Here is a 57,671-nt window from a genome sequence, read left to right as displayed (position 1 = left end):
AGTGCGGAAGCTAAAAAAATTATTGTTGGAGAAAAGCCAGATGTTGTATTCCATTTGGCTGCTCAGGCTGATGTGGGAAGATCAATTCATGAACCCCAATATGATGCTAATGTAAATATTAATGGAACGGTAAATATCCTAGAGGCGTGTCATGAAGCTTCTGTAAGAAAGGTGATTTTTTCTTCTACCTCCGGGGTTTATGGTAATTTACAGAAAGACTTGATTTCTGAAGAAGACCTGACAAGCCCTATTTCTTATTACGGCTTATCAAAATTAACAGCCGAATCATATATCCGTTTATTCCATCAGCTATATGGACTCCCTTATACGATTCTCCGCTATGGCAACGTTTATGGGCCTAGACAAACAGCTAAAGGAGAAGGTGGAGTCGTCGCAGTCTTTTTAGAAAAACTCAAAAAAGGAATGCCTTTAAGCATTCACGGTGACGGTGAACAAACTCGTGATTTTATATATGTGAAAGATATAGTACATGCTAACATTGCCTCAGTGAATCGTGGAAATCATGAAACAATCCAGGTCAGCACTTCACAGAAAACGTCAGTAAATCAACTATTGAAAATGCTCACACAAATTCATGGCTCCAAAGTGAAAACAGTCCATTCAGCCGAAAGAACAGGAGATATCAAGCACAGCTGCCTTGATAACAGGAAAGCACGGCAATCGCTTAATTGGTATCCAAAGACAGATATTTTCCAAGGGCTAACCGAAACCTATTCTTTTAAGAAAGAATTCCAATAAGGATCTTTTCTTTTTCCAGACTCTCTTATTAAGCCTTAATTTTCAAAAAGATATAGTCTAGGTATGTTGTTATTTCATTCTCCAGCTTATGATGAAACGATCTTTACGGAAACTATTTAAATTAATTTGATCGATGCACTGGTAACTTGAAATGGGTTTATAGTGACCACCCAGTTGAAAAAGTCAATAATTTACAATTCATAACCTTTATTCTAATTGAAAAACAAAGTAAAGCGCGATATGTTTAAGCCGTTTCTAATTACTAGGAAGCGGTTTTTTCTACTATTCCATCCGGTGAACATGAAAATTTGTCATGAATTTATTTAATGCACCGCTAATATTGGTATATAAAAAGTCAAGATATTATACTTGGTAGACTTCTTCCTACTTTAATAAAGACAAAGTACATTCACAGCCTGTATATTGAGTGCCAAAATCAGCATGAAGGACTAAGCCCTCGAAGTGCTTTTGTGAAATAAAACGTGATAATGAATACAGTACTGTTTTCATAGAATGCTATTAACGTGTACGTAATATCAACCTACTACCTTTTCCACATTATTCGTTAGTGGGAAGTCACGTTTCGAATAATCCAATTGGATCACCTTTTCTTTTGGGTGATAGAACGAATCTAGTCATTACCCATTAAATACTGAACACGGTTTAGCTTTAGAAAAATCCATTGGTTAATAGGATTACATGTTTATTAATGATATTTCCGACAGATCCTTATTCGATATTTAATTATCCCGATGTTGTTATTCTCGTAATTATCTTTCTTACCTGTATTTCTAAGTTCCCCCGGAACGATGAATACACTTTTAATTTAATCCATCCTAAAGTAAGGTAATTTATTGATTCACTTGATAATTAATATATGTAATATACTAATGGTCATAAGATTTTTTAACGACCATTAATATTGGTTGAGTTTCAGGCTTTCATCCTAAAAGAAAGCCGCCAATGATAATAAAACAAAAGATTCTCGACATTATTTATTTTGTGATTCGGTTCTTCCGGTTAAGCCTTTTCAGTCTTATAAAGTTGGTTAATCTTAAATTAACCAGTTGGTCCGTTTGTTACTTGATTTCATCCACTCTCTTAAATCTACTAACATCTTTTCATAAGTTGGAACTTGGTATTTAAAATCGGACCTTTTATTCTTTATGGTTCGATCCAGAACTATATTTGAATCCGGAATGATTTCCACATCATTTTTTTCAAAGATTTCAGAAATCAATTTCAATAAAGCCGCTTTAGAAATCTTTTCATCTGCACCCAGATGATATAACCCAGTAATGTTCTTTTGAATCATCGTGTCTAGTGCCTTAGCCAGTTCGAGAGTCGTTACACCATTCCATAACACTTTTTCGTATCCTTTTATTTCTCCCTTTTGCTTCATGAACCAAAGAAATAAACCAATTCCATTTTCTTTTAGCTCCGGGCCTATTATGGAGGTCCGTATAGTCAAATGTTTTTCACTAATGATTTCTCCCAAATGTTTTGATTGGCCATAAATTGAATAACTGTCGGGGACATCATCCTCAGTATAATCACCTTTTGCACCTGAAAATACACAATCTGTACTGATATGAATCAATTTTCCATTATTGCGTTCGGTCAATTTAACAAGCTGATGGGGAAAGACACTATTAACCTGAAAAGCGAGTTTCGTATTATCACTTGCATGATCATTTAAAATGCCGATACAATTTATCGTAATGTCAGGTTTAATTTTATCCATGATTTCCTCTAGACTCGTTAAATCGGTTACATCCAGATATAAACTCTTTTTATCATTCGGATCCCTTGACGTATAGGTCACCCGATACTTCGGGTCCTGTGTGAAATACTCCTTTATTACATGACCTGCCATCCCTTGTCCACCAAGGACTAGTACCTTCATGTTAAATGAAGCCCCCTTTCTTTAACATTTCCTCAATCTGGGCTTTATCCATTAGTCCTGTGCCAGAATTATAGTCTTCTAAACTAACCGGCTGGTATTTAGAGTAATGTTCTTTTATACCATCTATATGAATGGCTGGAAGTATTACATAATATTCATCGTCATAGGCAATCGTCGTTGTGCTTTCATATTCTGAAAGCAGGATCTCATGGAGTTTTTCTCCTGGTCTTATTCCTAGAATATCCACTTCAACATTTTCCACATCAGAAGAATCAATCAATACTTGAGCAAGATCAATAATTTTACAGGATGGCATTTTCATTACGAATATTTCTCCGCCAATGCTTTCAAAGGTTGCCTTAAATACCAATTTAATTGCTTCTTCAATGGTTAAAAAGAATCTCGTCATGTTCAAGTCGGTTATGCCGATTTTCCCTTTTTCTTTAATCTGCTTTTTAAATACATGGATGACGCTTCCATTTGTTCCTAAAACATTCCCACCTCGGATGCATACGAATCTTGTATTCGTGTTTAATGTATTGGCATGGATAATCAATCTTTCTGCCATCGCCTTTGAAAGGCCATAAAAATTGGATGGATTTGAAGCTTTGTCTGTAGAAATGTTCACAACTGAATGAACATTACAGCTTATGGCAGCTTCTATGACATTCTGTGTTCCAATTACGTTCGTCTTTAGAGCTTCGATAGGTTGATCTTCACAAACAGGCACATGTTTTAATGCAGCCAAATGAAAAATATAATCAACACCTTGGCATGCTTCCATTAATACTTCTTTCTCTTTTACATCACCGATTATGAAATGCAGTTTCGGGTTGTTATCAAATTCTTGCTTCATTGTAAATTGATTGCACTCATTTCTTGAAAAAATCCGTATTTCACGCGGTTCAAAATCCAATAGCTGCTTAACCAATTCATATCCCCATGAGCCTGTACCGCCTGTTACCAAGATGGTTCGATTCTTAATCAATTTCATGGCCTCCCAGTATTATTTTTAGCACTTTATCTGAAACGTTTTTATGGTCGTAGCCTACTGGAAAAGTCCAGTCTTTTTGCTGGTTAACCATAACCTTCACACAATTGACGATTTGTTTAGCGTCAATTCCTGATAAAATATTGCTGCCCGACTCAATGGTTTCTGGCCTTTCCGTTGTTTTTCGTATCGTAACGGTCGGAACATGGAACAAACAGCATTCCTCTTGGACGGTTCCACTATCGGTCAGCACACAAAATGCATTTTTTTCAAGCTTTACGAAATCAAAGAAACCAAATGGCTCATGAAATTCAATTAATGGATGCACTTCTAATTTGGGACTGAGTTCAATACGTGATTTTGTCCGGGGATGTAAACTGCATATGATTCTTTTTTGATAGGCTTCGGAAACTAAATTAATGCCTTTCATAATTTCCAGCAATCGGTCTTCATGGTCAACATTTTCAGCACGATGGGCTGTAACGAGGAAATAATCCTCTTTATCCAGATTCAATTTATCCAAAATTACACTTTGCTCAATCTCCTTGTCGTAATGGTTCAAGACCTCGTAAATTGGATTTCCCGATAAGTATATTCTTTTACTCGGGATACCTTCATTCAAAAGATTCTCTTTACTTTGAGGAGTATAAGGTAAATTAAAGCTTGAAACAGCATCAATAATACGACGATTTTTTTCTTCAGGCACTTCCAAATCAAAACAACGGTTCCCTGCTTCCATATGAATGACTGGTATGCCCATTCTTTCTGCCAAGATTGAGCTGAGTCCGGAGTTTGTATCCCCCAACACTAATACTTTGTCGGGCTTTTCATTTAAAAGAATGGTCTCTAATTTACTAAATATGGCTGCTAACTGTTCGCCGAGGGTTTGCTGTTGATTCAGCAAGACATAATCAGGGGTTCGTACCTTTAGCTGTTGGAAGAATATTTCACTTAAGGATGAGGTGAAATTTTGTCCAGTGTGCACTAGAATATGTGAATCGGCATATTGATCCAGTTTCTTTATGATTAGACTTAATCTGATAATTTCAGGTCGAGTCCCTAAAATAGTCATTACTTTCACGATTTACACTCCTTAATCTTTTCTGGTTTATGGTCACACCGTCTACCCTTATTGTATGCACAGCCAATTCTATTGTTATAGGCTAACCTATTAGATTTCGCCTCAATTTGAACGAATAAACGACTAAAAAGCCACCATTCCAGCTCAACCTAGATCTGTCATAAGACTTTTATTCCTTAAGATGTATAGGAATATGTTTGATTCCTTATTGAAAATTAGACATTATGGTTATACGAAATCATTATGAATTGAATTGCACTCCATTCTATTAAAAAAGCTATATGTCCTCGTGGGACATATAGCTTTTTATCATTTTTGGAATTGTAATTGATGCAGATTGGCAAAAATGCCCCCCTGCTTAAGTAAGTCATCGTGACCGCCTTCTTCTGCAATTCCTTCTTCCGTAACAACCACGATCTTGTCAGCGTTACGAATGGTTGCTAATCGGTGTGCGATGATTAACGTAGTTCTGTTTTCAGCTAGTTCCGTAAGAGCCTGCTGGATTATTCTTTCCGTCTCCGTATCGAGTGCAGAGGTTGCCTCATCGAGAATTAATATTGGCGGATTCTTCAAAAACATCCTCGCTATTGCAATTCGTTGTTTTTGTCCACCCGATAATTTCAAGCCTCGTTCACCTATTTGAGTTTCATAGCCTTCTGGAAGTCCTTCAATGAAAGTCTCCAAATGGGCTTTCCTTGCAGCTTCCTGAATTTGTTCATCTGATGCTCCAAGCATTCCGTACGCAATGTTCTCTTTTACAGTTCCTGTGAAAAGGAATACATCTTGCTGGACTATGCCAATTTGTGAGCGCAATGACTTTTTCGTCATTTCCCGAATATCAATTCCATCAATGGATATTGAACCGGCCTTAACATCATAAAAACGTGGAATCAATGAACATATAGTCGTTTTCCCAGCTCCTGAAGGCCCGACAAAAGCGATGGTTTCACCAGCTTTAATTGTTAGATCAATTCCTTTTAAAACCGGCTTTTTGTCTTCATAGTTAAAAGAAACATCTTTAAAGGAAATATCCCCTAATAGGGTGGTCATCTCAATTGCATCCTTTTTATCCACTACATCAGGCGCGACATCCAGTAGTTCCGTAAAACGCTTAAAGCCGGCCATCCCTTTTGGATAGAGTTCCATCAACGCACTGATTTTGTCAATCGGCTTAAATAATACGTTAACATATAAGACGAATGCAACCAGTTCCCCATAAGATAGCTGCCCATGAAAAGTCAGCCAAGCTCCAATCACCAATACGGCAAGGGTCATGAACCTCGTCATCATGTAAATGCCTGATAAGCTAAAGGACATAACCTTATAACCTAGTAGTTTCGCTTTACGGAATCTGCGATTATTAGTAGCAAATCTTTTCATTTCATATGTTTCATTCGTAAAGGATTGTACAACCCTCACTCCTGAGACGCTATCTTCCACACGGGCATTTACATCCGCAACCTCTGTATACATTTTCTTCCAAGCTTTATTCATCTTTAAATTACTTATGACAATCAATAACACAAGAAACGGTAAAATACAAACCGATACGAGTGCCAGTTTCACGTTGATTGTCAACATAATCCAAAATGCACCTATAAAAGTCATGAAGGCAATGAATAAATCTTCGGGACCATGGTGAGCAAGTTCACCAATATCGAACAGATCATTGGTTATGCGGCTCATGACATGGCCGGTTTTCGTGTTATCAAAAAAACGAAAAGATTGTTTCTGCACATGCTCAAATAATTCCTCACGCATATCAGTCTCGATATTTATACCCAATTTGTGACCCCAGTACCCTACGATGAACTGTAAGAAGGTACTAATGATATAAAGCAGGAACAAACCGGCACTTACCGAAACAATGGCAGACCAATCGTCGCCAGGCAGCAGTGTATCAATAAACCACTGAACAGCTAGCGGAAATGCAAGCTCAAGTACAGCCACGACCACTGCACTGAAGAAATCAATAATGAATAACCGCTTATGCGGCAGATAATATGAAGCAAAACGTCGAATCATCAAATTTTTCTCCTTTTTTACATATATTAAGGAGTATAATTCCATATTCCATATTGAGCAAGCATTTCAGAACGCCCACGTTCATATTATGGTAAAATCATTTATAAAAAAAGCCAACCCGGCTCATGCAATCAATTGAATTTAGGAGTGAATCCAGTGTAAAAAAATAACCATTCTAAATATCCATGAACCTTATTTTCGTAAAGGATGGTATTCATGAAAAACACATCGTTTCGATGCCTTTGGATTGGTCAGGCATTTGCAAATCTAGGGGATATTTTTTATGTAGTCGGGTTGATTTCACTATTATATAATTTGACGGGGTCTGCCTTCTATTTGAGTTTGCTCCCGTTCATTACAACGATTTTTCGGTTCATCAGCAGTTTACTTGCCCCCCTTGTCATCGACAGGTTTCCTTTAAAAAGAATCATCGTTCAATCTCAATGGTGGAAAACGATCTTACTCGTTTGCCTAGGAATCTTTATAATAAGTTTCGATCATGGTTTTTCTGTTGCTGTCATTTTCTTCATTGCCTTGATTTCATTATTGGACGGAATCGCTGCCCCGGTTAGCGCAGCTTTGGTTCCTCAATTAGTTCCAAAAGAAGAGCGGATGAAAGCGAATGGTTTCTTGAATGTGATCACCCAGACCATATTTGTAGCAGGATGGCCACTAGGTTCCGTCTTATTGATAAGTACCAACAGCAGTTTCATCATTTGGCTTACGGTCATGCTTTATGCCGTTTCAACGATCTATACAGGGAGAATCAAAGTCCCTGAACAAGCGACGGACCCTGTCGCTCCTTCAAACTGGGATTCGATTAAATCCGGATGGGTTGCGATTCGTCACATCCCAGCTATCCGTACCCTCATTTCCATTGATTTCATAACCACTTTAGCTTCAAGCGTGTGGGTGGCTGCCGTTATCTATATATATGTAGAACAGAACCTGCAACTGGGTGAGGAATGGTGGGGGTACATTAACACAAGCTACTTTGTCGGCATGATTTTCAGTGGATTGATCGTCATCCGTTTTGCCAAGTTACTAGAAAAACATATTGGATTCTTCATCACTTTCGGGCTATTTCTCAGTGCACTGCTGATCCTGCTTTTTGGAACTACCAGTATTCCTGCATTAGCTTTGCTGCTGGCATGCCTGTATGGGCTCCCGGAACAAATCCGGGAAGTGATCTATACCAAGCTATTCCAAGACCATGCTACGGAAAAGACGCTTGCAAAAATTCATGCCGTTTGGGGAGCAGTCATCAATCTTACATTTGCCGGCTCTGTCTTACTATTAGGTTTTATAACGGAAACATACAGTGTCAAAACAACGTTCCAATTTTCCTCCACCCTGATATTCCTTGCCTTTCTTTATGCAACTTTTAAAAGGAACGACTTACAAGGGAAGCAATGTGATCAATCGCCGTCAAGTAAGTCATCTAATCTTCCTAGATGATTTCGATTCACGAAAAAAAGGAGCCTTGGTTTTCCATGGCTCCTTTTTTATCGTTTCAAGACCCGTTTAACACAATTGCCTCTCTTTAAAATCTTTCTCGGTATGATTGGCCTGCCTCTGTTAAAAGCTGTACAACCAAACAAGGGAAGTAAATATATAAACCGCCTGCACCCATTCATTCTATTTGATAATCCAAATATTATTATCTATAAACTCCCAATTCTGCGGGAATTCCAAACCAATCTGCCAATAAGTTGCACCTATCAGTTCATATGCATCAATCATTTCATATTTTGCACTTATCGATCGTATATCTTCAAACCAAACGACATGATTCGAATTCTCTCTTCTGTAGGAATAGAAAGGTGAAGCGGCTGAGGTGTCAAAATTTATTTCAGCACCAGTTGCAATGGCAAGGTTTTGAGCATTTTGAGCTGATAAAGCTTTCGTCTCGTGGCTCGGTACTATCCAATCGTATCCATACATAGGAAATGCCGACTGCAGTTTATATTCAGGAATATTCAACAAAGCATAACGAAGAACCTCTCCCACCCACCAAAGTGGGGAAATGGGTTCAGGCGGTCCAGTCGGATACCCATAGTCAATGGTCATCACGGCAACAAGGTCAGCTGCCTCTCCGATCCCCCGATAATCATGCCCGCCTACAATTCGATTATCAGGATTATCCGCTGTTTTTGCATGTACGTTCACATGCAGGATCAGTTCGTTCAAACCCTCCTTTAATTCTTTTAAAAAAAGCACATAATCGGAACGCCTGGCAGGTGGGATGAATTCGATGTCCATGCTGACACCCCCATAGCCTTTCTGCCTAACGAAAGTCAGCATACTATTGATTAAATTCGCTCTGTATACTGAACTGGCAAGGACATCACCAGCCAAATCAGCATCGAAATCTCCATCTTGAAAGTTTCGGATCATCAGTAGCGGCTTCACCCCTGTCTGTTCGCATTTCGCGATAAGCGGGAGATCATCTCCATCAACGTACGCATGCCCTTCCCTTGTAAACGAATAAGCGACGATGGCTAAATAGGATAATTTATCACCATTCTGCTCAAGTGTTTCAAATACGACTCCACCTGAAGTCGGGAAGGCAAAACCCAGCGTAATCAATTGATTTTTGTAAGGAGACGGTATCAATATTTCCGTACCGACTTTTAGCGAGTTTTCAGAGATTCCTGGGTTTGCCTCCTTGATTGCCGCTGCACTCGTACCAAAACGACTGCCGATTCTAGTAAGGGTATCCTGACTTTTAATTAGATACCTTCGATTCACCGCTTTTTCATTAGGTATATACAATGCCAGACCAGGAACCAAAGTTGTTGATTCCAATCCGTTGACTTCAATTATCCTCGATGGGGCAACTTTATTTTTCGAGGCAATTTCCCAAAGGCTGTCACCTTTTTTCACAATAATGATCGTCATTCAAAACCCTCCAAACTCCCTCCAAAAAAGTTTATGTTATTCAGGTAATTGGATAGAACGAATTATCACATTTCCTAATGATGATTCGTTTTTTTTATGGAATAAAGGATCACAAAAAAAAGAGGCTGTCCAAAGGGACACCCCCTGCGCTATAAGCCATCAATTGATTTTTCGTTTCATGTTCTCCTATGCATCAAAGTAAATTCTTAATGTCGTAGAACTTCCCATTCTCCAAATCTTCTGCTTCAAGCAGCTGCAAAAGTTTATCTGCCACAAATTCGGGGCTTCTTAATATGCCCTTCTCTTTATATTCATGAAATTTGTCTCGATCGGCAAAGTCCCGTTCGTCTGCTGACCGGATTGTCCCTTGCATCTCCGTATCCATTACACCTGGTGAAAAAGAAATGAGAGACGTAGGAAAAGACGTTTTATCCTGTTCCAACCCTGCAACCCGTGTAAACATTTCCAGCCCAGCCTTAGTACTGCAATAGGCTGCCCAGCCATGATAAGGATTTTTTGCTGCTCCTGAAGATATGTTGACCAATACCTTCTTTCTGTTCCATTCCTTTGTCTGTTTAACGAATTCATCAGCCAATACGATGGGTGCCATGAAATTCACCCGCATGCTCGTTTCCAAATTTACTATACCAAGGTTTCCTACCGGCTTAATAGGTTCAATGACACCTGCATTATTAATGAAATAAATGTCACTTGTTTCATCGACGGCAGCAAGAACATCATTGACTAAGGAAGGTAACTTTTCTGTTTCATTCAAGTCCAGCGAAATAAATGTAAGTTTCGTCCCGGAACGGTCAGCCATCCGCTGCATTTCAGGATGGGCCGTCCGGGAAACTAAAATGCAATGATCACTCGCCTGCAAACACCCTTTGGCGATGGCAGCACCTAAACCTTTTGAAGCTCCTGTGATTATAAACGTTTTCACGGCTTTTCCCCCTTTTCTGGATATAAACTATTGTACCAAAATCGAGTTCAGAATGGTCTCACCACAAACCGTGTTTTTAAGATAAGACTACTGTTTTATGAAATAAAGCTCCGTATTGTTTTAAAAATGCAGGAAGCCTCAATTATTTGACTTTGAGACATAAGAAGTTCCATCTAAAATAAAGCAAAGCTGATTGGAGTGGGTGTGCGAGACTCCTGCGGGAAAACGCGTCCTAGGGAGACCCCGCAGTGGAAAGCGAGTGCCTGGAGAGGAAGTCAACGATTTTGCAACTCAATGAATAACAATGGTCTACAACTGAAAGGGAATGGATTTCTGAAATCAAGCTCCGTACTATTTTTCAAGGAAAAAAAACTGCAGGCAAACTCGATTTTTCGATTTTGTCTACAGTCTGAACAGACCATGTAGTAATGGTTCGATTATTTAAAATATTATAATATTGGTGATACCAGCCTTGCAATGGACTCTTTAAAACGAATCCACTTTGAACGATTTTCAAACTCTTCAATTGTAAGCTGCCTGCATACTTCGACATCCTTATAAAAAATCCTGGTCAGTGTTTCGGCCATTCCTTCATCATAAATGAAGGCATTGACTTCAAAGTTCAATTTAAAACTACGGACATCAATGTTAGCTGTCCCCACCGAGGAGACCTCTTCGTCCACCACGATCATCTTCGCATGAATAAAGCCGTTATCATAGATGTATACTTTAGCACCCGCTCTTAATAACTGCCCTGCATTGTAAGTCGTTGCCCAATAAACAAAAAGATGATCAGGTTTATTCGGAATCATGATTTTTACATCCACCCCTGATAAGCTGGCAATCCTGAGTGCATCCAATAAACTGGCATCCGGTATGAAGTAAGGTGTTTGAATGAGAATCGATTTCTTTGCTGATGAAATTAATTTAATATAGCCATTTTTAATTTGTTCCCATTCAGAATCCGGCCCACTTGTCACTATTTGCAAATCTATATTCCCTTGAGTCTCTACAATAGGGAAATAATGAGGCTGATAAGTTATATCATGATGCTTTGATGCCTGATTCCAATCCAGGATAAACCGAGTTTGAATGGCTTTGACAGCTGAACCCTCTATACGAAGGTGTGTATCACGCCAATAACCGAATTTTGGATTAAGCCCTAAATATTCATCACCAACATTAAAGCCTCCAACATACCCTACTTTTCCATCTATGATGACGAGCTTTCGATGGTTACGGAAATTCAATCGTAAATTTATAAATTTTAATTTGGATGGAAAGAATGCCTCCACGCGTCCTCCAGCCTGCCTAAATTCCCTGAAGAAACGTTTAGTCATCCCTCTAGATCCCAGTTCGTCATAAAGCAGCCGAACTTTAACGCCTTCATTCGCTTTTTTAGTCAAAGCTTCAATGAATCGTTTACCCAGGCCGTCCCTTTGAATGATGTAATATTGTATATGTATATGGTTTTCGGCCGCTTCGATATCTTTAAAAAGCTGGTCAAACTTATTTTTCCCTTCCGTAAAAATATCGACTTGATTATCTTCAGTAAGTACGGCATCATTGTTTCGGAGATGCATATAAATCAAATCACGATAATTACTCGAAGAAGCATTACGAAAAGGAAAATGATTCGTTGAAAGCTCTTCCATCTGTTTATCAATGATTTCTTCAATCCCGATCTTCTTCTTATCCTCCCATTGGAATAAGTGTGCGTGCCTTAAACTTGTTCCAAAAAGCAGGTATAAAATAAAACCGACTACAGGCAAAAAATATAAAACCAATAACCAAGCCCAGGTCGTGCTTGCTTCCCTTCTTTCAAAAAATATGACAATCGTTGCAAATAAAATATTTAGAATGATGACGAGGCCGAGCAAAACCGATGTAACATGCGTAAATTCCATAGCATACCCTCACTAAATTTTTATCCCTTTAAGGATACCATGCAAATTCTTTATATCAAAGGATTTGCTTATCAGAAATGAAAACAGAGAATTCACAAAAATGGACCTCTTCTTGAGAGGCCCATTTTAAAAAATCCATCCACCCCGGACACTAAAATTTCTCAGATTGGCCAGGCAGTCTAATAATATTTTTCTTAAAAATTCCTATTTAACAATAATATAATTGCTTACCGGCTTTTCACTAATAAATTCACAGCTTCTTTCACTAGCTCTTCAGGATTCTTTTCTCCGGATTCATTAGCCTCCCGGACGCATTCAACAAGATTGGAACTTACTATTACCCCAATTGTCCGATCGATTGCAGATCTGGTTGCAGATAACTGAGTTACTACATCCCTGCAATCTTTATTATCCTCCATCATTTTCAAAATCCCACGAAGCTGTCCTTCAATTCGCTTCACTCTATTTTTAACCTGCTTATCGTACTCCATGTGAGGCCTCCTACCCTGCCTATTACTTATGAATCCTATCCAGACATCCATCATAAAACCCTTTCAGACGAAATGAAGGTTTGATAAAAATCTTACAATTTATAATACATACCACTTAGGTATAATTGTCAAGTGCCAATATCCAATAAAACTCCAATATGTAATTCCTATTTTTGTACAAGAAGACTTTGTGCAACTGCCTCAGAAAACTCGATCGTCATTTGGGGAACGTAGGTTTTTAACAAAGCATTGACGATAGGGGCTTTAGCGCCTTTTGCCGTAATCGCCAGGCAGCCAGTCATTTTAGTCTGTCCAATTCCGCACTCTTCCGCTAAAAAATAGCCATGCCCATCAAATTTTTCATTTAATCCCTTAAGCTTAAATGTTACCTTATCTGGTTCAATCCATTCCAATATATTCACTTCCAGTTTAATTTTCTTCTTCATTAGTCCCAAATCGCTTTTAAACTCCCAAATAAGTGTCCGCTCATTTATCATCTCATGATTGATATATCCTGGGACTAGAGGTGCCCAACGATCTATGCTACTTACAAAACCCCATACCGTTTTTTTGGAAACAGGTAATATGATACTATGCACACCTTCTGACAAAGCAGTTCCCCCTTAATCATTCTATTTACATCTTTGTAATGTATGTCTGAACAATACTGAATAGAACGGTAAAATTAGATTCTTGAACAAAATTCTCCCGGTGTAAGAAACCATTTAAAGATAATAACAGCAAAGAATCGCCCCTGTAAAAAAGGGACGATCATTTTTTATTGCTGGGCCACAGATTTAGACAAACTCGATACAAATATAGAATGCCTACATTTTTTTGAGGGAGTGTAAAAATATAAGCGTTGATTTCCACTTCAGGCACTCGCTTTCCGCGGGCGGTCGGGGAGCCTCCCTCGGCGCTCTTGGCGCCAGTGGGGTCTCCCTTGGAAGCGCTTTTCCCGCAGGAGTCTCGTACCCTCCGTTCCAATCAAACTTTGCTTAAAATTCAGATGCAACCCTTTTGGTCTACAAACTCAGACCCAGCTTAATCGCTGGGACTTTTTTTAGGCAAAGATTATTCTTCCGTATCTTTTACAGTTTCTTCATTTTCTACAATTAAAGAAGGTTCAGGATCAGAATTACTTATTAATCTGGTGCGAATTCAACCGTATACATATTCAATCTTGGATTTGGGTCAATCCAGGCGCTTTCAAACACGAAGACCACTTTATAATTTGCGTAATCGGTATAAGTGACATAGTAATTCCCTTCTTGCTCCACTTCACTTACCGGTTCACCGATCAATTCCTTCAACATGGATAAATGAATGGTTTGCAATTGCGGATCAAAATCATCAATGGCGGTAATCGTCTTTCTACCTGTTGAACCGTCATAGAGGAATCGGACATTCCGGCTCCAATAATTGGCTGCAACGGTACTTAAATCTTCCGGTTCACCCCAGGCTTTTTCCACTTTCTTCAACGAATCACCTACAGAAAATGGTCCACTGCTAATGGATTGTTGTGATTCGTAGGCTAAACCCATGATTTGCCGAATCAAAAGGTCTGGCGTGGATTGCGATGATATTGAATCTGTTGAAGCATAAGCAGCCTGCACACTAAACATGAGAAATGCGAGCATTAGAAATGTAACGCTTCGGATAAAACGATTCACTTGTTTCAAAATATCCTCCCTTCCATATGGAAATGACGATTACATCATTTTGACAATCTAAAAAAGATGAAAAATTGCGCATGTCATTCCATTTGGGTTTTTACCATTACCATTAATATTCATTGGAACTTTGGACACATACCATTCGTTCAGAAAAAATTTTCAAATGAAAAGATTAACCGATTAAGCCATTTCAAGTGAGCCACATTTTATCCTGATCTAAAACTGATGCCAAAAAGGACTCAGTCAGTAACTTGAAGTCAATGGTTCCTTCTTTGTCCGAATGGGCACAAAAAAATGTTGACAGCGTTTTCTTATGAAGATAGTATAATTATTACAAGTTAACGATGGTGGAGATTTGGAGACTCATGCTTTAATAGGACCTTTTAACAAAAAGGTTACTATTTTGGTATGGGTTTTTTTTATGTATCATCATCATTACTTTATTTAATTAGGTTCAAAAATATCATATTAAGGAGGAATTGGATGCTCAAATTATTTAAGCCAGCTCTACCAGTTGAAAGATTACCGGAAGGAAAAATAGATTCTGAATATAAGAAACTCAGATTACAAGTTTTCATCGGTATCTTCATTGGATATGCAGCGTATTATTTAATTCGTAAAAACTTTTCCATGGCAATGCCATATTTAAAGGAGGAAGGCTATACAACTGGAGAGCTAGGTCTTGCATTATCAGCTATCTCGATTTCATATGGGATAAGTAAGTTTGTAATGGGGACTGTGTCAGACCGAAGTAACGCGAGGTATTTCTTGCCAGTAGGTTTGATACTTGCTGGAATCGTCAGCTTACTTATGGGACTTGTTCCATTTTTCACATCATCGGTTACAATCATGTTCATCATGTTATTCATTAATGGGTGGTTTCAAGGAATGGGTTGGCCTCCATCAGGGAGAGTCCTTGTCCACTGGTTCAGTGTAAGTGAAAGAGGAGGGAAAACGGCAATTTGGAATGTTGCCCACAATGTGGGTGGTGGCTTAATGGCACCATTGGCAATTGCAGGTGTCTCCATATTTGCAACATTAATGGGTTCTTCATATGCAGGTTATGAAGGAATTTTTATACTACCTGCTCTAGTTGCCATATTAATAGCAATCATATCATTTATCTTGATACGTGATACACCACAATCAGTTGGATTGCCGCCGATTGAAGAGTATCGTAATGATTTTCCAAATAAAATGAAAAAAACGTTTGAAACAGAACTGACAACAAAAGAGATATTATTTAAATATGTATTAAATAACAAATGGGTCTGGGCGATTGCGATTGCAAACATCTTTGTCTATTTCGTCCGTTATGGGGTACTTGATTGGGCACCAACCTATTTAAGCGAAGAAAAGGGCTTCAACATGGACGAGTCCAGTACGGCTTATTTCTTATACGAATGGGCTGGTATTCCGGGTACTTTATTATGCGGCTATATCTCTGATAAAGTTTTTAAAGGCCGTCGGGGACCTGCTGGCGTTGTCTTCATGCTAGGAGTATTAATCGCAGTCCTTGTTTATTGGTTTAACCCTGCAGGCAACCCAATGATTGATATTATATCCCTAATTGCGATTGGATTCTTAATTTATGGACCAGTAATGTTAATAGGTCTGCAAGCACTTGATTTAGTTCCTAAAAAAGCTGCAGGCACTGCAGCAGGACTGACTGGCTTATTTGGATATCTAGGTGGATCTGTAGCGGCTAATGCCATTATGGGATACGTAGTTGACTTTTCAGGCTGGAATGCAGGTTTTACATTAATTACGATTTCTTGTGTACTGGCAGTAGTGGTCTTTGCATGTACTTGGAATGTTCGAGGACAGGAAGTGGTAAAGGGCTAATACAAGCATATTATTGAGCTCAAGTTTCCCCATACCCCTGGATATATTCTAAGGGGGATGGGTTTTCTATTGTCAGTTAAACCGATCCATGATTAGATTGACGCTCTAAATAACTGAATATTAAGTTATCTATGGCAAAAAGCAGTTGACGCAAGTTTGTTTGACATATCTTATTGAAATGCATATAAAAAATGACCATGCCTTTATACCAACGGTCCTAAAGGCATAGTCATTATATCAAAAATCATATAGATTCATATTTTCTACCAAAATACTGGTTATTGCCGATCAAAAAGAGAAGCCCCCGCTATTCCGGGTTTTGTCATCTCATAAGGATTTAGAATCAGATCCAATTCTTCTTCTGTCAACACATCATATTGTAAACAAAGTTCGCGAACAGACTTCCCTTTCAATATCGCTTCACGGGCAATACGTGAAACCACTTCGTACCCAAGGTGCGGATTGACTGCTGTAATCACTCCGACACTTTGTTCGACATAATCCTTTAAATGCTGCTCATTAGCCTCAATGCCTTCCAAACAATAATCTGTAAAGACATTGAAAGCATTGTTCATAATGCTGATAGATTGCAACAAATTGAATACAAGCACTGGCTCCATTACGTTCAACTCTAGTTGTCCCGCTTCTGATGCTAAGCAAATCGTATTATCGTTCCCGATTACTTGGAAAGCGACTTGATTAATTAATTCTGGCATGACTGGATTTACTTTACCTGGCATGATGGATGAACCTGGTTGACGGGCTGGAAGTGTGATTTCTCCTAATCCCGCTCTCGGTCCTGAAGCCATCAAACGTAAATCATTTGCAATTTTAGACATATTCATCATACATACTTTCAATGAAGCTGATACCTCAGTGTATGCATCCGTATTTTGGGTTGCATCTACTAAATGTTCTGCTCCTACAAGCGGCAAGTTACTGATTTCAGCTAAATATGTAACAACGTTTTCAATGTAACGCGGATCTGCGTTCAATCCCGTTCCCACTGCTGTTGCTCCCATATTCACTTCATATAAATGTTGACGTGATTGACTTATTCTTTTTATATCCCGATCCAAAACGCGACTGTAAGCCTCAAATTCTTGACCAAGTCGAATCGGCACTGCGTCCTGAAGATGTGTGCGACCCATTTTGATAACATGATCAAATTGTTTTGCTTTTTTCTTTAAAACCGTACTCATCTTGGTCATTGTTTGTAACAATTGCTCCAAAAGACGCAGTGTGGATAAATGAATGGCAGTTGGGAATACGTCATTGGTTGATTGAGACATGTTAACATGGCTATTTGGGCTAACATGTACATAATCACCTTTATTGTGTCCCATAAGTTCTAACGCACGGTTGGCAACGATTTCATTAATATTCATATTCATCGATGTCCCCGCACCGCCTTGAATTGGGTCAACGATGAAATATTCATGCCACTTTCCATCGATCACTTCTTCAGAAGCTTTGACGATAGCGCTTCCAATACCATCATATAACCGTTTGGTATCCATATTCGCTAAAGCGGCCGCTTTTTTAATCATGGCCAGTGCACGAATCATTTCTTCATTGACTTTGTAACCGGTAATCGGAAAATTTTCCACTGCGCGTAAAGTTTGTATACCATAATAAACATCTGCTGGAATTTCCTTTTCCCCAAGAAAGTCTTTCTCGATTCGGTATGTTTTCTCTTCTATCAACATTTCCTCTTGCCCCTTTGTTTGTTCTAGAATGTAATGTCCTCTGCAATCGGTGTTTCCATCATTTCCTTCACTTTTTTAGGATCCTGTGTCTTCGCTAATATCCACATCAACTTAGGAACGATGGCTTCTGTATTCATATTCCTGGAACGAATGATGACATTCTTGTTCACTTTTCGTCCCACTTCGTAAATATCCATATCTTCCCCTTCTTCTAAGCATTGGGTAGTAATGACAACGGATATTCCACATTGCACTAACTCATTCAATTTCTCTAAAATGTTTCTTCCTTGAAATGGAATACCACCGCTTCCATAACTTTCAATTACGATTCCCCGACATTGCTTTTTCAGGTAATCAAAGAATTCAGGCTTAATACCGGGATGCAGCTTGACTAAAGCAACATCAGTACATAGGGAAGCATCCAACTTAGCTTCCTTATTCTTTGGTGAATGAACTGGCTTTAGATACTCAATTTTATCTTTGAATATGGTCGCAATATAAGGATAGTTAATACTTTCAAACGAATCATAGCTTTTCGTTCTCAATTTAATGGCCCTCGTACCCTGAATGACTCTGCCATCAAAAACAACATATACTCCTCCAATATCTTCACAAGCAAACCGGATCGCATCAGAGATATTCCTTTTGGCATCTGTCTTTTTAAAGGCAATCGGGACCTGAGAACCAGTAATGACGATTGGTTTCCCTAAATCTTGTAACATATATGAGAGCGCAGCAGAAGTGTAAGCCATTGTATCAGTTCCATGGGTAATCACAAAGCCATCGTAATCATGGTAGTGCTTATGGATGGATTGTGCCATTTCTGTCCAATCTTCCGGCTGCATATTTGTACTATCAATATTCATCAAAGGCTTACTATCAATCTGACATAGTAAATCCAATCCCGGTAGGTGGCCTAAAATTTCGTCAGCTTTCATTCCTGGAACAAGTCCATTTTTTCCTTCTAACGATGCAATTGTACCACCTGTAGTAAGCAACATCAACTTCTTCATTTTTGATTTTAACTTTTCCAATATACTACCCCCTAATAAGCCTCCCTGTTTCACTATCATTCTAATATCTCAGAAAAGGATTTTTCCGCTGTAAATGTTCATGTAACGCGTACAACACATGTAATTATAGTCATGTTTCATAGTGAAATCAAGCGAAAGTTATTCATTACGCGTACACTTTTTTCAATATGATGTTATAATGGATTTATATAAAAGGAGAGTAATAATAATGATTTTAAATAGATTGACTACATTAAGGAAGTCCAAAAGATGGTCTTTGCAATATACCGCTGACAGGCTCGGAATCGCCAAAAGTACCTATGCCGGTTACGAATCGGGCCACCGCCGCCCTTCATTAGAAACGATTAATTTATTGGCAGGCTTATATGATACCTCAACTGATTACATTCTGGGTCGAGTAGATTATCCATCTAAGGATATGGGTAATGGGTCACCTCAAGTCATGGAATTAACGGATTTACCAGATATGAAGCTAGCTGTAGATGGAATTTCCCTTTCTGAAGAGGAAACGATTCAATTTATCGCTTTTATTAGAGCTAAACGGGAAGTGGAAATAAATCGCGATAAACAAAATGAAACATAGCAGACATTGAGTTTAAACTGGTATTTGGTAAAAGAACCGTACTTCATCAAAACAGGTTCTTATACTGCCTGACATGTTCATTATAACTGTAATATACCGCGGCTTTCATTAATTAGGATAGGTCGGTTCGCCCATTTTGACGGTTGCACGTAATTATTTCTGTGTTTAGAAATTTAAATTTCATTAATTATTATATAGAAGAAAGTCGGTTTTTTTAAAAAAATCATCCATCTTCATTTTCTGTTGTCCTCTTTAGCCTTATTCTTTTTCCCCCTTTATCTATTTGCAATGAAAGAAAAAACATGGCAAAGATCATGGTTTCCCCCGGTGAATTAATCAAAAAAAGAAGCAACATGAAGTGAGAGTTATGTCTTAATTCATGTGCTTCTTTATTGAAATCCTTAAAGAAATGGAAAATTGCTCAATATAATGTCTCAACAGATATGCTGCATTTCCATATATTAAGGCATTTCATCTTCTTTTTCCCTATTCTTGAAAGCTTCATGAGTGACAATATCCTCAATCTGTTCATACTGGCGGCTGTGTTCCTTCTCTTCGCTAATTCTATTATTGGGTAAATTTCCTGGATGTCCTTTTTCTTTATGATTAAAATTTTTACCACGACTCATAACTCATTCTCTCCTTTCCATTCATTGTTTGTCTAGTTTTCCCAAGCACGAAAAAAATATGATTTAATTTCTCTTTTTACAGTTTTTGCAAAAGGGTTGGTTTATCTGTAATTTTCAGCCGATCTTGCGCGACTTATTTCTAAAGTGCCAAGAAATTAATAGTTCAATCCTTTCAAATTAATCGAATCTGAATAAAGAGCTCAAAAAGAACAGGAACCGCCAGATTCCTGTTCTTTTTGTTTATAGGTTTCCCGACTAACAATATTTTTGATAACAAAAATGCTAGGAGAACGTTACCACGGAAGGTCGCCACTTTCTTGAAATGCCCGCAATATGATGAGGAGCGGTTCTGCAACATCCTCCAATTATATTTGCCCCCGCATGGTGCCAATCTTCAGATTTCACATCGAGCCTATTACATGATTCTGGACCATGCCATGTTTTAGTTTCTGGATTATATGATTCACCGGAATTTGGATAAACGATAATTGGTTTATGCGTGTTTGCACGCAACACCTGTATGGCTTCCGTGATAACTGATACAGGCGCACAGTTGATGCCAATTGCGGCAATTTGCTCACTGTCCCCAAACAATCTGGCACACTCCTCCAGCAATGTGCCGTCACTTATCGCTTTTTCATTTTTCAAAGAAAAGGACAGCCAAGCATAGACTTCTGGATAATCTTTCAATAATGAATGTAATACTTTTGCTTCTTGCAGGGAAGGAATCGTTTCAAATGCTAAAATATCGGCTCCCGCTTCAATCAAAGCTGATATTCGTGAGCGATGAAATGCCGCTAAAGTTTCATCTGAAACACCATAATTCCCAACATACTCTGAACCATCTGCAAGATAAGCCCCATAAGGTCCAACTGATGCAGCAACCAATGGCTTAGGTCTAATCGTTTGATATTCTTCCTTCCAAAATTCATCTCTTGCTTTTCTTGCAAGTAAAACCGTTTTCCGGATTAGATCCAATGCCTCTTTTTCTTGTATTCCGCGGAGGGCGAAACCTTCAACCGTTGCTTGATAGCTTGCCGTTATCGCACAGTCAGCACCAGCTCGAAAGTAGTCAGAGTGAACCTGGTAAATCACTTCTGGATTTTCAAGTAATACACGTGCAGACCACAGGGGATCGTCCAAGTCACACCCATGACTTTCAAGCTCTGTAGCTAAAGCTCCGTCCAAAATCATGACTGAATGACCTCGTAAAATTGCTTCAATTGGGTTAATTTTATTCTTCATCGTCTACTCCTCTTTTCTTTATGGTTTGTGTCAGATAATAACTTCCATAGCAAAACAAAATAAACGGAATGCCACAATATAGGGCTATTCTTTGTGTAGGATCAAATGCAATTCCTATGCAAGAAGCAAGACATAGCATAAATGAAACGATTGGTACGAATGGATATAATGGTGTATGATAAGCCAAATCATTAACTGAGTTTCCTTCGTTTATATATCGTCTGCGAAATAGAAACTGTGACGCGCTAATACTCATCCAAACTATAACCACGGCTAGTCCAGAAATGGATACAAGCACTATATATACAGTATCCGGCGCAATAATACTCGAGAAAAGTGCTAAAACACCGCCTAGCATACTGAAAAGGACTGCATTCAAGGGAACACCCCGTTTTGTCAATTTTGCAAATATTGGTGAAATAGTTTTCTTATCTGCAAGTGACCAAAGCATCCTGGATGAGGCATATAGTCCTGAGTTTGCAGCAGACAAAATGGCAGTTAATATAACAAAGTTCATAATATCCGCTGCATATGGCACTCCAATTCGTTCTAGAACGGCAACAAAGGGGCTCTCTAATACGCTTGCATCCGAAACAGGCAATAATGCGGATAAAACAACGATGGTACCTACAAAAAAGATAATCAATCTCCATAATGTCATACGGATTGCCTTTGGAATCGTTTTTTCCGGATTCACAGTTTCTCCAGCTGCAACTCCGATCAATTCAGTTCCAGAAAATGCAAAATTCACCGCGAGCATCGTCATTAGAATGGCAAAAGCACCATTTGGAAATAAACCTGCACTTGTAACATTGGAAAATAACGGAGCTGATTGTGCGTTAATCATTGGAATGAAACCTATCATTGCCGCAACTCCCAGAATAATGAATATTACAATAGCAAATACCTTTATAGACGCAAACCAGAATTCGGATTCAGCGAAAAACTTAACGGTCCACGCATTTAATGCCAAGACCAAAATGGCAAAAAGAGCACTCCATATCCAGACACTGATTGAGGGAAACCATCGCTGCATCAACAATCCTGCAGCCGTGAATTCCGAACCTAGTGCAACAGTCCAGGTTAGCCAATACAACCAGGCTACTGTATACCCTGTCCCTGGTCCGATGTATTTGGCTGCGTAACTATGAAACGCACCTGTCTCGGGCATATGCACTGATAGTTCACCTAGACATAGCATGACTAGATAAACCACTAATGCACCAATCAGATACGAAAGGATGGTTCCGAACGGACCAGCCTGTTGAATCGTATAACCCGAACTTAAGAATAAACCAGTTCCAATCACCCCGCCAAGCGATAGCATTATTATATGCCGTGCTTGCATTTGCCTTTGAAAATCATGCTTCCTTTTGTTCTCCATTCTAACTCTCCTTAATCTTGCATCCAGAAAAAACGAAAACGCACTCCAAAAAAGAGTGCGTTACTGACAAATAAACACGTACGGTCTTATCTATCAAGGTTTCACCCCCTGGAATTAGCACAGTGTCTTTGTAGACCTGTTGCTGAGGTTTCATAGGGCCAGTCCCTCCACCTCTCTGGATAAGAAATTATTTTTTTATAACTTTATCAATCTATGATAAAATTGTCAAGTTTTGTTTCGGAATGTAAAGACTTCCTCTTTTAAATGATAACGATCATGGCGTCTGCGGCATTAATATTAAATTGTTTCTGGAACAGGCGCTAAGCGTAATAAAATGGAAAATAAAACTAATCGGGGTCATGTTGGTCCTTAAAAATGGCGACATCTTAAAAGATGTCACCATTTTTTACTTTTTCCTTAAGGACGTTCTATTTCAAATAATTCCCCTAGTTTTGTATAGGTATGACCTGCTAATCTTGCTACAGGTTTTAGCCCATTCTGGTCAATACGGCCATTATGGTAAATATCTTGCTCTATATGATAGCAGACTATTTTCCCTATCAGTAAATCACAACCTGGTTTATTCTTGGAACCTGCCAATGGAATCGATTGCTCTAATGTACATTCGAACCGCACCTTCGCTTCTTCCAATCCTGGTACGGATACCTTATCACTAACAGCCAGCGTGAAATTAGTAAGACCCAATTCACTTTCTTCAGATGGGAGTTCCTTGGCCGTTCGATTTGCATCAGCAACATTATTTTCGTCAGTGATATGAACAACGAACTCACCTGTTTGAATTGCATTTCGGGCTGTATCCTTTGAAACTCCTTCTTTCCGTTGAACAGAAATGGAAATCATCGGAGGATTTGAACTGACTATGTTAAAAAAGCTGAACGGCGCTATATTGATTGTACCGGTTTCGGATTGTGTCGTAACCAGCGCTATAGGTCTCGGTATAATGCTTCCAGTCAAAAACTTATAATTATCCCGTTCAGTTAGACTTTCAGGGTTAACAGAAATCATCTTCATTCCCTCTCATTCTTATAAAAAGTTCTTTTGAAACCATGAACCTGCTGCATCAACCTCTGAACGTGTCAACTGATGACCGTAATTTCCCCACTGAACTTCAACTGTAGCGCCAGCTTGCCGTAAAAGTTGATTAAGTTCATCTGTTTCTTCTGCTGGGCAAATAGGATCGTTTTTACCTGCAGCTATAAATACAGGCATATCTGAAAGGGACGGCAAAGCAATCCCTCGTCTTGGAACCATTGGATGATGAAGAATCGCTCCTTGTAATGCCCCCTCGTAATGGAACAGCAAACTTGCCGCTATATTTGCACCATTGGAATAACCTAATGCCACCACTCTGTCACGGTCGAAGTCATATTTTCCGGATGCTGATTCCAAGAAGTCATAAAGCTCCTTCGTTCGGAAGATCAAATCCTCTTCATCAAAAACCCCTTCAGCTAACCGTCGGAAATAACGGGGCATTCCATTTTCAAGTACATTTCCCCGTACGCTCAATACGGATGAACCCGGTGAAACCATTTCGGATAATGGCAAGAGATCTGTTTCCGTTCCTCCAGTGCCATGTAAAAGCAGTAGTAACGGAGCTTCTGGATTACTTCCTTTTTGAAAAATATGTTTCATCATTTATCCTCCTCTAGTACTCTCGGCACTGCCGGCAGTAACGTTTTTTCCATGACTTCCCGCTTTTCTTCCAACCATGGCGGCAGCATTAATTTACTGCCCATCGTTTCCTTCGTTTCATCATGAGCAAAGCCGGGTGGATCTGTGGCAACTTCAAAGAGTATGCCTCCATCTTCCCTGAAATAAATCGCATCGAAGTATTGTCGGTCTGTAAAGGGTGTCACACCATAGCCATGGTTACCGATATGCTCCCTCCATTCTTTATGATCTTCATTATCGCTCGCACGCCATGCAATGTGATGGACAGTTCCCACTCCGATTTTACCGTTTGGTAAAACCGTTTTTTTAACATCGATCAAATTTCCGATATCCGATGTGGATTTGAAGCGGATGAAATCGCCCTCTTCCCCAACCTTTTGAAGGCCCATCACTTCCTCTAATAGTTCCATCGTTTTGATCGGTTTTGACGTCAATAATACAGCTCCGCCGAAACCCTTGACCGCCTTATCAGCTGGTACACCGCCGAATGACCACTCGCTATTTTTACCTTCTTTACGCTCAACCAGTTCAAGTTGCAAACCATGTGGGTCTTGGAACTCAAGATATTCCTCACCGAAACGTGAAACCTTTTCAAAGTCTATATTAAATTTACCCAAACGATTTTCCCAGAAGCCCATTGAACCCTCCGGAACTGCATATGTTGTAATCCCCACTTGTCCGGAGCCAATTGTCCCTCGGTATGCCTCAGGCCAAGGAAAGAAAGTGATGATTGTGCCCGGTGAACCGGATTCATCTCCGAAATATAAATGATAGGTGCCTGGATCATCAAAATTAACGGTTTTCTTCACCATACGCATTCCCAATACTCCAGCATAAAAATCCACATTCTCTTGAGGATTGCCTACAATTGCGGTTATATGATGTATCCCTGCATTTTGCTTTTGCATGCCGATTACTTCCTTTCCCGTTGATTAATTAGTTGATTTTGTATTTAGTGGTTTTAAATTCGATTCAATATCCTTTCTTTTCGATTCCAAAAAAGGTGGCAGGGCAAGGTTCTCACCTAGATGCTGCTCAGCTTCATCCACTTCAAAACCAGGTCCATCAGTAGCTAGTTCAAATAATATGCCATTCGGCTCCCTAAAATAGAGTGAACGGAAATAAAAGCGGTCCACATATCCCGAGTTCACGAATTTCGATTCACTAATCTTTTCTACCCATTTTCTCAATTCTTCTTCATCATCCACCCGGAAGGCAACATGGTGTACTCCACCCCTCCCCAGCCTTTCCCGAGGTATGTCATTCCTTTCTTCGATATGGAGTTCCGCTCCTGTTCCTCCTTCACCTGTCTCGTAAACGACTATCGGATTTTGCCCCCTGATAGCGGATGGGTATGTGCCTGATTTCCTGAATCCCAATACCTCGATAAGAACACTTTCTGTTTGTTCAATATTGGGTACTGTAAGTTTTACTGGTCCTAATCCAAGGATGGAAAACTCTTGCGGTACTGGGCTTCCATCCCACGGAAATCCTCCTTGAACACCGTTATTATCCTGATCGGAAACCAGAAGAAGCCTCTGCCCTTCTGGATCTTTAAAAGAAAGTACCTTTCTTTCAAAACGGCTCGATATTTCATCGTGCTCTACATTGAATTCCACAAACCGTTCTTTCCAATATTCCAGCGCTACATTATCCTTCACCCTTAAAGAAATTTCTGAAATGCTATTGTTTCCCTCATGAGTGCGGGCAGCATTTGGAATTTCAAAAAACGTCAATTCCGTACCCGGTGAACCAATTTGATCTCCATAAAATAAGTGATACACACGAACATCATCTTGATTCACCGTTTTTTTGATTAATCGCATCCCTAAGACTTTTGTGTAGAATTCAAAGTTATTTCCCGCTTTTGCTGTAATCGATGAAACATGATGTAATCCTTTTAATTCCATCCGTACCACTCCTATCTTTATAAATCTCCCCTTACGGAGATGAATTAATCCGCTAATAATATCTCGAATTCAAGGTATTTAACCTGAAATAATACTTTTAATACAAATATCTTGATTTAAAGATAAACGACAGGGATAAAATTGTCAACCATTTTCATTCAAATAATTTTACCGGATTCACTTATCATAAAATAATAAAATCAGGCCAAAATAAATCGGTATAAGAATGGAGGTGTGATATATGGTTAAAGATTTTTTTAGCGCAATTGAAGATAGACGCTCTTATTATTCCCTTAGCAAGGAAAATGTTGTTCCTGATAAAAGGATTAAAGAAGTTATCGATCATGCCGTTCAATACTCCCCTTCCGCTTTCAACTCCCAAAGTGCCAGAGTGATTGTTTTAACTGGTCAAAGCCACGACCAATTATGGGATATCACGAAAGAAACATTAAGAATAGCAGCCGATGGCAAAGATTTTAAAAAAACGGAAGAAAAAATGAGGTCATTTATAAATGGTTATGGAACGGTTTTATTCTTTGAAGACCAGGCCATAATAAATAGGCTCCAAGAACAATACAAAACGTATGCCGAAAATTTTCCGATTTGGTCGAACCAATCTTCTGCCATTTTACAATTTGTCGTATGGACTTCCTTGGAAATTGAGGGGTTTGGTGCAAGCCTTCAGCATTATAATCCTTTAATCGATGACGAAGTGAGAAAGACATGGGATATATCACGAGATTGGAAACTCATCGCACAGATGCCCTTTGGAAAACCCACTTCAGAACCTGGCGATAAAGACTTCTCACCACTTGAAGAAAGAGTGAAATATTATCAATGATATAATAGGGGCTGGCTCTACATAACGAGCCAGCCCTTTTATTTTATTTCGCTTTAGTAATCCGGAAATGTTGCAAAAAATTTTGAAAATATCAATGACGCAAAGCCTATATACTCAAAAACCGGCATGATTTTGATATCCTCACTGAGGTTCAACACGTATATTTCACATCCCCCTCTTATTGAATGGGTGAAGAACGCCCTGGCAGCCATTCCTTCAAATAATATGGGAGTACACCGGAATATTGTTTAGCAGCATGTCCACTTTTCAATAGGTTATATGTCTTATCCTTACATGTTAAATGCTCCATAACTGGATAAATCATTTCCTGTGGGACCAGTCGATCATACTTACTTGCTATGACCAAAACACTAGCATCAATTTTCGATAGCTTCGCTTTTTTTCCCCTTACCTTAAAGCTACCATTAACCAAGCTATTTTTTATCAATAAATCCTTGGTTATTTGTTTTGCGGCTGCTCCGGATAATGGTACATGCCCATTAGCCCAAGCATTGAAGCGGCGCCAGTTTTGAACGTATTTCTCATCATCCGCTTGATTCAATAAAGATAAATAAGGTGATATATAGACGGGCGATGTAATTAACCGGATTCCATATTTAACTGCACTGGCCGGTATCGTTTGATAAATATCTATTGTCTCGTCAAAATCCGCTGTCCCTTCTTTAAGCGCCTCCTGCCATTGATCAAAAAATTCCGAGGCACTGAAATCCACCGGGGTCACGGAAAGTATCAAATTCTTGATCGGCTCGTCTGCAATGGCAGCATATATTGCGGCTATTGTACCGCCGAGGCAAAACCCCATGACTGTAATTTCCGATGCTCCAGAGTGGCGTAATGCACGCTGCACTCCTTTTTGAATATAATCGACGATATAATCTTCGATCGATATGTCACCATCTTCAAATCCCGGGCTTCCAAAATCAAGTAAATACACATCAAAACCTTCATTTACAAAAGATTCTATTAAACTATTACCTGGGGATAAATCAAGGATCAAAGGAGTATTGATTAGTGAATATATAAGAAAAACCGGTACCTCATATTTTTTTTGTGCTGAAGGATAAAACCAAAGCGTTGATTTGTTTTTTTTCCATACCGCTATTTTCGGAGTCAGTCCCATTTCAGGCAATGGCTGATTGGGAATATTCAATAAATGTTGCCATTTAGTTTTGGACTCAGATTGATTTTTCGGCACTTTCCGCTTAACCATTTGAATTCTCCTGTCGAACTGAATTGAACTCAGGCAACTGTGAGCTTAACAATAAGGAGTTATTTAGAAAATCAGATATCCTTTTTTTACTCCCTTCCTTTTCATTGGATGCCAATCTTGATTTCTTTTTGATGCTGCGGGATGAATTGGCATTGCCTTTATTGCGAATTGAAGAATTACCCCCGACATTCCCGCCCCTATTCTCAACAAGTATAGAGACCAATTCTTCCAACCCATCAATTTTTTCTTCGAGTTGGATGACTAATTTCGCTAAACTCGCCACATCTTTTTTTGTTGGATAATTCATGATGATGGACATTCTTTCTGAGGCTTCCTGCAGACTATTTATTCTTGGCACCTGCATTTGCGCATTATCGCTCACTCTTTCGATTAATTCGCGATTATTCAGCAGATTTTGAATTTTACTATTCAGCTGTTGCTCTTTTTGTGTGCCTAGTAATTTAAGCCCTTTATAAAAATTGGATTTTTCCGCCATATATTTCTTCCTTCCTTTCTCCTCCGTTTACACTAATGCCGATATTCCACCGTCAATGATCAAAATATGACCTACCATATAGTCAGAAGCCTGGGAGGCTAAAAATACGGCGGCACCCTTTAAATCATCTTCATCGCCAAACCTGCCAGCCGGAGTTTTACCTAATATGTCATAGTTAGACTTTTCAAGAATTTTCTTTGTGATTTTAGTCGGGAAAAATCCAGGTGCAATTGCATTGACTTGGATACCGTATCTAGCAAGTTTAACTCCTAAATCCTTGGTCATTGTAATGATGGCACCCTTACTGGTGTTATAAGCTATCGTATCCAAAAGCTCTGGAAACGTCCCGCCAAGTCCTGTCACCGATGCAATATTTATGATTTTTCCGGAATTTTGCTGCTTCATGACCTTCGCTACAGCCTGTGAAAACAGGAATGTACCTGTAACGTTAACATTCAATACTTTTTCCCACTTGTCCTTGGGAAGATCCAAAAGCGGACCTGACCAGGATGTACCGCTATTATTGACAAGAATATCAATCGTGCCGAATTGAGCAACCGTTTCCTGAACGACATGGTCAATGGCACTCACATCGGTGATATCACATTCAAAGGCAACGGCATTAACACCCATCGATTGCAAGTCTTCACATACCTCCTTACAGACAGGCAGATTTCGTGAAGCGATGACTATATTTGCGCCAGCCTCTCCCAACGCCATGGCGATCTGTTTTCCCAGTCCTCTGCCGCCGCCGGTAATGATAGCCGTTTTATTAGTCAAATCGAACATATTACTCAATGTAGTCAACTTTTCAGCCCTTCCTTAATGAAGTATTATTTATATAAAACCGTCTATATCATTATAGAAAGGCCTATCCAATATTGTGCTTAAAATAGCCTAATGCCTCTGCCTTTTGTTTTATCAACAAGTTTCACTTATATTTAGAATGCTTCTGTCAGCTGGCAGAAACTGAAAACGTAATTCGGCAGGCGGTAATTTATTTGATCGATTCATATCTTAGATCCGCTCAGCGGTGGATTCTTTGCCATAAAAAAACTCTGGCAATCGCTGGATTATTTGACTGATTGAGCAAAATCGGATACTTAACCTGTTTTGTCGTTTACACTATAGAATAGTAAGGAGGTTAAAAAATGACAATACATCACTTTCATTTAACTGCCGAGTGGCCTGGCGGCAGAAATGATAGCGGCACGATTCATTCAGGGAATCTTCAAACACAGATAAGCATTCCTACGGAAATGGAAGGACCAGGGATTGGGACTAATCCAGATGAAATGCTGCTTGGAGCGGCATCGACCTGCTATATCATTACCTATGCTGCCATGTTAGAGCGGTCCCATATAGAAAAGATGAGCTTGACCATGCAATCGGAAGCGTTAGTGGATGTTACGAATGGTGTATTCACCTATAAGAAAATCATTCATCGCCCCGCACTTATATTGGTGCCGGGTACTTCTGAAAAAGTGGTTGAAAAAGCGAGGAGACTTGCTGAAAAAGCCGAGACTTCATGTATGATTTCCAGGGCGATCAAAGGGAATGTAGCAGTGGAGTTGATTGCGGAAATTTCCATAGCACAGTAACCTTGAATAAACGGAAAAAGTGCCTAACCCTATATCGGTTTAGGCACTTTTTGAACTATTGAATGGTATTCACTTTATTTTCAACCTCGCGGCACACTTCATCAGCCGTTAAACCATTTGCCTCAATGATAGACGCTTTTAATGAAGTATCGCTTATACCCATCACATTACTTTCCAAACCTGTTACCACACAACAATCCACGTTTTTTGCGTCAGCTTCTTGTTTAATTTCCACAACATCAAAACCTTTTTCACGAAGTGCTTCCTGAATATTCGTTAATGATTCTTCAACACCGATTCTTGACATCAACACACACCTCCTCTACCTTCTAACCTGTCCTTATCCCCCTCAATATATGTATAGGATGCAAAGGAAATAGGAAAAGTAATATCGAGGTGATAAACATGAATGGAAAAAACAAGAAAGATGCTTCACAAACTCGTTTAGGTTCTTCTCAGGTAGAGGGGCAAGGTACCACTACAAAAGAAACCGGGTCCTTCGCTCAACCCTCTTCACTTAAAAAACAAAAGCGTACCTGATAAAAGAGAATCCTAAATCAACCATGAAATTCAAACCATGATATGAAAAAAAAACGCTTGGTTTATCCGCCAAGCGTTTTCCGATGTATGATCTTTTTTGCTTTACTTTAAAATCAGGGACATCTCTTACATATTTTGCTTTCTGACTTCCTCTTGGATCTTAAGATCATTCAATTGATCTCCATCAATTTTTTTTGAATCCATTTTTCCTTTATCGGCTCCATCTGGGTTTAAATCACTTGCCCTTAAATTATTATTGCGAGATGCTTGCTCGTTCCATTTGGTCATCATGATCTCCTCCTCAGTCCTTTATCCTTCCCAAATCTAAGAATATTCATGAATACCCCCCATCATTTATTGCAAAGATAAAAATGGAGGTGGTTATATTGGAACCAAACAAACCCGGCAATAAGAATGTACCGGATTTCAAAGAGTTGAACGATCGTATCATAAGAGAAGCATCAGAGAGTCCCCGTTTAGTGATTAAAACCAATTTGGATGCAAAGAATGTAAATGATGAGAACCCTTATTCAGATCGTATTAACAGTGAAGGATTTTCTGATTTTTTTGAGGAATAAAACAATAAAACATGCTTGGCAGCCTCAACCAAAGGTTCGCAGGCACCAGTTGATCTATAATTGGAACGTAAGGTGCGAGACTCCTGCGGGAAAAGCGAGTCCATGAGAGACCCCACAAGCGCAAATGCGCCGAGGGCGGACAGCCCGCCCAAAACGAGTGCCTTAGTGGAAATCAATGTTCAAATTAAAAACCGGCTTAATAAGCCGGTTAATCTTAAAAATATTTTTTCTTCCAAAAAATGAATGCAGTCGTCCCCGCCAAAGTGATGGCAATTAATAATGTAAAAATGAAAGCAAACTGATTATGTTCAAATGGCAGTTCCACATTCATTCCATAAAAACTTGCCACCATCGTCGGCAGCGTTAATATAATGGTCACTGATGTTAGAAACTTCATGGCATTATTGACATTATTGGAAATGATCGAAGCGAATGCATCCATCATACCGCTAAGAATGGATAGATACACTTCTGCCATTTCGATAGCCTGAGCATTTTCGATGATTACATCCTCAAGCAATTCTTTATCTTCTTCATACATTTTCAGATAATTAAATCGGAGGATCTTATCAAGGACTACACGATTGGATTTCAATGATGTCGTAAAATAAACAAGGCTTTTTTCCAAAGCAAGGAAAGTGTATAATTCTTTATTTTTCATTGACTGATGTAATTCACGTTCGGCTTCATTTGTCATCTTGTTAATCTGTTTCAGGTAACGTAAATAATAGGATGAAATCTCGAATAATATTTGTAAAGCAAATCTCGTCTTCTTATTGGTGAAGAATCCTTTGATCTTATTGTTTTTGAAATTCGCCAATATCGGAGTTTCTTTCAGAGATACCGTAATGAAACAGTCTTTGGTAAAGATCATGCCTATGGGAATCGTTTCAAAAATCGGTAAGTCGGCTTCATCCCTGGTCAAATATGGGAAGTCGACAATTATTAAAACATTATCATCCTCTTTTTCGATTCGCGGTCTTTCCTCATCATCGAGTGGATCTTTCATGAAATTGATCGGTAACTTCAAAGTCGAGCATATATAATCTATTTCGGCTTCTGTGGGCGCGACAATGTTCACCCAGGAACCTTTTGTCATTTCCTCGATATTATTCAGGTGACGGTTATCATCCGTCTTGTAGATTTCAATCATTTTTTGACCTCCTCTTCTATAGAGAAAGCCTTATTTACCTTCTTCGAGCAGATACTCAGGGAGAATAACAGTCTCGACTTCTAGCATCATATTGGCTTCCTCTTGCTTTCTGGGTTCAGGATCATAAGAACTGCTGCTCACTCGTATCCACTTCCTTTCGATTCTTTTATCTTAATCCTTATTCATTTAAAGCACAATAAAGAATTTAATACCTTGAATCCTTGTTCAGAATTCGTAATCATCTGACATTTATCAATTGATAAATAAAATGCCACTACAAAAAAAACGCCTGGGTAGCCCCAAGCGATAGTTAGTAGGCAAAAAGGGTTCGGAAAACGTAACTGATGTTCCTAAACCACCAGAATCGAAACACACCTTCAACTCCTCGGGCATGATTACAATTTTCAGATGTTGATTTCCACTCCAGTTTGTTTAAAATCATGGTTCGGAATGGTCTCATCCTGAACCATGGAAGCCCTGGTTATCATTCATTTTTATTACTTTTTATGAAACCCTCATTAGATTGAAGAAATTTGCGACACTCCTGCCGAAGTACTGGCTAGCAGAGACACCACAGGCGCCTGCTTTGATGCGGCTTCGGCAGTCGGCGGAAAAGAAGCGGCGGATTTCTGAAATCAAAACAACCTTTTAATAAAAAAAACTGCAGACAAACTAAACAAGTTTGTCTACAGTCTGACACTTGGGTACTCCCAAGCGATTTGCTTTATCCATGCTTTGCATTATTATAATAGTGAACACCGTACATGGCGCCTTCGTCCACCATTTTATTGTCATCATGATCATATGGATCAGGGTGACCCGCCTTTTCAATTACAGGATCCAACTCTGAAGCCGTCCTATTCCAAAAGCCTACCGTTTTTGCTTTTGCATTGGACCACATGTCCTTCACTTTTCCTCTGTTTGTTTTATTCGATAAAAATGAGACTCCGGCAACTCCGACTCCTAGTAATACTGCGTTTCTTCCTAATGCCATCATTACCTTCCCCCTTATTTATTTGGCTTGCTATATATATACCCGCCGCCAGTTCATGTAAACCTTTATTTATATGGAGGAATTTGATAAAAGAAATTAGGTTTCATTATTTCATTGTTATATGGCTGATGGAAAACATGGGTCGTGGCTGGTGACACCGGTGGAATTAACCAGGTCCAATCCCCCGTTACTTTCCGGTCATATGAGGCTTCTTTTTCTTCGAATTTCTTGAATTGCTTAGCTGCTGTATGGTGATCAACAATGCTGACTCCGTGTTTTTTATACGAATGAAGGACTGCTTCATTCAGTTCGATAAGGGCTCGATCTTTCCATAAACTCGAATCACGTTTAATATCCAGGCCCATCCTCTCCCCGATTGCCGGCAGCATATTGTAGCGTTCTTCATCAGCAAGATTCCTCGCACCGATTTCCGTTCCCATGTACCACCCATTAAATGGTGCAGCTGAATAAGTAATACCGCCAATTTCCAGCCTCATACCAGATATGATTGGAACTGCGTACCATTTTAGTTTAAGATCTTCGAACCATGTCAGTTCAGGGTGGGTGATTTGAACCTCTTTAACGAGGCTTTCAGGTATATCATGAAAACTAGCGGTTTTTCCGTTCACTTGGACTACAAGGGGTAATATATCGAAAGGTCCGAATTTCGCTTCCCACCCTAATGCCATACATCGCTTGGTGAATTCGATTGAACTTGAATCGCCGATTACTCCATGTTCCGTCTCATATCCTGCATAACGAATAAGTTGATGATTCCAAATATCCACTTTTCGATCATGATCTTTCTGTTTGAAAATTGTAATCACCGGTCTGATATTCCCATTATTCGTAGCATATTCGATATGTTCGAAGAGGGCCGATACAATTTGTTCCTCGCTTTGAATCATTCTTTTATCAATCACCCTTAGTGATTCCCAAAAAAAGCGACCAATGCAACGATTGCTATTTCGCCAAGCTACTTTAGCACCATATACCAATTCTTCATATGTATGTTCATATCTGCCTGTTTCATTTATTTCCTTTTTAATTTGTTCGATCCTGCCATTTATGTCCTCTTCCGTTTTCAATAATTCCGGATAACTTGTCCTGATAAAGGATACGGCCTCTTGCAGTAACTCACTCATCTTTCCCACGGATCCTTCCATTTGCAAAACTTTGACTTCAATATTAAAATAACATATTTTTCATGGTATCTCTAAACAACACATTTTTAAAAGCACGCTTTTTTTTAAAATGTGGCAAATCCGAGGCGGAATCCTTTTCATGATACTTAAAGTAAGCTCGTGAATTTCTTATACTATAACATCTCTAGTAACTAAATAATTTTCGGTAAAGTTGTTACATATGAGGTAAATGCATTATAATATATTAATAATGAGGTGATATGATGAATAATACGACACTTTGTCCACGATTTGAAAAAGGAATGCAAATCTTGAGTAAACGCTGGACTGGATTGATTGTCAATCAATTACTTAATGGCCCTCAACGGTTTTGTAATATTGAATCTGCATTCCCGATAAGCGGCAGGATTCTTTCTGAACGTTTAAAGGACTTGGAAATTGAAGGTATTGTTAAAAGGGACGTATATCCAGAGACACCGGTCAGGATTGAATATTCTTTAACTGAAAAAGGCAAGGCCCTTGCACCGGTTATGAACGAAATTCAAAATTGGGCACAAGAATGGCTCGACCCAATACAGAATCAATGATATAGGCTAAAGATAAGGGAGGAAGATCTGCCAAATGCGGACTTCCTCCTTTTTTTGTTTAAGCTCCAGCGACTAGTGGTATATTTTTTACAGATAGAATAACACTAGGTTTATTCCAAATTTATGGGCGGTGAATTCATGAAACAAGCAGATTGCATTATTATTGGTGGAGGTATAGCCGGGATTCAGGCAGCCATCCAGCTAGGAAGATATAAACATGATATTATCGTCATTGATTCTGCTCAAGGCCGCTCCTCCATTGCCAAGGCATACCATAACATTCTTGGGTGGCCAGACGGGGTAAGCGGGAAACAATTAAGGACGCTTGGCAGGCAGCACGCTGAAAAATTCGGTGTCGAATTCACGGATGATACCGTGACATCTCTAGAAAAAAAGCAGGACAAGTTTTTTATCCAAACTAAAAATGACAGGGAATATCAAGCAAAAATGATTTTTCTTGGTACTGGCATTACCGATAACATTCCTCCAATCAAAAACATCCATTCAACTCTTGGGACATCCACATATATATGCCCTGACTGTGATGGGTATGAGATCATGGATAAGCAAACCGTTGTTCTTGGTGGCGGAAATACGGGTGCAGGCATGGCGCTTACTCTATTATATTGGTCAAAAGATATCATTTACGTAAACCATTTGAAATCTAAAATTGATGATGAGTATAGAGAAAAGTTAACGGCAAATCACATTCCCGTAATTGAAGAGGAAGTTTGTGAGGTTCATGTCGATGCCAATCAGGAGTTAACGGGCATAGAATTAATATCTGGTAAAATTATCAGAGCTGAAAAGGCATTTACGGCGTTTAAAGGGAACAAGCTTAATAATGGCCTAGCCTTACAATTGGGTGTGCAGGTCAATGAAAACAATCATGTCGTGGTTCATCCCCGGACTAAAGAAACGAATATTAAAGGAGTCTGGGCAGGCGGCGACCTCGTTGCCCATTCCGAACAAGTCACCATTTCCATGGGAGATGGCACCCAGTCAGCGATATGGATTCATAAGAGATTGTTAGGCCATCCACTTCCTTATGATTGACAGTTTACTGAATTAAAAGGCGCCCTGTTCACCAGGGCGCCTCAGTTTGTAGACAAAAGGGGTTATATCTGAATTTTAAAACAAAGTTGATAGGAGCGGGTGTTCGAGACTCCTGCCGGAAAAGGACCGCCCGCGGAAAGCGAGTGCCTGGAGTGGAGATCAAATTGTCTACAATTTTAGGCGACCTATTCACCAGGCCGCCTTTTACATTGTTATTTAAAAGCTTTTCCAGGTCAGTCATTCAATACACCTCTACATTCGATTCCTTCCCTTAAAAACCTTAACCAAAATGAGAATGACCGCGATGATAAGCAAGATATGTATAAAGCCTGCAGCCACTTTGAAGACTAAACCAAGAACCCATAATAATATTATTACACCAATAATCGTCCAAATCATGATAATCCCCCTTTCTTCCCTTTTAAAGGACTTTTTATTAATAAGAAGTTACAACAATATTTTCACTTACATTTAAAATACCCATATCTTTCTCTAACAAACCTCCCCCTTATTTTTTACATAAAACTGTAAATGCTGTAAATGATAATAAAGAAATAAGGAATCTTCCATATTGATTATCATTCACCATTAGGAAGAGACTTTCAGGTTTTTAAAGGTTCTACAATTAGGCAGAAAAAATCATTAAAAAGAAGGAGTCGTTCATTCATGAAAAAGTTTTTCGTCATCTGTTTAACAGCTTGTTCCCTATTCCTAGTCAACCTTAATCATCCGGTTGCACAGGAAAATAAAGCAAAGACTGAAAGTGTACAATTCACTGATGCTCAAAAATCGGAAATCGCTAAGATCCAAAAACAAATACTCGCTGACAAAAAGAGATTGATCGAAAAATATGTTGAGTATGGCGCGCTTTCGAAAGAAGAAGCCGATAAAATGGTTTCACATTTTGAAAAACATTATAAAATGATGGAAGAACATAATTTCCAAATACCGCCGCACCGTCCGCATGCAGGACATATGCATAAGTAATTGTAAGTTTTTGCCGATATATCCAGATAATCCGACCTGATAAAAAGGCCGGATTATTTTCATTTCTTTCGTCCTTGATAAATAAACATGGCGCGTTTACCATTTACTAAAGGATTTTATTTCTCTTTAGCGAAATACATAACTATGAGAAATGAAAGGGTGAAAAGGATGAACAAAATAGGTATAACAGCAAGAGACTTATTTCACTTGAAATCAGTAACCGATCCAAAGCTATCACCGGATGGCAGCATGGCGGTTTATGTCCAAACCAGAATAGATGAAAAAACGGAAAAATACATTTCCAATCTGTTTATGTTCAGCCTGATTACGAATGAAACAAAGCAATGGACGTTTGGGGATAATCGTGATACATCACCAGCCTGGTCCCCCGACGGCAAGCATATCGCCTTTATATCAGATAGATCAGGAAAAAAACAAGTCCACATTATCGGGAGCATTGGCGGGGAAGCTCGCCAGCTCACCCATTTCGTTAACGGCGCTTCAAAGCCTATTTGGTCCCCTTGTTCCACCAAGTTACTGCTTTCTACCGGGTTAAAGGAAGGCGAAAACCTTAATACGGCCAAGGAAAATGATCTATCCAAAGAAGTTAATAGGTATGACCGGATCAAGTATAAATGGGATGGGAGAGGCTATTTTGATCAGTTGTATCAGCAGCTTGTTATAGCGGACATTTTTAAAGGAGAATTCACATTGCTGACGGAAAACAATATTGATCATCTTCCGAATGCGTGGTCTCCAGACGGACAGCGTATTGCATTCATAAGCGGGGATGCAGAAAGAAGTGATGATGAACTTTTTTCAGATATATTCATCATGGATCTTGATACGAAATCTTTAGAGAAAATTACGGATAGTACAGGTTTCTTTAGAGATCCTAAATGGTCTCCAAATGGCGAATATCTATCTTTCATTGGCCATAATAAAGAATTTGCCGGTGCCACCTTTTCAAATATCTGGTTATATTCCATCATGGACCAAACTACTCAGTGTTTGACCGACGGATGGGACGTGCAAATTGGAGATTCCGCAATAGGGGATTTCCAAATCGGAGCCGTCGACCCAGGTATTTTGTGGACAAACGATAGTCAAGGTTTTTACTTTTTAATAAGTGATTATGGAAATACCGGAGTATATTATGGTTCCATTGAAGGAGCTATGTATCCATCAATCCTTGACCCGCAGCATATATACGGCCTGACTATAGATCCCGAAAGCCACCGTGCTGTCGTGGCCATCAGTACACCTGTTCATCCTGGCGATCTCTTTGCTTATAACCTTACCAATGGTGATAAGGAACAAATCAGTTTTGTTAATGAGGTTTTTTTGAAGGATAAACATTTGTCCATGGCTGAACCCATTACTTTTCCATCAGTCGATGGGCTTACCATTCACGGCTGGATCATGAGACCGAACGGTTTTAATGGTAGTCAAAAATATCCGCTCATTTTAGAAATCCACGGCGGACCGCATATGATGTATGCTAATACCTATGTTCATGAATTCCAGACCTTGGCTAATGAAGGGTATACTGTATTGTTCACTAACCCGCGAGGGAGTGTAGGATATGGCCAGGACTTCGTAAACGCCTGCCGTGGCGACTATGGAGGCATGGATTATAAGGACTTAGTGGCTGGAGTCGATCACGTTCTAGCTACATATGATTTTATAGACGATGAAGATTTAGGGGTATCCGGAGGAAGTTATGGAGGATTCATGGTAAATTGGATCATCGGACATACCAACCGCTTCAAGGCGGCTGTGTCTCAGCGTTGTATCAGTAACTGGCTAAGTTTTTATGGGGTCAGCGACATTGGCTATTATTTTACAGAGTGGGAAGTTGGCGGCGATATCATTAACTCTGCTGAAAAACTATGGCAGCACTCTCCATTAAAATATGTCTCCAATGTGGATACGCCTTTACTTTTACTTCACGGAGAAAAGGACTTCCGCTGTCCCATTGAACAGAGCGAGCAATTTTTTGTCGCTTTAAAACGGCAAAATAAAGAAGCCGTACTTGTTTCATTCCCAAATGAAACTCATGAGGTATCGCGAAGCGGATCTCCAAAAATGCGCCTGCAACATGTTGAGGAAATCAAGGGCTGGTTCAATAAGTATCTTTAAAAACCAAAACTCTGTTAGCAATAGCTAACAGAGTTTTGGTTTTTAGTGCTGAATTTGATCTCTGTCTTCGGAAATTGAACTTAAAGCATCTCCCGCCATTGAATTTGTCTGTTGGTGTACAGCAAGATCACCTAATGCAACGACACCGACCAGCTTTTCATTCTCAATGATAGGGAGCCTTCTGATTTGTTCGGTAGCCATTAACTCCTCAGCTTCCTCCACTGACATATCAGGCGTACCTGTTACAAGATTGGTGGAAATGACATCGGTAATTCTAGTCGAGTTCGGCTTTTTCTCGGCAACACAGCGAATGACGATATCCCTGTCTGTAATGACACCGATTAAATGGTTATTCTCCAATACAGGAATGACACCAACATCATCATTCTTCATTTTGACTGCTGCTTCATATATATTATCTTCCGCAGTGCAACAGTCAACGTCTGTTGTCATGATATCTCTTAAATTAGTCACGGAAATCCCTCCATTTTTCATAAGTTGCTTGTTTATTTTTGACTTCTGCAGAGAAATTATTCATTAAACACGTTCACCCTTCATTCCACATATTTCCCATGATCCGGTTTAGCTAATGAATCGAATTCCTTTGCAAGCTTCGCTAAACCCATTTCCAGTTCTTTCCCTTCAACAGGATACCCGTGCCCTGTTATGGCAACAGCGGGCTTCAGACTTTCCAATAGACGTACCGATTCTTTGGCAGCCTCCCAATCGGTTGTTAAATACCGCGGCGGTCCTGCTATTTCTTTCTCCTGAGTGATAACCTTGTACAGGGAATCTTGCCTGACATTCACAAAAGCATCTCCAACAATCAAACTTCGGTCACTTTCACGGAAAAGTGAAATATGTCCTTTCGAATGGCCTGGGGTGTGAACCCATTTCCAATCACGAAGCCCGGGAACACTATGATCATCAGGCAATGGCTGAACTTTTTCATCAAGGTTGATTCCCTCATTCGGAAATATCGATGAGATTTTGGCGACCATCCCCCCTTCAACAGTTGGATCCGGTTCGGGATAATTTTCCTGTCCCGTTAAATAAGGCATTTCTTTAATGTGGGCATAAACAGGAGCCTCCCAATACTCCATTAACTCAATCAGTGCACCAACGTGATCGAAATGTCCATGTGTCAAAATAATTGCAGCAGGTGGATTTTGCGGTCCGTATATTTCTTCAGCAGTATTCTTTATTGCCTCTGCTGAACGCGGCATCCCAGCATCAATCAATACCCATTTATCATCTTTTGGTGACCCTACAAAAATTACATTAACGATTTGGACGGACAGACAATATATATCCTCATTTATTATCTGTACATCTCCACTGGAAATTGAAGTCATTGGCATGAATTTTTCATTCAAATGATTATCATCCATTTATAATCCTCCTATTTTGAACATACTGTTTTTTAAAGGATACCCTGTACGAGAAAATAAAAAACAACCTATAATTTATATAGGCTGTTCAGACTGCAGGCAAATTCGAAAGCGAGCCTACAATTTTTTTGAAAAGGTGGAGTTGATTATAGAAATCCGCTCCCTTTCCGCCGACTGTCTGCCAAGCCTCCTCGAAGCAGGCGTCTGTGGGGTCTCGGCTAGCCAGTTATTCGGCTGGAGTGTCGCAAATTTCTTCCATCCATTGAGGGTTTCAGTTCATCTAAAGTAAAATTTCATGTGGATAATCAGGTCTTGTTTTAAAAGCGACACTTCCGAACGAATTATGTCAACAAACTGAAACAACTTATAATTTCTATAGGCTGTTTCTCAGTATACATCCCTCCGTGTAAATACTGTAAAAGATACAATTAAAGCAAGCGCCCACCAAACGAGCAGAGTAATGACGGAGGAAAGTAAAGTCATCCCTTCTATTGGCGGAGCCGTTCCGCTAATATAAGCGGTCAATTTCAAATTCACCATAAAGAAATATTTCGCTGATTCCCATGATGAAACCATATTGTTCAATATAGCTCCGGAAATCAATGCAGCCAGCATGATGCCCATGCCTGCAGGGGTGCTTCTCACCAGTACCGAAAGCATGAAAGAAAGGGTCCCTACCACAACCGCCACCAGCCAGACAAGTCCCAAATCCATCAATAGGAATTTCCATTGTTCCACTAGCCTTACTTGACTGACATCCACGTCAGCACCCTTCAATTCAAATCCGGTTATTACAGGGGCCCCCCAACCTTGATATCCGAAAACGATACCCGATAATAGGTAAGACAATAAGGCTGTCACCGCCACGATAATCGAAACCGATAATAATAATGTTACATATTTGCTCAATAAGATTTTCCAGCGCTCCACTGGCCGTGTCAGCAAAAGCTTGATTGTCCCTTGACTATTTTCGGAAGAAACCATATCACTAGCCACAATCATGATTAACAGCGGAATGAATAAATCGATTGCATTTTCCAAAAACATGCGTGTAAAAGTGGCTGCGCCTGGTTCTGAGGGATTGATATCATGATCGAGATAATATTGCTGCTGCTTCAGACTAACTTGCAGCTGTTCACGCCACTCATCGAGCATCCTATTGGAGCCCAATCGATTTTGAGTATCAATGATTTGCTGCTGAAGAGCTGCACGCCAATCATCCGTTCCCAACTTCTCCCGCTGCTCTTCCACTTGTTTGTATTGGGCATATGTAAACATCAGGACTAAAATTCCAACGATGAGACCGATTATGATTAACCGTTTCTTTGCCAGCAACTTCATCATTTCATTTTGGACCAAGTTATTCAATGCCCGCACCTCCCCCCGTAACTTGCAAAAACAATTCTTCCAATCCCGGGAGCTTTCGATTCATTTCATGCACCCTCACGCCTGCTTGGTTAAGAGCAGCATTCCATTCAGGTGTCTTAAGTTCATCATAGGCTGTAATGATATATTTTTGATCTAAGGTAATTTCGGTGAAGCTGCTAAGTATTTCCGCGCCCTTTTGAATAGGTTCCACCCGCCAAAATATCCGCTCCTGCGTGGATAATAAGCTCTCCACTGTATCCGTTTTAATAATTTCCCCACCTTTAATGATTGCGACCCGGTCACATAGTTGCTGGATTTCACCTAACAAGTGTGAGGAAACCAGAACGCTCATACCTTCTTCTTCAGCCAACTTTCTGATGAATTGCCGCATTTCACGGATTCCGGCAGGATCTAGCCCGTTAGTCGGTTCATCCAAAATCAATAGTTTAGGGCTGTTCAGCATGGCCTGCGCGATTCCTAAACGCTGCCTCATTCCTAACGAATAGGTCTTCACTTTATCGTGAATTCTCGCTTGCAAACCGACGAGTTCAACAACCTCGTCCATTCTTGTTTCATCAACATCAGGTAACATTCTTGCAAAGTGGAGCAAATTATCCCACCCGCTCAAAAATGGATATAACTCTGGATTTTCGACGATGCAGCCCATTTGCTTCATAGCCTTCGTAAAGTCCTGACGAACATCATACCCGCATATATGGATGGAACCCGAGGTTGGCTTAATCAAACCGACCAACATGCGGATCGTCGTCGTCTTGCCTGCTCCATTCGGTCCTAAAAAGCCGAAAACTTCCCCTTCGTTCAGCTCAAAATCAATTCCTTTAATAATTTCCCTTTTGCCAATCCTTTTTTTTAAATCCCTGACAGATAATGTCACCTGTTTCATCGTTCCACATCCTCCCATTTTATTAAAGGAGCAACTCTATCAGCAATTAAACGATATCCCTTCTTATTGGGGTGAAATTTATCTGAATACAAATACTCATTTACCGACAATTGAAATAAATCAAAAGTTGGAACGAAAATTGCATTTTCATAAAGAGCCACGACTTCCGCCGTTTCATTATTCCAGTCCCGTACGATTCGGTTCGTATCAAAGTCTTCATCCAAATCTATAAACGGATTATACAGCCCAAGCAACAAAATGGTAGCTGTATCATTGACTTTATTGATATCCTTAAAAATTTCATGTAAATTTCCCAAGAAACTCTTTTGTGATACAGTAATAGCTTCACGATCATATTCAAGCAGGGTCCTGCCTTTTTGAAATAAATCGTTACCCCCGATTGTAACTAAAATAACATCAGCAGCCTGGATTTGGCGCTTCACTTCCGGTTGTCTCACTTGCTGTACCAATTCTTTAGACACTTGTCCATTAATTCCCAGGTTATGAATGATTGGTTTTCTATTGTATTCACTCTTTAAATCTTCAATAACAAGTCCAACGTAACCTTTCCCTGTTTCATCACCTGTGCCGCGGGTCAATGAATCGCCTATCGCTACCACCGTAAAATCATCGGGAAAATCATTTTTTTTAATGGCGGTTTCTTCAATCACTTCCTTATCGGAAGTTCCCTTTCCATAATGGTCCATAATCGCCCATCCAAGACAAAATAAAAAAAACAGACCGATAAAAGCTGATGCGATGGTAATAGCCAACACTTTTGGTTTGCTCAAAAACACTCACCCTTCCATTCATTCTCTATCTTCCATTAAATCATATTATTTCCAAAAATAAAAAACTGATTGTTTTGGTTAAAATTCCCAATACACAAAAGCATATCTTTTATAGACTTACCGCGGAATGGGATTACAAAAGGGGTTCTCTCTAAACTTCAAACAAAGTTGATTGGAACGGGCGTTCTAGACTTCTGAGGAAAAAGCTTGTCCAAGGTAGACCTGGCAGGCTAAAGTGCCGCGGAAAGCGAGTGCCTTTCATTCCAATCAACGTGTATATTATACAAACCCTTATAAAATTGGAGACAAATCCATTTTCACCGAGTTTGTCTACTGAGGAATTTTAATGAACCCCTACGCCCTTTCAAAGTATGTTCATTCTGCTTGATCATTTACCCTGCGTTCTCTCAAATTTGTAAATAGAATAGAGAAAGACCTCTTCACCATGATAGGCAAAGAGGTCCCTCGCTTTATTTTCCATCATTTTTCTATTATACCTATGGGTCTCCCCATAACTTTTAATTTTTTTTCATACCTCATGAGCCATATTGTAAGTAGCATTCCGATCAGGGTGAGTAAACCATAAAATAAATAGACCGCATATATTCCTGATTTATCCAAGATTATTCCGCCGCTAAAGGTACTGAACCAGTTACCCAATCCATTGCCTATGGCGGAATAAAGCGTTATTGCCGTTACTGTAATACGTACAGGGACAACTTCCCTGATATATTGTAAAGCTGCAGGAATGAATAAGCCAAGTGAAAACCCTTGAATGATCGAAGACACATATACGGTAGCCAAACTCGGTTCGGTGAAGTATAAAACCCAGCGGACCAATGAGGCCGTTCCAGCCAATAAGGTAATTGGCAGCAGGCCTATCTTATGAATCCAGGTACCTGCGATTCTCATAAAGGGGATTTCCGATAATACAGCTAAAAGGAACGCAATGCCAATTCCTGTATATGTCCCTCCCCTTGCCTCTACAAACAAACCGTAGTATACATTATTTGCAAGATTAGGACCAAAAAGCAAGAACGTTATAGCTAGAAAGATAAGGAATCGTTTCATGGTGATCAATTCTTTCATTCCGCCGAAAAGCTTCACCTTTTCCCCAGGCGGCTCTTCAGGCAAACGAAGAGCCAGACTAGCCGAGATCAAAAGACCGAAGAAAAAAGCATAAAATATCACGGAAGGACCCATGAAGGATTCAGATAATTTCCCCATTACAAAAACGGCCACACCGTAACCAAGTGATCCGAATAAACGGATTTTCCCATAATTCGATTTGATCTTCGTTGTATATTGAAGGGTGATGCTATCTGAAACAGGTATTATCGCACTTTGAAAAATAGCCAAAGCGACAGCAACGGATACTATAAGTAAATAATGATCGAACAGCAAGTAACCTAAACCGAATACACCAGCAAGCAACGATGTCATTGCCAGTATTTTTGCCGGTCTCCCGCTCCAATCACAGACAATTCCCCAAAAAGGTTGAAAAACGATCATCACTATCGGTCCAACAGACATGATCGTACCGATTTCAATACCTGACAAACCTGCCTCATTGGCTAAATAAACGCTTAATAGCGGTGTTAAACTTCCTACTGCAAAAAATGAAAAAAGGTAAAAAACCTTCAAGCTAATGATATTGACTTGCTTTTGTTTTTCCAATTCCAGTTCCCCCACGCAGACATCTTATACAAAGTTGTTATTTTTTTTCATAGCTTCCTATTAGGCTAAATAGGGAGCACAATATTAAAGACTGTACCTTTATTGACCTCGCTCTCGACAAAGACATTTCCGAAATGGCTTTCTATGATTTTAAAGCTGATCATTAAACCTAACCCATTACCAGATTTTTTCGTTGTGAAAAATGGTTCTCCCAGTCTCTTAAGCTGCTCTGGTGGAATCCCAATTCCTGTGTCGGTAATGGATATTTGCACTTTATCCTCTTTAATTTCAGTCATGACTTTTATGAACCCACCTTCAGGCATAGCTTCCATACCATTTTTAATGAAGTTCAATAAGACTTGTTTTAATCGATTCTCATCACAACGAACAAAGATCTCTTCGTCATTACAATCCGAAATCAGCGTGATGTTCTTCTTCCTGGCTTCAAACTCCGTCAAAGATACAACATTTTGAATGATTGGCACAAGATTCTTCATCTCCAAATTCAAGGCCTGTGGTTTGGCCAATTGTAGGAACTCTTCAACTATCTCATTCACACGATTGATTTCGTCCATGATTATTTCCAGATATTCTTGTTTATTTTCGTCCGTTTCATCCAATTGCAAAAACTCCGTATACCCTTTCATGGAGGTCAACGGATTGCGTATTTCATGTGCCACTCCAGCAGCAAGCTGACCGACAGCGGCTAATTTATCCTGCCGATGGAGCATCTCTTCCGATTGTTTACGCTCGGTTATGTCATATCTAATGGTTAAATACTGAAATGGTTTACCTTCTTCGCTGAAAAATGGAACAATAGTTGTATCGACCCAATAAAAACTGCCATCTTTCGCCTTGTTTCTAATTTCACCTTTCCAAACTTTGCGTTCACGGACGGTCATCCACATTTTTTCAAAGAATTCCTTTGAGTGGTATCCAGAATTAACGATCTTATGGGTCTGACCTATCAATTCACCTCTCCCATAACCAGAAACCTCCGAGAACTTTTCATTCACTTCGATAATGACTCCTTTATCATCGGTAATCGCCACAATCAAGGATTGGTTGATTGCATAATGCATATCTTCCAGTTCTTTAATTGACTCCTTTAAAGCACTTTCTGCTTTTTTACGACTGGAAATATCCGAACGGATGGAAATATATTGATATGGTTTACCCTTTTTCATAAAAGGAACGATAGTTGTATCCACCCAATATACATTACCATCTTTTGCCCGATTGCATATTTCACCATGCCATGTTTTCCCTTTGCTGATCGTTAGCCATAAGTCAGTGAAAAATTCTTTCGGATGATGACCAGAATTGATTATGGAATGATTTTTTCCTATTAGTTCATGTTTTTCATATTGAGATATTTCCAGGAATTTTTCGTTTACATATGTAATGATCCCATTTGCATCCGTGATGGCGACGATCGCCGATTGATCTAAAGCATAACGGATATCGCTTACAGTATTATCACTTTTTGCTAACCGCCGGCCCACGATCGTACTTGAAGCTATCAAGCTGGCAAGGATGAATAATGAAACGAAGCATGTAAGATAAAGCATAAATGGAGTGAGTGGAACAAATTCACCCGCTTCATTTTTCGCGTTCATCGGTAACACCCTTACAAAAAGATAATAGCCTTCAATGATTGCACCACTCATAAAAAGAGTACTGACTGGTTTTAGCGAAGATTGACTTAATTTATTAAAATGAAATAAGATGGCAAGTGCTGCTACAAATAAAATAAAGATGCTGAAAAGCGTACTGAAGACCGATAATGGGTTAAAGTGCAAAGAGTGGTTTAATGAAGATGTTCCCATTATATAATTGGATAATATCGCCATCGTAAACATGAAACCGCAAAAAACGATTTGCAGGACTTGTGTTTTATACGAAATGGCCAATAACCCAACCCCTGCGAGAGCGATGGCTAATGCTAACGAAAAAATTATTGTAGAAAAGTTGTATGCTGCCATTCCTGAATTATCGAGGGTGAAAATAACAACAAAATTAAGCGTCCAAATAGCCACTCCCATAGAGCAGCTGCTCCCTATATACACAAGGCGTTTATATCTCTTTATCGTCAGTAATGTTGTCAGTAAATCCAACGCCGTATAACAAGCCATTATTATCAAAAGTACTGCAATCATAAAGAGAACAGGATTTGATGCTACAATTGATTGTTCCATTTTTTTACTTGATCACCTCAAACGTTCTATTCTCCTATATTGTAAAGGAAATTCATAGTACCTCAAAGGTTTTTTATTTCCTTATTCCTATTTATTTACACATCGATTCTTTCAGTGCACCCCATATCTCAAGAAAATGCAGGTTTCTTTCATAAATTCAATAAAATTAGAAATACTATTGTTTTGTATGGAGTAGAATAAGAATACATGGTAATGACAAGCATTAACAACCCTGTTCCTTCATTACAGGACGTTATCAATGATACCAATAATTATTCAGGAATATATGCAACAGAATGTTAATTTCTTTATTTAATTATACCTATAGGTTTATAATTAAATAGAACCTATATAGAGAGAAGGAGTGGGTGGCATGATTATGTCAGACCTGGCAGGTGCAAGTACAACAGAAATTATGCAAAAGAAGACCCAGCATAAAAAATTAACACTGAGACAAATTTTACAGAGAGGTCTATTAATTACAATCGGTGCGGTTTTGATGGCTGTCGGCCTCGAGATTTTTTTAGTGCCGAATAACGTAATCGACGGGGGCATAACGGGTATATCGATTATGTTATCTTACATCACTGGATGGAAGCTCGGAATCTTTCTTTTCATTTTGAATCTTCCTTTCTTTTTTATCGGTTATAAACAAATCGGCAAAACCTTCGCATTATCTACCCTTTATGGAATTTTAATCCTTTCCATAACCACTACATTGCTTCATCATGTACCAGCTTTCACTCAAGATATCCTCCTAGCGTCCGCTTTCGGCGGAATGATTCTTGGCATTGGTGTTGGAATGGTCATTCGATATGGCGGCTCATTGGATGGTACAGAAATACTTGCTATACTCGCTAGCAAGAAGCTCCCTTTTTCCGTTGGGGAGATCGTCATGTTTTTCAATTTATTCATCCTGGGAAGTGCGGGCTTCGTATTCTCGTGGGATCGTGCCATGTATTCGATCATAGCTTACTTCGTGGCATATAAAACGATGGATATCGTCATCGCAGGTTTGGACGAATCCAAATTTGTCTGGATTATCAGTGATGAATTTAATGATATCGGTGAAGCTATAATGAATCGCCTTGGACGGGGCGTAACCTTTTTAGCTGGTGAAGGTGCTTATTCCGGTGATGATAAAAAAGTCATCTTTTGTGTAATAAACAGGCTTGAGGAAGCTAAACTTAAAGAGATAGTCAAAAGCTTCGATCCATCTGCATTTCTTGCTGTAGGGGATATCGCGGAAGTCCGAGGCGGCCGATTCAAGAAAAAAGATATCCACTAATCATTCATCTGCTTTTTGCTTCATCCAATTGGCAGAAAGATAAAAAAAGCTGAAGGGAATCCCCTTCAGCTTTTTTTATAGCCTTAATAGTTTCTTGGATTGTTAATTGCTTGAAGCATTCTGGTGCCGGGTTTCATCTCGCTGCTACATAACGGACAAACATGTTCATCATTACTTGTAAAGTTATCGCGAATCCAACCTTTGCAATCTTCTGATGTACATTCCCACACCTTTGTTTCTTCAGGAATGATTTCTTCCGTATTATTTCTTCTATACATATATCTCACTCCTTAGAATTGAATTGACTCCGTCCTGCATAACAGATCACAAGCCATAAAGATAAAAGAAGAATAGATGGCGTTTAATCTAAATTGTGAGTAAATAACCATTCGCAAATCTAAGTATGATTATTGTTCTTTCAACCAAACTTTTTGAATGGTAAGAACTTGAGATTACGGCATGAATTTTTCATATCTCAGTTACCATTATATCATATATATGCTTTATATATTTGAGGAAAGATTCTAAAAAAGAAAGTATTCCCCAAAATGAAACACAGTCCCTGACTTACCCTTCAGATAATCGAGACTGCGCCTGTTTAAGAATCCATTCCATATGGTTCTTCCTGCTCGTTCGTTGAACATTTCAAATCTAAGCGAGCACGAGAGTAATTTTTAATGCCAAAACCTAAAACAATGAAAGCCCTGCCTCTCTCCCATCCATACGGTTCCTAGACCGTGCCTGCGAGAATCAGATAAAAGCTTGTAAGTACATGTTTATTAATTAAAACCGTCCGTAATTCCAATTGGGTAGATTAAATTCCAAAAGACAAATGGTACATAGAAGTAAGTTAATGAAGAACAGAAATGGATCGAGGAAAATACTTGGTGATAACATGTATTTCTTTTTTCTAAATGTGTTTAACTCGTTTCTACTTCATCATGAAAATGATGAAAAATTATTTTATTAATAAAAATGTTACTTTAAATTACCCTCCAGTGCATTCTTTTCATAACACTGAAATCTAATAATATCATACATATCTTTATATGTAAAGCTTTAATCCCAGGATAAAAACACTCCGCCATCCTTCCTTCTCAAAATAAAAAATAAAGAGGCTATGATTCACCTCTTTTATTTAAACGCATTATACTCATTTTCAATTTTTGGGAGCTCCCTGATTTCTTCAACCAATTGACTTCCGCACATTGGGCAATCATAGTTTTCCGAGGCAAAATCTTTTCTCATCCAACCATTGCAATCCGCTGATCCGCATGCATATACTATCGTATCTTCCATAACTATTTCTGGTTCCTCTGAATTCTTTTTACCAAAATACATGAGCAACCTCCTCTTTTTTATAAAGACTCTGATTAAAGGAGCGAAATTTCACCTTTTTATCATTCCTAGTATACGCATTAAACCAAATTCTTATTTATTCAATGAAGAAATTATCCAAAAAACCTTAACACCTTTCGTTTTCCAGCCCTGCCTTAACCAAGATCGCTTTGATCATAAAGTAGGAAATATGTTCGGGCAGGGCTTCTTTAAGTGGTTTCAATTTTTCTGAATCCAATTGTTTCGCAGTTTCCAAAACAAGATTAAAATCTTTCTCCAAGAAAATCTCATCCCAATTGATATCCAAGTGTTCTTCTGCACACTTTAATAAATGATTTTCAATTGAAATGGCAGACAATCCTCTCAATGTCCCTATTTCCTTGATTGATTTGCCTTCCTGATATAAGCGATAGCTTTCTAAGTGAGATGGTTTAGTAGCTCTCTTTACCGTTTCCTTTGTAACCATAGTATTCGTTTCTAATTCAGGGTGTGCCTGTACATACTGGGAAATCACTTGTAAAAATGCGTCTCCGAAGCGTTCGAATTTCTGCATCCCCACCCCTTTGACTTCCAGGAATTCCTCTTCCGTCCTCGGCAGTTTGACGGCCATATCTTTCAAAGACGCATCGGAAAAAATAATGAATGGAGGTACATTTTCCGTACTTGCCAATTCTTTTCTTAACTGTCTCAACTCTTCAAACAGCCCATGATCAGCACTGATGCTGCTTACTTTTTTTATTTCCTTACGCAGGACTTTTTTCTGTCCCAAAAGCACTTCCCTGCCAGCATTGGTGACTTTAAGAACCGGAAACTGTCCGCCCGTCATTTCGATATACTGTTTTGCTGTCAGGAAATCAATGAAATCACCAACATCCTTCGCAGTTTGGTCATTGATGATACCATAGGTTGAAAGCTTCTGGAATCCGAACTCTTCAATTTTCTTATTGCGTGATCCGGTAAGCACTTGGGAAATCATCGTTTTACCGAATCGCTCCCCCATTCGCAACATACATGAAAGAACCATTTGTGCCTGTGTAGTTACATCAACAGAGTCACGTTTATCTGTACAATTTTCGCAATGACCGCAATCTTCAGGGTTTTCTTCTCCAAAATATCTAAGAATGAAGGCTTGCAAACATCCTTCGGTAAAACAATAATCCTTCATTCTGTTCAATTTCTTCAATTCCTGGGATTGCCACTCCTGAGAGGGATTTGATTGATCAATCAAGAAACGCTGTATCTGCATATCCTGTGGGGAATATAAGAGGATACACTCGCTATCCAAACCATCCCTCCCTGCACGGCCCGCTTCCTGATAATAACTCTCCATGTTCTTTGGAGTTTGGTAATGGATGACGTATCTAACATTCGACTTATCGATTCCCATCCCGAAGGCAGATGTCGCTACCATCAAGGGAACGTCATCACGAATGAATTGATCCTGCTGGTCCGACCGTTCTTTTTCATTCATGCCAGCATGATATCGACCTGTTTTGAATCCGGCTTTAATAAGCTTGGCATACAAGGAATCGACTTCTTTCCTGGTTGCTGCATATATAATACCCGATTCATTTTTGTTTTTCTCCAAATAGCGCATTAAAAACCGACTGCGATTTTCTTCTTTCACAACGGAAAAGAACAGGTTATCTCTGGAAAATCCCGTGGATACTGTATGCTGTACAGATATTCCGAGCGACTGACATATATCATCGGTCACATGCGGTGTGGCAGTTGCCGTTAAAGCCAGTACAGTCGGAGCGGATGGCATGTTTTTCAATAAGGTTTTGATTTTTAGGTAGCTTGGCCTGAAGTCATGCCCCCATTGAGATATACAGTGGGCCTCATCAATGGCAACCATAGAAATTTCCACATTAAATAGATCCTGTTGAAATGCAGGATTTTCCAAACGTTCAGGAGCAACATAAACCAGCTTATATCTACCGTGCTTAATATCGTTCATTCTATTGGATGATTCTAACCCAGAAATGGAGCTATTAAGAAACGTGGCATCAATCCCATTTTGTTCGAGGGCATCTACTTGGTCCTTCATCAAGGAAATTAGTGGGGATATAACGAGTGTTACACCTGGTAACAGAAGGGCTGGAACTTGGTAACATATTGATTTACCTCCGCCGGTAGGCATGATTCCCGCTGTGTTTATTCCTCCCAATACCTGTTCGATAATCTGTTCCTGACCTTTTCGGAATGACTCATAACCAAAGTATTCTTGTAAATATTCACGTGCTTTTTCCATCAATTCACTATTCCTCCTATTTACCTTCTAAGGATTTTTTAAGGATCTATTTCTTCTATTGTACCTGCTTTTCCCGACAACCTAAAGGACAAAAAAGCAGACACAATATGTCTGTGTCTGCTTTTTCAATATATAAACATGTTTTGCATGGCTAAATTAATTCAGGATTTGCACTTTAACGTTTTTAACGCCCCAATTCACGGCATCCTGTTCGTTTGGAACAAATATGTCCACTCTATTCCCTTTGATGGCACTGCCTGTATCGGCTGCCGTTGCGTAGCCATAACCTTCAACATAAACCTTAGATCCTAGCGGAATGACTGATGGGTCCACAGCAATCACCTTTGCATCAGGATTAGCTTTCAAGTCCACTCCTGTTGCTGTTGTTCCGCTGCAGCCTTGACAATCAGCCGTATAGGCGGTTGCACTAACAGTAATCTCTTTACCAGATTCCGCTTGATCTTGGGATTCATTATTTGAATCTGCTGGTTCCGATTGTTCAACCGGCTTTGTTTGTTCTGCTGGCTTAGATTGTTCTGCTGGTTCGGATTGCTCTGATTTCTGTGCAGGCCCTACACTTGCAGCTTCGACTTTGTTAGCTGCCGGTTTAATGACAATTTCTTGACCAGGATGGATTGTATCTGAACTTAAACCGTTCCAAGATTTAATATCATTTACCCCTACATCATATTTGTGTGCAATTCCCGATAATGTGTCCCCTGACTTTACTTTATAATGCTCTTCTTGAGAAATATGTATGGTTTCTCCGGCATAAATCGCGTCTGAAGACAAATCGTTCCAAGACTTAATATCTTCTACTGATACTTTATATGTTTGAGATATCCCCCATAATGTGTCTCCATCTTTCACTTTGACATCTTCTGCTTGTACCGGAATTGTGAATGCACCGGATATAGCAGCCGCTGCCGCTAACGATAAGATTGATTTTTTCATATGTTGTTACCTCCTTGTGAGCTGCTTTATAAGCTACGAGTTAAATCTTAACATAGTTTTTTTCTATACAAAGAACAAACAGATAAAGAATAGATGACAAACATCACAGTAAGATAACGGGACTATAACAAGGTTTTATAATATTCTGAAAAAACATCATTTTCCATATAATTTCCTTTCCAGGCCATAGAAGTCATATTATGCATTACCGAGGCATAAAAATTAGAGGCTATATCTTTACAAAGGAGGTATTTTTTGTGACTCGCGAAAAGACTTTTACCCTAGTTAAGTCATATAAACCTTTCCATAGTAAATTCGATCCGTGTCCGCCTATTGGGAGAAAGTATTACAGGACACCTCCTAATTTGTATATTAATTTTCAACCGCCCAATATGGAGCAGTTCACTCCGGAAGAAGCTTTGAAATACGGTACACTTTGGAAATTCTTTTATGATTTTTATGATAATCCATATCGGGAAAGGGAGACGTAAATGAATAAGAAACTGGATGATGAATATTATCAGTTGCTTGAACAAATACAGGCTGCCGATTTCGTGCTTGTCGAGTTGACTCTTTATTTGGATACACATCCTAATGACCAGCAGGCTTTACAGCAATTCAATCAATTTCATGAATACTCCCAACAATTGAAATCGGTTTTTGAGCCTAAATATGGTCCATTATTGGGATTTGGAAACAGTCCAGGCGGTGAAAATAAATGGGAATGGGGCCAAGGCCCTTGGCCATGGCAGGTATAAGGAGAGATGAGCTATGTGGGTTTATGAAAAGAAGCTGCAATATCCAGTTAAAGTAAGAGACTGTAATCCCCGGTTGGCTAAATATTTAATAGAACAATATGGTGGTGCTGATGGTGAGTTGGCTGCAGCACTCCGTTACTTAAATCAACGATATACAATTCCGGAAAAAGTCATTGGCCTGCTTACGGATATCGGAACGGAAGAATTTGCCCATCTTGAAATGATCGCCACGATGATCTATAAGCTTACAAAAGATGCCACACCTCAGCAGATGGCAGCCGCCGGGCTAGGGGATCATTATGTCAATCATGATAGTGCCCTTTATTATCATGACGCAGCAGGGAATCCATGGACCGCCACTTATATCCAAGCAAAAGGAGATCCGATTGCAGATTTATATGAAGATATCGCTGCTGAAGAGAAGGCCAGAGCAACCTACCAGTGGTTAATTGACATCTCGGATGATCCTGATATCAATGATTCACTCAGGTTTTTACGCGAGAGGGAAATTGTCCATTCGATGAGGTTCAGGGAAGCGGTGGAGATTTTAAAAGAAGAAAAAGGTAAAAAGAAGTTCTTTTAATGAAATTCACAATAAAAAAGCAGCGGATAAAATCCGCTGCTTTTTTCATTTACGGTCTGAAGAATATGTCCATCCATCTTCCTGGTAAATCTTTTCTTCTTTCATCAGTTTGCCGAGAGCACGCTTGAACGCTCCCTTGCTCAAACCGAAGTGGAACTTGATATCATCAGGTGGCGTTTTGTCACCATAAGGCATTGCACCGCCGCGATTCATTAAATAAGTGAAAATGACATCAGCATCTTCCCCCATTAAATCTTGTTTAAAGGGGATTAAAGAAACGTTAAGCGTTCCATCTTCTTTACTATCAATGACGCGCCCTTCAACTAATTCACCAAGACGGGGCTCCTCCTTGCGTTCACTTTCGTGAATGAAACAGCGGTACCCTTCTTCTGAAATAAAGAATGATCCAACCATAAGCAAACGATAGACATTTCCCTTAATATTGGTGTTACGAATCCCTTTTAATGGAGCTGTTACTGCAATCTCCTGAATGACATCTTCGGTTGCAAGTTTACCAAACAGGCGATCATGACGATCTGTCTTCAGGGATACATATAGACGATCACCAACCTCAGGCCATAATCGATCTATATTCGGAAGGTCGTCCAGGGATACAAGAATATCTTTCGAAAGACCGATGTCAACAAAAACACCAAGTTTCCTTTTCACATTGACAACTTCCGCCCAGCCATACTGATCAATCTGAATTTCGGGTATCTTCATTGTCGCTGTTAGCCTTGCTTGTTTGTCATGGTAGATGAACACAGTTACTTCATCGCCAATCTCAAGTTCCGTTCCTTCATTCATTTCATTATGATGAAGTAAGACATCTTCTGAACCATCCGTTAAAAACCATCCGAAATCAGCCTTACGTTCCACTTCTAACTCTACAGCCATGCCGGCCTGAATTTTTTGCATGAATAAAAATCCTCCTGTAACTTACCTTTACCTACAATTGTACCCAATTATTTATTTTTCCAACATATTTGAATTTATCATTTTTTTGATGTTCTGTATACCTATTACGGTTTTTTATTTTTTAACCCTTGTTTTCTCCATGAAATGCCTGCGGGATTAGTATCTGCCCTTGTTTACCGTTACTTAACAAGGTATGCATGATCACTTTGGATAATTGGCTCGGTTTATAAAGTTTAACTAAATAATCCTTAGCTCCCAAGGAAATCCCCTTCTCCCTTTCGTCAAGTGCAGTCGAAATAAAAACGGGAATCTCATTCAAATCAGCGGATCCTTTTAATTCCCTCAGGATCGCCCAGCCGTCCATCTCCCCCTCTTCAAGAAGGATATCCAGTACAATGGCATCCGGAGGTGAGGATTTCAGCTTTTGAAAAGCCTTTCTACCACTTTTGAAATAGCTGACATGGAAACCACTTTCCATCAATTCATATTTTAGCAGTTCCGCTAAGTTCATATCATCTTCAATGACCATAATTTCATGGCTCAGTTTTCTTGACTGTCCTTCATTGTTAAGCCCCACTTCTTTTAGAGTAACTCTAGGTAAAACCAAGGACGCTTGCAAGCGGTGTCCTTAATTCATGACTAACTGTACTGACAAATTCGGATTCCATTTGATCCACTTCATATTCTTTTGTGATATCACAATATACCAAAATTGTGCCATATCCTTCTTCGCGATAAAGCAGTGTCTCAAAAATAAAACTTTATGACCTGATTCGTCTCTTCCTTTTTGAATGTAAAACTTCGTCCTTCATAATTTACTCCTTCCAGATTATCAATCGCTTCATCCATTGCATGTAAAAACCTCTCCCCCTCCATTTGTACAGCCATTTCAGCACTCCACGTTTCCCATGGCAAGTCCATTATTTGATCAGGAAATGAATCAGGACGGTCAAAAGGGCAGTCTATAAATAGTTATTGCCATCTTGCACAATTTATTTAGAATTTGTCATAAAGTTTTGCTTTTATCCCTGACTAATCTTCTAAAACCCGCGATTTCAAACTCTAGTATTTCGGTGATATAATTTAATGATCAACTGAAAGGAAAAAGAAATCATTCATGACAAAAAAATTATATTACACGTCCACCAAGACCTCCCAATGGGATACCGAAATTCGGGAGACCATTA

Annotated in this window: 59 protein-coding genes, 1 pseudogene and 1 riboswitch (2 of these 61 cut by a window edge); of the genes and pseudogenes, 17 read left to right on the top strand and 43 right to left on the bottom strand. The window is 39.3% G+C overall.

Annotated features, from left to right (window positions below):
- Positions 1-759, top strand: the 3' portion of a protein-coding gene (locus A6755_RS13555; protein WP_063590951.1) for an NAD-dependent epimerase/dehydratase family protein. Its footprint begins 159 nt before the window's first position; only the last 759 of its 918 coding nucleotides appear in the window; its start codon lies beyond the left edge, outside the window; the stop codon is at positions 757-759.
- Positions 760-1,813: 1,054 nt separating this feature from the next.
- Here the strand turns inward: A6755_RS13555 and A6755_RS13550 are convergent.
- From A6755_RS13550 to A6755_RS13535, 4 genes are all read right to left on the bottom strand, one after another.
- On the bottom strand, positions 1,814-2,665 hold the full coding sequence (locus A6755_RS13550) for a dTDP-4-dehydrorhamnose reductase family protein (protein ID WP_063590950.1): 852 nt from the start codon (positions 2,663-2,665) through the stop codon (positions 1,814-1,816).
- A 1-nt stretch (position 2,666) separates the two neighbouring features.
- Positions 2,667-3,653: a polysaccharide biosynthesis protein gene (locus A6755_RS13545; protein ID WP_063590949.1), complete on the bottom strand. Its 987-nt coding sequence runs from the start codon at positions 3,651-3,653 to the stop codon at positions 2,667-2,669.
- The gene (wecB, locus tag A6755_RS13540) at positions 3,646-4,737 is read right to left on the bottom strand and encodes a non-hydrolyzing UDP-N-acetylglucosamine 2-epimerase (RefSeq protein ID WP_063590948.1); all 1,092 of its coding nucleotides are present in this window, start codon (positions 4,735-4,737) and stop codon (positions 3,646-3,648) included. The genes A6755_RS13545 and wecB overlap by 8 nt, the downstream gene beginning before the upstream one ends.
- Positions 4,738-5,046: 309 nt before the next feature.
- A complete protein-coding gene (locus A6755_RS13535) occupies positions 5,047-6,762 on the bottom strand; it encodes an ABC transporter ATP-binding protein (protein WP_063590947.1) in 1,716 nt (571 codons plus the stop codon).
- Positions 6,763-6,978: 216 nt separating this feature from the next.
- Here A6755_RS13535 and A6755_RS13530 point away from each other — a divergent pair, with 216 nt between their 5' ends.
- Positions 6,979-8,220, top strand: a complete 1,242-nt coding sequence (locus A6755_RS13530; RefSeq protein WP_063590946.1) for an MFS transporter — start codon at positions 6,979-6,981, stop codon at positions 8,218-8,220.
- 180 nt (positions 8,221-8,400) lie between these two features.
- Here A6755_RS13530 and A6755_RS13525 read toward each other — a convergent pair whose 3' ends face one another.
- From A6755_RS13525 to A6755_RS13500, 6 genes are all read right to left on the bottom strand, one after another.
- Positions 8,401-9,663 (bottom strand): glycoside hydrolase family 18 protein, encoded by a 1,263-nt coding sequence (locus A6755_RS13525; protein WP_063590945.1) that lies wholly within the window; start codon positions 9,661-9,663, stop codon positions 8,401-8,403.
- 193 nt (positions 9,664-9,856) lie between these two features.
- On the bottom strand, positions 9,857-10,606 hold the full coding sequence (locus tag A6755_RS13520) for a (S)-benzoin forming benzil reductase (protein WP_063590944.1): 750 nt from the start codon (positions 10,604-10,606) through the stop codon (positions 9,857-9,859).
- A 449-nt stretch (positions 10,607-11,055) separates the two neighbouring features.
- Positions 11,056-12,513, bottom strand: coding sequence for a cardiolipin synthase (cls, locus tag A6755_RS13515; RefSeq protein WP_063590943.1), 1,458 nt, complete (start codon positions 12,511-12,513; stop codon positions 11,056-11,058).
- A gap of 227 nt (positions 12,514-12,740) precedes the next feature.
- A complete protein-coding gene (locus A6755_RS13510) occupies positions 12,741-13,004 on the bottom strand; it encodes a metal-sensitive transcriptional regulator (RefSeq protein ID WP_034307218.1) in 264 nt (87 codons plus the stop codon).
- A gap of 167 nt (positions 13,005-13,171) precedes the next feature.
- Positions 13,172-13,615: an SRPBCC family protein gene (locus A6755_RS13505; RefSeq protein WP_054395643.1), complete on the bottom strand. Its 444-nt coding sequence runs from the start codon at positions 13,613-13,615 to the stop codon at positions 13,172-13,174.
- 534 nt (positions 13,616-14,149) lie between these two features.
- Positions 14,150-14,677 carry a DUF4309 domain-containing protein gene (locus tag A6755_RS13500; protein WP_231688579.1) on the bottom strand — a complete coding sequence of 176 codons (528 nt, stop codon included), beginning with the start codon at positions 14,675-14,677 and terminating at the stop codon, positions 14,150-14,152.
- A gap of 486 nt (positions 14,678-15,163) precedes the next feature.
- Here A6755_RS13500 and glpT point away from each other — a divergent pair, with 486 nt between their 5' ends.
- Complete coding sequence (glpT, locus tag A6755_RS13495; protein ID WP_034307225.1) at positions 15,164-16,525, top strand: glycerol-3-phosphate transporter; 1,362 nt, start codon at positions 15,164-15,166, stop codon at positions 16,523-16,525.
- Positions 16,526-16,803: 278 nt separating this feature from the next.
- Here glpT and aspA read toward each other — a convergent pair whose 3' ends face one another.
- Together aspA and A6755_RS13485 are read right to left on the bottom strand one after the other, a co-directional pair.
- Positions 16,804-18,234 carry an aspartate ammonia-lyase gene (aspA, locus tag A6755_RS13490; RefSeq protein ID WP_034307227.1) on the bottom strand — a complete coding sequence of 477 codons (1,431 nt, stop codon included), beginning with the start codon at positions 18,232-18,234 and terminating at the stop codon, positions 16,804-16,806.
- 23 nt (positions 18,235-18,257) lie between these two features.
- Entirely contained in the window at positions 18,258-19,247 is a 990-nt protein-coding gene (locus A6755_RS13485) for an asparaginase (RefSeq protein WP_063592546.1), read from the bottom strand.
- 229 nt (positions 19,248-19,476) lie between these two features.
- On the opposite strand from A6755_RS13485, the gene A6755_RS13480 reads away from it, so the two are divergent.
- On the top strand, positions 19,477-19,851 hold the full coding sequence (locus tag A6755_RS13480; protein ID WP_063590942.1) for a helix-turn-helix domain-containing protein: 375 nt from the start codon (positions 19,477-19,479) through the stop codon (positions 19,849-19,851).
- Between the two features lie 461 nt (positions 19,852-20,312).
- On the opposite strand, the gene A6755_RS27080 is transcribed toward A6755_RS13480, so the two are convergent.
- The 7 genes from A6755_RS27080 to A6755_RS13450 all read right to left on the bottom strand — a co-directional run bounded on the left by A6755_RS27080 (position 20,313) and on the right by A6755_RS13450 (position 26,711).
- Complete coding sequence (locus A6755_RS27080) at positions 20,313-20,480, bottom strand: hypothetical protein (RefSeq protein ID WP_162878727.1); 168 nt, start codon at positions 20,478-20,480, stop codon at positions 20,313-20,315.
- A gap of 282 nt (positions 20,481-20,762) precedes the next feature.
- The gene (mmuM, locus tag A6755_RS13475; RefSeq protein ID WP_063590941.1) at positions 20,763-21,725 is read right to left on the bottom strand and encodes a homocysteine S-methyltransferase; all 963 of its coding nucleotides are present in this window, start codon (positions 21,723-21,725) and stop codon (positions 20,763-20,765) included.
- A complete protein-coding gene (gene mmuP, locus A6755_RS13470; protein ID WP_063590940.1) occupies positions 21,715-23,109 on the bottom strand; it encodes an S-methylmethionine permease in 1,395 nt (464 codons plus the stop codon). The genes mmuM and mmuP overlap by 11 nt, the downstream gene beginning before the upstream one ends.
- 83 nt (positions 23,110-23,192) lie before the next feature.
- Positions 23,193-23,295: riboswitch (SAM riboswitch) on the bottom strand.
- A 231-nt stretch (positions 23,296-23,526) separates the two neighbouring features.
- Complete coding sequence (locus A6755_RS13465) at positions 23,527-24,135, bottom strand: flavin reductase family protein (RefSeq protein WP_063590939.1); 609 nt, start codon at positions 24,133-24,135, stop codon at positions 23,527-23,529.
- A gap of 18 nt (positions 24,136-24,153) precedes the next feature.
- Positions 24,154-24,762: an alpha/beta hydrolase gene (locus A6755_RS13460; RefSeq protein ID WP_063590938.1), complete on the bottom strand. Its 609-nt coding sequence runs from the start codon at positions 24,760-24,762 to the stop codon at positions 24,154-24,156.
- Positions 24,762-25,709, bottom strand: a complete 948-nt coding sequence (locus tag A6755_RS13455) for a ring-cleaving dioxygenase (RefSeq protein ID WP_063590937.1) — start codon at positions 25,707-25,709, stop codon at positions 24,762-24,764. Before A6755_RS13455 ends, A6755_RS13460 begins: the two co-directional genes overlap by 1 nt.
- Positions 25,710-25,733: 24 nt before the next feature.
- A complete protein-coding gene (locus tag A6755_RS13450; protein ID WP_063590936.1) occupies positions 25,734-26,711 on the bottom strand; it encodes a ring-cleaving dioxygenase in 978 nt (325 codons plus the stop codon).
- A gap of 241 nt (positions 26,712-26,952) precedes the next feature.
- Here A6755_RS13450 and A6755_RS13445 point away from each other — a divergent pair, with 241 nt between their 5' ends.
- Positions 26,953-27,552, top strand: coding sequence for a nitroreductase family protein (locus A6755_RS13445; protein ID WP_063590935.1), 600 nt, complete (start codon positions 26,953-26,955; stop codon positions 27,550-27,552).
- 178 nt (positions 27,553-27,730) lie between these two features.
- Here A6755_RS13445 and A6755_RS13440 read toward each other — a convergent pair whose 3' ends face one another.
- Genes A6755_RS13440 through A6755_RS13430 form a run of 3 tightly spaced genes read right to left on the bottom strand, consistent with a single transcriptional unit; the run spans position 27,731 to position 30,068 of the window.
- Positions 27,731-28,783 carry an alpha/beta fold hydrolase gene (locus A6755_RS13440; RefSeq protein WP_084737714.1) on the bottom strand — a complete coding sequence of 351 codons (1,053 nt, stop codon included), beginning with the start codon at positions 28,781-28,783 and terminating at the stop codon, positions 27,731-27,733.
- A complete protein-coding gene (locus A6755_RS13435) occupies positions 28,776-29,279 on the bottom strand; it encodes a hypothetical protein (RefSeq protein WP_034307255.1) in 504 nt (167 codons plus the stop codon). Before A6755_RS13435 ends, A6755_RS13440 begins: the two co-directional genes overlap by 8 nt.
- A gap of 27 nt (positions 29,280-29,306) precedes the next feature.
- Complete coding sequence (locus A6755_RS13430) at positions 29,307-30,068, bottom strand: SDR family oxidoreductase (protein ID WP_048679861.1); 762 nt, start codon at positions 30,066-30,068, stop codon at positions 29,307-29,309.
- A gap of 362 nt (positions 30,069-30,430) precedes the next feature.
- Between A6755_RS13430 and A6755_RS13425 the strand changes: the two genes are divergently transcribed.
- On the top strand, positions 30,431-30,880 hold the full coding sequence (locus tag A6755_RS13425; protein ID WP_063590934.1) for an OsmC family protein: 450 nt from the start codon (positions 30,431-30,433) through the stop codon (positions 30,878-30,880).
- 55 nt (positions 30,881-30,935) lie between these two features.
- Here A6755_RS13425 and A6755_RS13420 read toward each other — a convergent pair whose 3' ends face one another.
- Positions 30,936-31,187, bottom strand: coding sequence for a YkuS family protein (locus tag A6755_RS13420; RefSeq protein ID WP_034307261.1), 252 nt, complete (start codon positions 31,185-31,187; stop codon positions 30,936-30,938).
- A 98-nt stretch (positions 31,188-31,285) separates the two neighbouring features.
- On the opposite strand from A6755_RS13420, the gene A6755_RS26690 reads away from it, so the two are divergent.
- Complete coding sequence (locus A6755_RS26690; RefSeq protein WP_134402135.1) at positions 31,286-31,420, top strand: YuzL family protein; 135 nt, start codon at positions 31,286-31,288, stop codon at positions 31,418-31,420.
- 126 nt (positions 31,421-31,546) lie between these two features.
- On the opposite strand, the gene A6755_RS27075 is transcribed toward A6755_RS26690, so the two are convergent.
- Entirely contained in the window at positions 31,547-31,711 is a 165-nt protein-coding gene (locus A6755_RS27075; protein ID WP_174878715.1) for a hypothetical protein, read from the bottom strand.
- A 95-nt stretch (positions 31,712-31,806) separates the two neighbouring features.
- Here A6755_RS27075 and A6755_RS13415 point away from each other — a divergent pair, with 95 nt between their 5' ends.
- Positions 31,807-31,998, top strand: coding sequence for a hypothetical protein (locus tag A6755_RS13415; protein ID WP_063590933.1), 192 nt, complete (start codon positions 31,807-31,809; stop codon positions 31,996-31,998).
- 214 nt (positions 31,999-32,212) lie between these two features.
- Here A6755_RS13415 and A6755_RS13410 read toward each other — a convergent pair whose 3' ends face one another.
- From A6755_RS13410 to A6755_RS13400, 3 genes are all read right to left on the bottom strand, one after another.
- Positions 32,213-33,151: a magnesium transporter CorA family protein gene (locus tag A6755_RS13410; protein ID WP_063590932.1), complete on the bottom strand. Its 939-nt coding sequence runs from the start codon at positions 33,149-33,151 to the stop codon at positions 32,213-32,215.
- Between the two features lie 724 nt (positions 33,152-33,875).
- Positions 33,876-34,148 (bottom strand): hypothetical protein, encoded by a 273-nt coding sequence (locus A6755_RS13405; RefSeq protein WP_057277433.1) that lies wholly within the window; start codon positions 34,146-34,148, stop codon positions 33,876-33,878.
- Positions 34,149-34,210: 62 nt separating this feature from the next.
- Positions 34,211-35,290, bottom strand: a complete 1,080-nt coding sequence (locus A6755_RS13400) for a nitric oxide synthase oxygenase (RefSeq protein ID WP_063592544.1) — start codon at positions 35,288-35,290, stop codon at positions 34,211-34,213.
- A 263-nt stretch (positions 35,291-35,553) separates the two neighbouring features.
- Between A6755_RS13400 and catR the strand changes: the two genes are divergently transcribed.
- Complete coding sequence (catR, locus tag A6755_RS13395; protein WP_034307270.1) at positions 35,554-35,877, top strand: catDE operon transcriptional regulator CatR; 324 nt, start codon at positions 35,554-35,556, stop codon at positions 35,875-35,877.
- Positions 35,878-36,015: 138 nt separating this feature from the next.
- Positions 36,016-36,933 (top strand): NAD(P)/FAD-dependent oxidoreductase, encoded by a 918-nt coding sequence (locus A6755_RS13390; RefSeq protein WP_034307272.1) that lies wholly within the window; start codon positions 36,016-36,018, stop codon positions 36,931-36,933.
- Positions 36,934-37,185: 252 nt separating this feature from the next.
- Here A6755_RS13390 and A6755_RS26685 read toward each other — a convergent pair whose 3' ends face one another.
- Positions 37,186-37,332, bottom strand: coding sequence for a lmo0937 family membrane protein (locus tag A6755_RS26685; protein ID WP_106027466.1), 147 nt, complete (start codon positions 37,330-37,332; stop codon positions 37,186-37,188).
- A 267-nt stretch (positions 37,333-37,599) separates the two neighbouring features.
- On the opposite strand from A6755_RS26685, the gene A6755_RS13380 reads away from it, so the two are divergent.
- Positions 37,600-37,920, top strand: a complete 321-nt coding sequence (locus A6755_RS13380; RefSeq protein ID WP_063590930.1) for a YckD family protein — start codon at positions 37,600-37,602, stop codon at positions 37,918-37,920.
- Positions 37,921-38,088: 168 nt separating this feature from the next.
- On the top strand, positions 38,089-40,062 hold the full coding sequence (locus tag A6755_RS13375; protein WP_063590929.1) for a S9 family peptidase: 1,974 nt from the start codon (positions 38,089-38,091) through the stop codon (positions 40,060-40,062).
- A 42-nt stretch (positions 40,063-40,104) separates the two neighbouring features.
- Here the strand turns inward: A6755_RS13375 and A6755_RS13370 are convergent, their stop codons facing one another.
- The 7 genes from A6755_RS13370 to A6755_RS13340 all read right to left on the bottom strand — a co-directional run bounded on the left by A6755_RS13370 (position 40,105) and on the right by A6755_RS13340 (position 48,391).
- Positions 40,105-40,536: a CBS domain-containing protein gene (locus A6755_RS13370; RefSeq protein WP_105718815.1), complete on the bottom strand. Its 432-nt coding sequence runs from the start codon at positions 40,534-40,536 to the stop codon at positions 40,105-40,107.
- Between the two features lie 80 nt (positions 40,537-40,616).
- Positions 40,617-41,453 carry an MBL fold metallo-hydrolase gene (locus A6755_RS13365; protein ID WP_063590928.1) on the bottom strand — a complete coding sequence of 279 codons (837 nt, stop codon included), beginning with the start codon at positions 41,451-41,453 and terminating at the stop codon, positions 40,617-40,619.
- Positions 41,454-41,840: 387 nt separating this feature from the next.
- Positions 41,841-42,821, bottom strand: coding sequence for an ABC transporter permease (locus tag A6755_RS13360; protein ID WP_034307282.1), 981 nt, complete (start codon positions 42,819-42,821; stop codon positions 41,841-41,843).
- The gene (locus A6755_RS13355; protein WP_048678272.1) at positions 42,814-43,725 is read right to left on the bottom strand and encodes an ABC transporter ATP-binding protein; all 912 of its coding nucleotides are present in this window, start codon (positions 43,723-43,725) and stop codon (positions 42,814-42,816) included. The genes A6755_RS13360 and A6755_RS13355 overlap by 8 nt, the downstream gene beginning before the upstream one ends.
- The gene (locus A6755_RS13350) at positions 43,722-44,516 is read right to left on the bottom strand and encodes an SGNH/GDSL hydrolase family protein (RefSeq protein WP_063590927.1); all 795 of its coding nucleotides are present in this window, start codon (positions 44,514-44,516) and stop codon (positions 43,722-43,724) included. The genes A6755_RS13355 and A6755_RS13350 overlap by 4 nt, the downstream gene beginning before the upstream one ends.
- A 480-nt stretch (positions 44,517-44,996) precedes the next feature.
- Positions 44,997-46,193: an MFS transporter gene (locus tag A6755_RS13345; RefSeq protein ID WP_084737711.1), complete on the bottom strand. Its 1,197-nt coding sequence runs from the start codon at positions 46,191-46,193 to the stop codon at positions 44,997-44,999.
- Between the two features lie 65 nt (positions 46,194-46,258).
- Complete coding sequence (locus A6755_RS13340; RefSeq protein WP_063590925.1) at positions 46,259-48,391, bottom strand: PAS domain S-box protein; 2,133 nt, start codon at positions 48,389-48,391, stop codon at positions 46,259-46,261.
- Between the two features lie 373 nt (positions 48,392-48,764).
- Here A6755_RS13340 and A6755_RS13335 point away from each other — a divergent pair, with 373 nt between their 5' ends.
- The gene (locus A6755_RS13335; protein ID WP_222619851.1) at positions 48,765-49,679 is read left to right on the top strand and encodes a YitT family protein; all 915 of its coding nucleotides are present in this window, start codon (positions 48,765-48,767) and stop codon (positions 49,677-49,679) included.
- Positions 49,680-49,762: 83 nt separating this feature from the next.
- Here the strand turns inward: A6755_RS13335 and A6755_RS13330 are convergent, their stop codons facing one another.
- The 4 genes from A6755_RS13330 to A6755_RS13315 form a co-directional block, all read right to left on the bottom strand.
- Positions 49,763-49,957: a cold-shock protein gene (locus A6755_RS13330; RefSeq protein ID WP_034307294.1), complete on the bottom strand. Its 195-nt coding sequence runs from the start codon at positions 49,955-49,957 to the stop codon at positions 49,763-49,765.
- A gap of 856 nt (positions 49,958-50,813) precedes the next feature.
- Positions 50,814-51,020, bottom strand: coding sequence for a cold-inducible protein YdjO-related protein (locus A6755_RS13325; RefSeq protein ID WP_034307297.1), 207 nt, complete (start codon positions 51,018-51,020; stop codon positions 50,814-50,816).
- A 124-nt stretch (positions 51,021-51,144) separates the two neighbouring features.
- Entirely contained in the window at positions 51,145-53,271 is a 2,127-nt protein-coding gene (gene recQ / locus A6755_RS13320; protein ID WP_063590924.1) for a DNA helicase RecQ, read from the bottom strand.
- Between the two features lie 156 nt (positions 53,272-53,427).
- Positions 53,428-54,225: a 3D domain-containing protein gene (locus A6755_RS13315; RefSeq protein WP_063590923.1), complete on the bottom strand. Its 798-nt coding sequence runs from the start codon at positions 54,223-54,225 to the stop codon at positions 53,428-53,430.
- A 257-nt stretch (positions 54,226-54,482) separates the two neighbouring features.
- Between A6755_RS13315 and A6755_RS13310 the strand changes: the two genes are divergently transcribed.
- The 3 genes from A6755_RS13310 to cotJC are packed head-to-tail and all read left to right on the top strand — an operon-like array spanning position 54,483 to position 55,566.
- Positions 54,483-54,716, top strand: a complete 234-nt coding sequence (locus A6755_RS13310) for a spore coat associated protein CotJA (RefSeq protein ID WP_048679115.1) — start codon at positions 54,483-54,485, stop codon at positions 54,714-54,716.
- Positions 54,717-54,983, top strand: coding sequence for a spore coat protein CotJB (locus tag A6755_RS13305; protein WP_034307303.1), 267 nt, complete (start codon positions 54,717-54,719; stop codon positions 54,981-54,983).
- A gap of 13 nt (positions 54,984-54,996) precedes the next feature.
- Positions 54,997-55,566: a spore coat protein CotJC gene (gene cotJC / locus A6755_RS13300; protein WP_063576015.1), complete on the top strand. Its 570-nt coding sequence runs from the start codon at positions 54,997-54,999 to the stop codon at positions 55,564-55,566.
- Positions 55,567-55,611: 45 nt separating this feature from the next.
- On the opposite strand, the gene A6755_RS13295 is transcribed toward cotJC, so the two are convergent.
- The 4 genes and pseudogenes from A6755_RS13295 to A6755_RS27070 form a co-directional block, all read right to left on the bottom strand.
- The gene (locus A6755_RS13295) at positions 55,612-56,484 is read right to left on the bottom strand and encodes a CvfB family protein (RefSeq protein WP_063590922.1); all 873 of its coding nucleotides are present in this window, start codon (positions 56,482-56,484) and stop codon (positions 55,612-55,614) included.
- A gap of 121 nt (positions 56,485-56,605) precedes the next feature.
- A complete protein-coding gene (locus A6755_RS13290) occupies positions 56,606-57,013 on the bottom strand; it encodes a response regulator (protein ID WP_431188845.1) in 408 nt (135 codons plus the stop codon).
- 70 nt (positions 57,014-57,083) lie between these two features.
- Positions 57,084-57,203: pseudogene (locus A6755_RS28260) on the bottom strand (histidine kinase dimerization/phospho-acceptor domain-containing protein); the annotation flags it as partial.
- A 28-nt stretch (positions 57,204-57,231) separates the two neighbouring features.
- Positions 57,232-57,372, bottom strand: a complete 141-nt coding sequence (locus A6755_RS27070) for a hypothetical protein (protein WP_174878713.1) — start codon at positions 57,370-57,372, stop codon at positions 57,232-57,234.
- Positions 57,373-57,601: 229 nt separating this feature from the next.
- Here A6755_RS27070 and A6755_RS13285 point away from each other — a divergent pair, with 229 nt between their 5' ends.
- Positions 57,602-57,671 carry the beginning of an alanyl-tRNA editing protein gene (locus tag A6755_RS13285; RefSeq protein WP_063590920.1) on the top strand. Its footprint extends 1,121 nt past the window's final position, so the window shows 70 of its 1,191 coding nt (coding positions 1-70); the start codon lies at positions 57,602-57,604; its stop codon lies off the right edge, out of view.

The sequence above is a fragment of the Peribacillus frigoritolerans genome (genome assembly GCF_001636405.1).
GTDB classification, from domain to species: domain Bacteria; phylum Bacillota; class Bacilli; order Bacillales; family DSM-1321; genus Peribacillus; species Peribacillus frigoritolerans.
Note: the sequence above shows the minus strand (reverse complement) of the source record. Positions and strands in the feature narration are given on the sequence as shown.

Bases quoted from the DNA above. Each gene is read 5' to 3' on its own strand.
- A6755_RS13550 (WP_063590950.1), bottom strand. From the start codon at position 2,665: ATGAAGGTACTAGTCCTTGGTGGACAAGGGATGGCAGGTCATGTAATA.
- A6755_RS13535 (WP_063590947.1), bottom strand. From the start codon at position 6,762: ATGATTCGACGTTTTGCTTCATATTATCTGCCGCATAAGCGGTTATTC.
- A6755_RS13530 (WP_063590946.1), top strand. From the start codon at position 6,979: ATGAAAAACACATCGTTTCGATGCCTTTGGATTGGTCAGGCATTTGCA.
- A6755_RS13525 (WP_063590945.1), bottom strand. From the start codon at position 9,663: ATGACGATCATTATTGTGAAAAAAGGTGACAGCCTTTGGGAAATTGCC.
- cls (WP_063590943.1), bottom strand. From the start codon at position 12,513: ATGGAATTTACGCATGTTACATCGGTTTTGCTCGGCCTCGTCATCATT.
- A6755_RS13510 (WP_034307218.1), bottom strand. From the start codon at position 13,004: ATGGAGTACGATAAGCAGGTTAAAAATAGAGTGAAGCGAATTGAAGGA.
- glpT (WP_034307225.1), top strand. From the start codon at position 15,164: ATGCTCAAATTATTTAAGCCAGCTCTACCAGTTGAAAGATTACCGGAA.
- aspA (WP_034307227.1), bottom strand. From the start codon at position 18,234: ATGTTGATAGAAGAGAAAACATACCGAATCGAGAAAGACTTTCTTGGG.
- A6755_RS13485 (WP_063592546.1), bottom strand. From the start codon at position 19,247: ATGAAGAAGTTGATGTTGCTTACTACAGGTGGTACAATTGCATCGTTA.
- A6755_RS13480 (WP_063590942.1), top strand. From the start codon at position 19,477: ATGATTTTAAATAGATTGACTACATTAAGGAAGTCCAAAAGATGGTCT.
- A6755_RS27080 (WP_162878727.1), bottom strand. From the start codon at position 20,480: ATGAGTCGTGGTAAAAATTTTAATCATAAAGAAAAAGGACATCCAGGA.
- mmuM (WP_063590941.1), bottom strand. From the start codon at position 21,725: ATGAAGAATAAAATTAACCCAATTGAAGCAATTTTACGAGGTCATTCA.
- mmuP (WP_063590940.1), bottom strand. From the start codon at position 23,109: ATGGAGAACAAAAGGAAGCATGATTTTCAAAGGCAAATGCAAGCACGG.
- A6755_RS13465 (WP_063590939.1), bottom strand. From the start codon at position 24,135: ATGATTTCTGTTAACCCTGAAAGTCTAACTGAACGGGATAATTATAAG.
- A6755_RS13460 (WP_063590938.1), bottom strand. From the start codon at position 24,762: ATGAAACATATTTTTCAAAAAGGAAGTAATCCAGAAGCTCCGTTACTA.
- A6755_RS13455 (WP_063590937.1), bottom strand. From the start codon at position 25,709: ATGCAAAAGCAAAATGCAGGGATACATCATATAACCGCAATTGTAGGC.
- A6755_RS13450 (WP_063590936.1), bottom strand. From the start codon at position 26,711: ATGGAATTAAAAGGATTACATCATGTTTCATCGATTACAGCAAAAGCG.
- A6755_RS13445 (WP_063590935.1), top strand. From the start codon at position 26,953: ATGGTTAAAGATTTTTTTAGCGCAATTGAAGATAGACGCTCTTATTAT.
- A6755_RS13440 (WP_084737714.1), bottom strand. From the start codon at position 28,783: ATGGTTAAGCGGAAAGTGCCGAAAAATCAATCTGAGTCCAAAACTAAA.
- A6755_RS13435 (WP_034307255.1), bottom strand. From the start codon at position 29,279: ATGGCGGAAAAATCCAATTTTTATAAAGGGCTTAAATTACTAGGCACA.
- A6755_RS13430 (WP_048679861.1), bottom strand. From the start codon at position 30,068: ATGTTCGATTTGACTAATAAAACGGCTATCATTACCGGCGGCGGCAGA.
- A6755_RS13425 (WP_063590934.1), top strand. From the start codon at position 30,431: ATGACAATACATCACTTTCATTTAACTGCCGAGTGGCCTGGCGGCAGA.
- A6755_RS13420 (WP_034307261.1), bottom strand. From the start codon at position 31,187: ATGTCAAGAATCGGTGTTGAAGAATCATTAACGAATATTCAGGAAGCA.
- A6755_RS26690 (WP_134402135.1), top strand. From the start codon at position 31,286: ATGAATGGAAAAAACAAGAAAGATGCTTCACAAACTCGTTTAGGTTCT.
- A6755_RS27075 (WP_174878715.1), bottom strand. From the start codon at position 31,711: ATGATGACCAAATGGAACGAGCAAGCATCTCGCAATAATAATTTAAGG.
- A6755_RS13410 (WP_063590932.1), bottom strand. From the start codon at position 33,151: ATGATTGAAATCTACAAGACGGATGATAACCGTCACCTGAATAATATC.
- A6755_RS13405 (WP_057277433.1), bottom strand. From the start codon at position 34,148: ATGATGGCATTAGGAAGAAACGCAGTATTACTAGGAGTCGGAGTTGCC.
- A6755_RS13400 (WP_063592544.1), bottom strand. From the start codon at position 35,290: ATGAGTGAGTTACTGCAAGAGGCCGTATCCTTTATCAGGACAAGTTAT.
- catR (WP_034307270.1), top strand. From the start codon at position 35,554: ATGAATAATACGACACTTTGTCCACGATTTGAAAAAGGAATGCAAATC.
- A6755_RS13390 (WP_034307272.1), top strand. From the start codon at position 36,016: ATGAAACAAGCAGATTGCATTATTATTGGTGGAGGTATAGCCGGGATT.
- A6755_RS26685 (WP_106027466.1), bottom strand. From the start codon at position 37,332: ATGATTTGGACGATTATTGGTGTAATAATATTATTATGGGTTCTTGGT.
- A6755_RS13380 (WP_063590930.1), top strand. From the start codon at position 37,600: ATGAAAAAGTTTTTCGTCATCTGTTTAACAGCTTGTTCCCTATTCCTA.
- A6755_RS13375 (WP_063590929.1), top strand. From the start codon at position 38,089: ATGAACAAAATAGGTATAACAGCAAGAGACTTATTTCACTTGAAATCA.
- A6755_RS13365 (WP_063590928.1), bottom strand. From the start codon at position 41,453: ATGGATGATAATCATTTGAATGAAAAATTCATGCCAATGACTTCAATT.
- A6755_RS13355 (WP_048678272.1), bottom strand. From the start codon at position 43,725: ATGAAACAGGTGACATTATCTGTCAGGGATTTAAAAAAAAGGATTGGC.
- A6755_RS13340 (WP_063590925.1), bottom strand. From the start codon at position 48,391: ATGGAACAATCAATTGTAGCATCAAATCCTGTTCTCTTTATGATTGCA.
- A6755_RS13335 (WP_222619851.1), top strand. From the start codon at position 48,765: ATGATTATGTCAGACCTGGCAGGTGCAAGTACAACAGAAATTATGCAA.
- A6755_RS13330 (WP_034307294.1), bottom strand. From the start codon at position 49,957: ATGTATAGAAGAAATAATACGGAAGAAATCATTCCTGAAGAAACAAAG.
- A6755_RS13325 (WP_034307297.1), bottom strand. From the start codon at position 51,020: ATGTATTTTGGTAAAAAGAATTCAGAGGAACCAGAAATAGTTATGGAA.
- recQ (WP_063590924.1), bottom strand. From the start codon at position 53,271: ATGGAAAAAGCACGTGAATATTTACAAGAATACTTTGGTTATGAGTCA.
- A6755_RS13315 (WP_063590923.1), bottom strand. From the start codon at position 54,225: ATGAAAAAATCAATCTTATCGTTAGCGGCAGCGGCTGCTATATCCGGT.
- A6755_RS13305 (WP_034307303.1), top strand. From the start codon at position 54,717: ATGAATAAGAAACTGGATGATGAATATTATCAGTTGCTTGAACAAATA.
- cotJC (WP_063576015.1), top strand. From the start codon at position 54,997: ATGTGGGTTTATGAAAAGAAGCTGCAATATCCAGTTAAAGTAAGAGAC.
- A6755_RS13295 (WP_063590922.1), bottom strand. From the start codon at position 56,484: ATGCAAAAAATTCAGGCCGGCATGGCTGTAGAGTTAGAAGTGGAACGT.
- A6755_RS13290 (WP_431188845.1), bottom strand. From the start codon at position 57,013: ATGGTCATTGAAGATGATATGAACTTAGCGGAACTGCTAAAATATGAA.
- A6755_RS27070 (WP_174878713.1), bottom strand. From the start codon at position 57,372: ATGGCTGTACAAATGGAGGGGGAGAGGTTTTTACATGCAATGGATGAA.